Below are 55,544 nucleotides of genomic sequence, written 5' to 3'. Positions count from 1 at the left end.
CGCGACACCGTCCGTCGACCTGTTGGTGAACAACGCGGGGATGATGCTGAGGGAGCCGTTCCCGTACACCCACGCCACCGATGAGGAACGACTGCTGGCGGTGAACGTCCGCGCGGTGCTGCGACTCACCCATGCCGTCCTGCCCGCCATGATCGAGCGGAGGTCGGGCCGGATCGTCAACGTCGCCTCGTTCAGCGCGTACGGTCCCGGCGGCCTCGCCACCACTTACCCGGCCAGCAAGTCGTGGGTGCTCGCCTTCTCCGAGGCGGTGGGCGGGTCCGCACGGGTACGCCGGGCGGGTGTCCGGGTCATGGCGCTTCTGCCCGGCTTCACCCACACCGAGCTGCACGAACGCTCCGGCATCGATCTGACGGGCCTGCCCCGCTGGATGTGGCTCGACACCGACCGGGTGGTGGACGCGGCACTGCGCGATCTGGAGCGCGGCAGGAGGATCAGCGTGCCCAGCGTGCGTTACAAGCTGGCGGTCTGGGGGCTGCGGCACCTCCCGCGGCCTCTTCTGCTGCCCTTGTCGTGGGACTTCTCGGCGCCGGGTGGGTTCTGGCGCCCGGGTGCCGGCCGTTTCCGGAAGCCCCGGTGAATCGCCGCGTGCGCGGCTCGCCGGGTGCGGCCGGGTGGGGCGGGACGAGCCGGTGGGCGTGAAGTGAGGCCGTCCCGCTCGCGGCCACGGGCTGACAGCCGGCGGGTCCGGGCCCACGCGGGTGACAGGTACGTATGTTCCCTGGGTTCCCCGGCGTTTTCACCGGTGCGGGTGGCGACAGCGGTCCCAACGGCACGCCGACGCCTTGGCGAACACGCACTCGAGCGGTCGGCTGATGTGACCCCTTCGAGTGAAAGCACCCCACGGATCACCGCCAGTGACTGCCGCTCGGCAACAATCGGCTCTCAATGAGGGGAAGTCGGCGCCATTGAACATGGTGCCGGTTCCCGCCCGTCGGTGACGTCCGGAGGGACCGTGGGAGGAAGAGGAACCTCGGGCGCTGCCCAGCAGGTCTCTGCTTTCGTGGAGCACGCGGTGGGAGCACCGCTGGAGTTCGGCATTCGCGCCTGGGACGGCAGCACGGCCGGATCCGACACTGGTTCGACGCTGGTGCTGCGTCATCCCCGGGCAGTACGCCGGATGCTCTGGCGGCCCGGACAGCTCGGGGCCGCCCGGGCGTTCGTGGCCGGTGACTGTGACATCGAGGGCGATCTGGTCGGCGTCATGCGGCAGTTGGGCTCCATGCTGGGAGCCTCCTGGCTGGACCTGGTGGGCGCCGGGCTGGCGAGTCTGCGGACCGGGCTGGACCGCAGGATTCTCGGACCTCCCGTGGCCAGGCCCTCGGCCGAGGTCCGCGGATACCGCGGGCCCCGCGCGGTCCGGCACCACTACGACGTGGGCGACGAGTTCTACCGGTTGGTACTGGGGCCCACCATGGTCTACTCCTGCGCGTATTGGCCCGGTGGCGAGCAGGCCGGTCACGGGCTGGCCGAGGCGCAACGGGCCAAGCTCGACCTGGTCTGCCGCAAGCTCGGCCTGCGGCCGGGGATGCGGTTGCTGGACCTCGGCTGTGGCTGGGGCAGCCTGCTCCTGCACGCGGCGCAGCACTACGGCGTGGAAGGGGTGGGCGTCACCCTCGCCCGGAATCAGGCGCGACTGGCCTCGCGACGGATCGAGGAGGCGGGTCTGGACAACAGGGTCCAGGTGCGGCTGCAGGACTACCGGGCGGTCCAGGACGGTCCGTTCGACGCAGTGGCCAGTATCGAGATGACCCACCACCTGTCCCGGTCCGGTCACCGTGAGCACGCGGCGGCCCTGGCCCGGCTGGTGGTGCCGGGCGGCCGCGTGCTCAGCCACGAGCTGTGTGTACTGCCGAACGGACGGAAGCTGATGCCCAGCCCGTTCATGCTCCGGTACCCGCACCCGGATCTCCGTCTCGAAACGGTGGGCCGCAGCGCACTGCTCGCCGAACGCTCCGGCCTGGAACTGCTCGACGCGGAGAACATCCGGGAGCACTTCGTCCCCACGGTCCGGTGCTGGCTGGCCAACCTGGAGGAGAACCGTGAGCAGGCCACCGCGCTGGCCGGGTACCAGACGGTGGCTGTCTGGCGGCTCTTCTTCGCCGTCGGCCTGCTGTCCTTCGAGGCCGGTCTGACCGGTGTCCAGCACCTGGTCTACCTCCGGCCCCGACCGGTCGGCCGGCACGTCCTCACCGCACAGCCGAGCGGATACCGGAGGCCGCGGGCAAGCGAGGACCCGGCCGGAGCGCCCCCTTGCTGATCGTCACCGTCTGTCGTTCCCGCCCTCGGCCGCAGCCGGACGCCGTCGGCGACCTTTCCCCGCACCCACGGACGGCGGCGGGCGACTGTGCGGAAGCACCCCACCCTTCCGGCGGCCGCGCGCCCCCGGTGCTCCAGTCCGGTTCCGCGATTTCGCTGGTGGACCCGGCCGGTAACGCGGACGGCCACCGCGTGGTCATCGGGGGCGTGGACTCCTGGTGATCAAGCCCGGGGCCGGGTGCTGGTCCGACAGGACTGTGTTGTGACGCATACGCAACTCACCGAGGGCATAGGAGTTCATCGGGCCGCTCCTGCCGCGTCGGCAAGCGGTCTCCGGAGTTACGGGGGATCCCTTTGACTTCCTCGACGACGACGCGGATAGGCTGCCCTGCCATGCACACAGCAGCATGGAGAGGTGCCCTGGCCGTCATCACCGTCGCCGTCCTGACCACAAGCACAGGGTGCTCGTCAGTTCCCAGCCGTGACAGCGAGGACTCGGAACTGCTCAAAGGACTGTCTGCCCTGGCCGAGGCCAACGGCAACGACTCGGTGATCTATCTTGATGCCGCCAAGGCACGGAAGCTGAGCAAGGACGACCCGAAGCGGTACCGCCACATCGCGCGGCCGGGAGGAAGTCTGCTGAGCCGGTACGACGCCGCCCCCTGGGGCCGGCACCTGAAGGCCACTCAGATCGACGTCTCGGTCGATACCGCGCAAGCGGGTCACTGGGAGGGAACATTCGACGCGGAGGCCATCACCGCAGCGCTCAAGGAGAATGGCTACCGGCAGCGAGAAGTGAACGGCACACGGGTCTGGGCGCGCTCCGGCACCAAGGAAACGTCGTTTGAAATTGCGCAGGACGAGATCTCCTACTCGTCCCTGGGACCCGAGCCCATGGCGGCCGTGCAGCCCCGGGAGGGCACATCACTGGCTGACCACAAGGACTACTGGAGCGCCGCCGACTGCCTGGGCGACGTGTACCGCGCCGACTTCGGTCCTTTCACCCCCGCCGAGCCGGTACGGCTGTCCGCCGTAGGCCAGCAGGCCTCATCCGCCGCCGAGAACACCGAGATCATGTGCTTCGTCACCAAGAACAAGGCGACCGCCGACCGTCTCGGGGCCAAGCTGCGGTCGACCGTTCGCGCCGAGACGCCGGACTTCGACGGCACGGAAGTGAGCGTGGACAGCGGCGACCGGCCAGTGGTACGGGCCGTCGTCCCGGACACCGCGGCCCAGCGCCCGGGACGGCTCCTCCTCACCGACGTGGAGCTGTGGCTCACCGCGGTGAGCCAGTCCTGACCGCACCCGCAGCGACGGGCGTGGTAGCCGGCCCGTCTCCTTCCAGGGGCCCGCACCCCGCAGGAGGCGCGGGCCCCTGGCACGGCGAGAGGTGCCTGTCCTGCGGGCGGTGTGCAGGGCGCGGGAGGTGACGGCCCGCCCGACGTGCAGGAGCTGCCGGTACTTGGGGTGCCGTCACCGGACGCGACAGCCGCACCCCCTTCGGACACCGCCATTGGACCAACCACGCAGGCGGCTCCTAGGTGCGTCGTCACAGGGGGTGCGGCAAGAAGGCGAACCCGGCCATCACCGCTCACGACTGCTGCGGCCGGTGCTGGCCCGGCCGGGGCTGCCTGAGAGCCACGCAACGTGATCACGAAGGCCCCGGCGGCTTCGCTCGTACCTGCTTCGAAGGGATCCTGACCCCCGCGTCTGCACCGTCTGCGGTGAACCGCCCGGAGCGCGCCGGGAACAACGTCCCGAAGTCCCGGCCCCTCCTGCTGTCCGAGGTACTGCGACGCGCCGAGGGCCGGGACCACGTCGACACGGACCGGGACGACGGGAAGGCGGTCAGGCGCGTGATGCCGAGCATGGTGCGCACGGCGATCAGCTACCCGCACGAGGCGGCACTGACTACGTGCGCGGCGAGTGGGCGCTGACACCTGCTCAGACTCCGGAACGGGTAGCGGAGGGGGGAAGCCCCCGCTCCTGCCGACCTGGCCCTGCCCTGTCGCTACTCGCCGTTCCGATCCTCCTCACGGGCCGGTACGGCTCGCACATTCCACGAGCGGGCGGCCCCGGTCGGCAACGCGCGCCTCGCTCGTGGGAATCCCCCACTCCGTTGAGCTCTGAACCAAGTGGGGCGATGGACAGGCCTGGTGATTTCCGAAGCTCTGACCGCGATTCCGTGAATGATCCGGTACCGCGGCAGGCTGCCGCCGAATCGGTCCGGCCTCTCGACCACGCTGCCGAAACGGCACGTCGTCCGGCCGGCCGGCGGCCCGATGTTTCCTCCGTCACGGTGTGCGGTGCAGACGGCTTGACGCGTCGTGGTTCCGGAGCGGCGGCGCGGTCGAGCGCCGGATTACCGGTGAGGCGCTTGTCTTCGGCAGGATGGGTGCATGACCGAGATCCGCACACCCCGTCTCCTCCTCCGTAGCTGGCACGACGACGACCTCGCGCCGATGGCGGAGATCAACGCGGACCCACGGGTCATGCGCTGGGTCGACGACGGCTCGGTGCGCGACCTGGACCACACGGCCCAGGACATCGAGCGGTGGGAGGAGGACTGGGACGAGGAGGGCTTCGGACTCTTCGCCGTCGAGCTGCTGGCCTCGGGCGAACTGATCGGCTTCACAGGGCTGTCCGTGCCCGAGTTCCTGCCGGAGGTGATGCCCGCCGTGGCGATCAGCTGGCGGCTCGGCTCACAGTTCTGGGGCCAGGGGTACGCGTCCGAAGCCGCGCACGCCACACTGGAGTTCGCACTCCAGGACCGCGGCCTGGACCGCGTCATCAGCATCAGCCGGGCGGGGGACGACGCCTCCGAGAAGGTCATCCGCAAGCTCGGCATGGTGCCCGCGCGAGAGACGGCACACCCGGTGTACGGCTACCCGCTGCGCGTTCACATCATCGATCTCACCGAGTTCCAGACATGAACCGGCCGAGCCGTCGATCGCCACAGAACAGCCGACCACTCTCCCTACGTCCCCGAGCGCATTGATCGCGGCGGTACGGACACCCGCGGACGGGTGGTGTCCTCCTATAGCTGACCTGCGCTTTCACGGAACCGCTGACAGGGCGGTTTTCAAGAATCCCCATCACCGGTACGCGTGTGAGGACCGGATGCTCGTACATCAGGGCGCGGCGGCCCGGATGTGAGTAAGGCCGGTGTCGAGGAGTTGGCGCAGGCGGGCGGGTGTGGGGGCGATCGCGGTGACGAGCAGTGCGGGCGCGTTCGCCAAGGGGACGAGTACGGCGTGGCCTTCAGCCGGGTGGTCCTCGAGGAGGAGCGGTGGGTGGTCGGAGTTCAGGCGGGGATGGATGGCGAGGAGTTGTCCGGCGGCGCGGTGGAGGCCCAGGACGGCGGGGCCGTCCCAGGCGGTGGCCGGGTCACCGTAAAAGGTGTGCTGGTCGAGGAGGGGGCGGCCGTCGCGCCGTACGGTCAGCCGGGTGAAGAGCAGGCCAGAGGGTTCGGTCGTGCGGCCGAGTTGTTGCTCCTCGCGCAGCAGCAACCGGGCGGTCGGGGCTAGTTCGACGGTGCAGGTTTGGTACAGGGCGCTGTCGCGTGTGCTGATCAGTGGTTGGGGCAGCCAGTTCAGGGAAGCGTCCTCGCCGATGGTGAGGCGGACGTCGTAGGTGGCGGGTGCGGTGGTGGGGCCGCGCAGGGCGATGGTGGCGGCGGCCGTGGTCACCTCCAGGCGGGCCCGGGACTCGGCCGTGACGTCGAGTGCGAGGCGGTCGCCGCCCAGGGGAGCACTCATGGCCCCGAGCACGGTGATTCGAGCCCGTTTGCCGCGGGGGCGCAGCCGCCTCAAGTGGAAGGGGCCGTCGCTGTGCAGGAGCGGGACGGTGGTGGTGCGGCCGTTGTGGCCGGCGCGGATACGGGCGGTGGCGTGGACACCGGCGGTGCAGGGGTTGCGGGCGCCGTCCACGGAGGCGCCGGCCTGGTGCCCCGATGCGGCGAGGTGAGCGTCGACAGCGTCGGCCCGAGGCTCGCGGCCGGGCGGGCCCGTGGCGGGGAGTTGTGTGGTGCCGGTCATGCGGCGTCTCCGGCACGCCAGGCGGCGAGACGCCCGGTGAGCCAGTCGGCGACGGGACTGATGCCGTCGGTGGTGGCGAGGCTGGTGAAGGCGATCGGCAGGGTGCCGCGCTGCTTTTTCGCGTCGGCGGCCATGGTGTCCAGGTCGGCTCCGACGTGGGGCGCGAGGTCGGTTTTGTTGATGATCAGGAGGTCGGCGGTGGTGATGCCGGGGCCGCCCTTGCGGGGGATGTCGTCGCCGCTGGCCACATCGATCACGAATACCTGGGTGTCGACGAGTCCGCGGGAGAAGGTGGCGGTGAGGTTGTCGCCTCCGGACTCGACGAGGATCAGGTCCAGGGGATGCAGCGTCTGTTCCAGTTGTTCGACTGCTTCGAGGTTGGCGGAGATGTCGTCGCGGATCGCGGTGTGCGGGCAGGCTCCTGTTTCCACGGCGGTGATGCGTTCCGGGGGCAGGACGGCTTCGCGGCGCAGGAACTCGGCGTCCTCACGGGTGTAGATGTCGTTGGTGACCACGGCGATGGACAGCCGGTCGCGCAGGGTGCGGCACAGCGCGGCGACAGTGGCGGTCTTGCCGGAGCCGACCGGTCCGCCCAGGCCGACCCGCAGCGCGCGGCGGCTGCCGTCGGAGCGCACCGGCTCGGCGCCATGGGTGTGGCGGTGGGGAAAAGTCGTGGGATGTTCGAGGTGCACGGTGGCTCCCGTAGGCGTGGAGACGGTTCAGGATGCGAACAGGCGGACGGTCCTGGCGGCGTGCCGCTCACCGATGATGTCCAGCAGCGGGGCAGAGGCAGCGGGCAGTGCGCTGACGCCGTCGGCGGGGATGCGGGTGGCCGCGTCGGCGGCTGTGCGGGCGACGTCGTCGATTTCACCGGAGAGCCGGGCGAGGAGTGCGGTGGCATCAAGCGGGTCCAGGCTCAGCAGCCGTACCGCCGCGGTCGCCGGTCCGCTGACGTTCTCGTAGGCGGTGCACCGGGCGGCGTCCAGCGGCGTCAGGCCGGCGGACCGGGCCGTGGCACCGAGGACGACCGGTTGGTGCACTCCTTGCGGCCGGTTGCGAGCGAGTTGGTCGAGGTCCGGTGAGGGCCAGGTGGCGCGGGCCGCCCGCAGCATCTGCCGGCCGAGCCTGCGGGCGACCTGGCGCAGCGCCGGCGAGGGGGTGCGGGCGTCGGCGGCCTCGTCCAGCGCCAGGAGATCGTGTCCCGTGGCCGCGGCGGCGGCGAGACCGGCGGCGGTCAGCCCGGCGGTGTGCAGACGACCCCGGCAGAACGCCTCCAGGCTCGCCGTGTCGTGCACGCTGTGGGAGGCCACTGCGGCCTCCATACCGCCCGAGTGGGCATATCCGCCAGCCGGGAAACGGCCGTCGGCCAGGACGAGCAGGGCAGCACGGGTCATGGAACAGCGGCCTGCCTTTCTGTGAACAAGGTGACCCGTGCGGGGCCACGGACGGGTCAGAAGAGGAAGTAGCGCTGGGCCATGGGCAGCTCGGTGGCGTAGTTCAGTGCGATCTGTTGGCCATTCACCGTGGTGCGTACATCGGATTCGACGGCGCCGCCGATGGTCACGTCGAAGGTGTCGGGGCCGACGACGACCTCCGGCATGCCGTCGTTGTGCACCATGTCGGCCTTGGTCACCCCGCGGGTGTCCTTGATGACGCGCAGCCCTTTGGACAGGCCGCTGCGGGACAGCTCGCCGTCGGCGGCGAGCTCGGCCACGAAGTTGAAGGAGTTCGCGCCGGGGGAGCGGCCGGTGGAGCCCCATACCGGGCGGGGCAGGAACGGCTGGGGGGTGGGGATGGAGGCGTTGGCGTCGCCGATCTGCGCGTAGGCGATCTGGCCGCCCTTGATGACCATGTGCGTCTTCACGCCGAAGAACTTCGGTTCCCACAGCACCAGGTCGGCCAGCTTGCCCACCTCGACGGAGCCGACCTCGTGGTCGATGCCGTGAGTGACGGCCGGGTTGATCGTGTACTTGGCGACGTAGCGGCGGGCCCGGAAGTTGTCCGCCTGGGCGTCGTCCTCGTGGAGGTGGCCGTAGCGGGTCTTCATGACGTGCGCGGTCTGCCAGGTCCGCATGATCATCTCGCCGATGCGGCCCATGGCCTGCGCGTCGGAGGACATCATCGAGATGGCGCCCATGTCGTGCAGAAGGTCCTCGGCGGCCATGGTGGAGGGCCGGATCCGCGAGTCGGCGAACTTCATGTCCGCCTCGACCTCGGGATTGAGGTGGTGGCACACGATCATCATGTCGATGTGCTCCTTGACGGTGTTGACCGTCAGGGGGCGGGTCGGGTTCGTCGACGCGGGCAGCACGTTCGGTTTGCCGACCAGGCTGATCATGTCGGGTGCGTGGCCGCCGCCGGCGCCTTCGACGTGGAAGATGTGCAGGCTGCGATGCCGGGCCTTCTTGGCTGCCGGGTCCTTCGTCGCGGCGAAGGTGTGCTGCACGAACCCGGACTCGTTCAGGGAGTCGGCGTGCAGGGCGACCTGGACGCCGGTCTCGTCGCACACCCTCAGGGCCGCGTCGATCACCGCCGGCGTGGCACCCCAGTCCTCGTGGATCTTGAAGCCCAGGGCGCCGGCGGCGACCTGGTCCCGCAGCGCCTTCTCGGACACGGTGCTGCCCTTGGCGAGCAGACCGATGTTCACCGGGTACGAGTCCAGTGCCTCGAACATCCGCTGGATGTGCCACTTGCCCGGCGTCACCGTGGTCGCCTTACTGCCCTCGGCCGGCCCGGTGCCGCCGCCGATCAGCGTCGTCACACCTGAGGCGAGCGCCTCATGGATCTGCCCGGGGCACAGGAAGTGCACATGCGTGTCGACACCACCCGCGGTCAGGATGCGTCCGTTGCCGGCGATCACCTCCGTCTCGGGACCGACGACGAAGTCCGAGAAACGCTGGAGACTGTTCGGGCTCGGGGACATCGTCTCGGGGTTGTACGCTCTGCCGATCGCCTTGATCCGCCCGTCGCGCAGCCCGACGTCGGCCTTCACCACCCCCCAGTGGTCCAGGACCAGCGCACCGGTGATCACGGTGTCCACCGGCTCGCGGGGATCATCCCGCGGAATGTGCGACTGGCCCATGGACTCGCGGATCACCTTGCCGCCGCCGAAGACCATCTCATCACCGCTGCGGCCGGGGCCGCCGCTGAAGTCGGCGTCGATCCGCAGCACGAGGTCGGTGTCGGCGAGCCGCACCCGGTCGCCGACCGTAGGACCGTACAGGTCGGCATACCGCGAACGCGTCAGCGGATCGTACGGCCGAGCGGTCTCACTGCTCATCGAGATTCGTCTCCTGCTCGCTCTTGCCGGCCTGAAGACCCCGGACGATGCGCTCACCCGCGATGGGCACCAGCCGCACGGTGCGCTCATCGCCCGGCTCGAACCGCTCCGAGGTACCCGAGGCGATGTGCAGACGCATGCCGTGCGCGGCCTCACGGTCGAAAACGAGGCCTTCGTTGGCCTCGGCGAAGTGGTAGTGGGAACCCACCTGAACCGGACGGTCCGAGGGGTTGCTCACGGCCAGGTCCACATAAGCCGGTCCCTCGTTGAAGACGATCCGGTGCTCCTCGTCATCGGGGAGAAGTTCGAGCTTGCCCGGATGGACGGTCACGTCCTTGTCCGCCTCGTCGAACGGATCGTGGATCGTCACCAGCTTCGTCCCGTCCGGGAACGTCGCCTCGACCTGCACGTTGCTGATCATCTCCGGGACACCGTCCATGACCTCGTCCCGGGTCAGCACGCGTCGGCCGGACTCCATGACCGTGTCCACTGTCGCCCCGGCCCGGGCCTCCTCGTACACATGCGCCGCCAGCAGTGCCATGGCCTCCGGATAGTTCAGCCGCAGGCCTCGCTCACGGCGTCGCCGGGCCACGTCCGCCGCCACATGGACCAGCAGACGCTCCTGCTCGTGCGGAGTCAGATGCATACGCGCTTCCCCCTTCCTGCTCATCGGTCGATCCGCGCGGCCCAGGCCCACGGGAACAGCGCGGGGAACGCTGGTGAGCTGCCGCAGACCGATCCTCGAGCCATCAGGTAGCAGAATCGGCAAAACACCTACTGTCCGCACCGAACGAGTGAAAAGCAGGCGTGTGTGGTGCACGGGGTGCTGTACTCGGAGAGCGTTTGAGGTGGACGGACTGCCCTTGATGCCCTGATGAGCTCCTCGCCAGGTGGAGGCGGTCTCGTCCCCGGGCAGCGGCACGATGAGCCACCGGCCGGGCGGGAACAGCCGCCCCCCGGGGGTGGTGAGCCCGCCGTAGACGGACCTGAGGAACCCGGGGACGGAGTCCCGTGGCCACGTCGTGGAACTCCACCCCCTCGACGGTGATCCTGGCATCGTCCTCGGGGAACAGCCGGACGCTCGCGGTGGGCGACCCCGTCAGTTCCACGAACGCCTCGTGCGGCAGTGAGCCGCCGGGATCGAACACGGTGAACAGCTCGGCCGACGTGCGCCGCGAGGTCCGGTCCGCGCCGAGCTCCGATCATGCCGGAGCACCCGAATCATGCCGGAGCACCCGAAGAGATCTGGACCGGTGCCATTCGTCTGCCGGACCCCGCCCGCTCAGACCTCGGGTCCCTCCGGTGCCGCGGGAGGCTCCGTGGGCGTCGGCGCCGGCCGAGTGAAGAGGACGGCGCGGGCCACCGGCGGAGCGACCAGCGCGGAGACGGGCCGGGCGAGCGCCAGTACGGCACGGAAGGCGCCGCCCACGACCGGGTCGCCGGGTGCCCTCTCCTGGACCCGGCCCAGGTACCAGTCCGCGACCCGGTCCGCGGGGCCGCCGTCGAGGGCGTTGCCAAGGGCACCCGGCATCTTGCGGTCCGCCCCGGCGGAGATGTCCCACGCCTGCCGGGACGCCGCGAGCAACGCCCGCTGCACGCGCCGGGTCGTAGGCGTACGGCGCGGGTCAGCGAGCGCGTCACGCAGGGCGACCGCGCTCATCGCGGCGACGGCCATGCCCTGGCCGTAGACCGGGTTGAAGGTGCACAGCGCGTCGCCGGTGGCGAGGAATCCCGCCGGCGGGCCGGGCAGGTCGTAGCGGCGGCGGACGTTGGCGGTGCGCCGGTAGCCGAACGGCGGGGAGAGCGGTTCGGCCTCATCGATCCAGCGGTCCAGGAGCGGATGGCCCAGCCGCTTGGCGTACGTCACGAACTCGTCGTCGTCCGTGGGCGGTTCGTTGCCGCGCAGCCCGGAGACGATCACCAGGTGGGTGCCGTCCTCCAGAGGCAGCGCACCGCCGCCGTGCAACTGGGAGGGGCCGGGATAGACGTAGTACCCGACGGTCGCACCGTCGAGAACCCCCTTCGGGCCGCGGTAGACGCGGGAAGCGTAAGCGAGCCCCGTGTCGAGGGTCTCCTCGTGTGGGGCCGCGGCGCCGATCGCGGCGAGCCACTGCGGCGCCTTCGTACCGGCGCCGGAGGCATCGACGACCAGGTCGGCCTCCAGGGCCCGGGGTTCTGCGCGCGCGTCCCCGGACCGCTCCCGCAGCAGAACGCCCCGCACCCGCGAGGCGTCACCGAGGAGCCCCACGACATCGGCGCCCTCCACGGTGCCGATCAGCGGGTTGGCGAGAACCCGCCGCCGTACCAGCTCCTCCAGTTGCGCGCGGGACCCGGTGCAGATGTGCGTGGAGGCGGACACCCGGCGGAACCAGCGCCCGGCCTGCCAGAGCACCATGTCCGACGGCATGCCCACCCACGGCGCGCCCGCCTCCCGCAACTCCGTGAGGAAGCCCGGCAGCAGCGCTTCCATGGCCACCTGCCCACCCTGCAGCAGCACATGGGGATGGCGCCCCTGCGGCACCCCGGATCGCGGCTCGGCACCGCCCGGGAACCGGTCCCGCTCTACGACGGTCACCCGGTCGGCATGCCCGGCCAGCACGTGCGCCGCGAGCAGCCCCGCGAGGCTCCCACCCACGACCACCACATGCCGCCCACCCCGACGGCCCGCACCTACGGCAGAGTTCACCGGCCCACTCCCTGGTCGCCCCGACACCGAATCGACACAAGTATCCCGCCGTCCGGGCCGGGTTGACCGAGTTTCAGCCCTTCTGCCCGCCCGTTCGGAGGACAGCACAAGCCGAGAGGTCCGGCGAGGCCGTCGTAGAGGCCGATCCGCGCCGCGCGCTGCAGGGGTCCCGCAGAGAGCGTCGCAGCTCTCGGTCGGACGAACCGTGAACCCGCACCGGAACAGACCCTCGCCTTTCGCCGCCCAGCGCGCGCCCGGGTCGTATGGAGAGGCCAGGCGCAGATGGCCGGGCGGAGGCAGACCCAGGGCACCCCGGATCCCGAACGCTTCGCGAACGGCTGATACTCCAGCCGTAGATCGCTGGTGCGACGTCCGACCGGCCGCGCCTACGGGTGCGTGTCCGTGATCGCGATGACCTGATCGAGGCGGTCCAGGGCAGCCTGCAAGTCGTCGACCTTGGCCTGGATGCGGTCCCGCTCGGCGCGCAGCATGGCTCGTTGCTCGGCGTCGGTGTGCCCGGAGTCCCAGCACGGAAGGAGTTCCGTGATCCTTCGGCTGGTCAGGCCGGCGGCGAACATCTGCTGGAAGAAGCGGACCAGGGTGACGGCATCCTGCCGGTAGAGGCGCTGGCCGGATGGGCTGCGCTCGGCGATGAGCAGTCCCTGCTGCTCGTAGTAGCGCACGGCGCGTACCGAGACGCCGGCACCCCGTGCCACCTCGCCGATGCGGATCAGCCGCTCGGTCGCGGCCTCTGTGACGGTCATGGTGATTCCTCTCACCCCGGCCCTGATGATCAGCGCTTGCCTCTGACGTTGGCGTCAGGTTTTAGCGTACCGGGCATGGACATCACCAACTCAGTTGCCCTTGTCACCGGAGCCAACCGCGGCCTGGGCCGCGCCTTCGCCCAGCGCCTGCTCGAACGGGGCGCCCGCAAGGTCTACGCGACGGCTCGCCGGCCCGAGACCGTGGACCTGCCCGGGGTCGACGTGCTGCCCCTCGACATCGCCGATCCCGCATCCGTGAGGGCCGCAGCCGAGGCCGCCCCGGACGTCTCGCTGCTCATCAACAACGCGGGGATCCAGACGGGGACCGATCTGGTGACCGGTTCGCTGGACGCGGTACGGCACGAGCTGGAGACCAACGTGTTCGGCCACTTGGGAATGATCCGGGAGTTCGCGCCGGCGCTCGCCAGGAACGACGGGGGCGCGATCGTCAACGTCCTCTCCGCCATGTCATGGTTCGGGGGCAGGGGCGCCAATGCCTACCACCTGACCAAGGCCGCCGCCTGGGCCATGACCAACGGCGTCCGCCTGGAACTCGCCGAGCAGGGCACACTCGTGACAGCGGTGCACCTCGGCCTGGCCGACACCGACATGGCCGCGGGCTGGCCCGTGGCCAAGATCGCGCCGTCGGACCTGGCCGACGCGGCGCTCGACGGTGTCGAGGCGGGCTCCGCCGAGGTCCTCGCCGACCAGTGGAGCCGGGACGTCAAGTCCAGGCTGCCGCTGGCGCCGGAAGAATTCAACGCCGCGATGGACCGCGCCCTGGCGGCGCTAACGGCGGCATGAGGGGCCCTCGGGGCGCACTGACCTCGGTCGGTTGCTTCTGAGCTCGGTCAATGAATACTCCATCCGCAGCTGTGGATCCTCACGCTGTGGCCTCGCGCCGGCGGTAGTGGCAGTCGCGGGCGCGGGCCTGGTGCCGACGACGCCACAGGGGCCAGTGCAGGCGATGGTCGCGTTGGCCGTTCGGGGATGCGGCGGGCAGAGCGAACAGTCGCTGTATTTCGTTGCGGGTGAGGGCGATGAGTCCGGTGGGGGCGGGGTGTTCGTAGTGCTCGCCGGCGCGGACCACGGCCGGGAAGGCGTGGGCGGGCATCGCGAGGGTCACCCGGCGCAGCCAGGGGGTGTGGCGGCGGACCTGGCGCTCATCCAGGCCGGCGAGGCCCTCGCCGGCCTGGAAGGTCCCCTCGATCTTCCAGCGGGTTCCGGCGACGCGGACCGGGGCGGGCAGCGCTACTGGCCGTGGGCTGAAACGGCGTCGACCTCGCGGAAGCTGAGCGGGAAGCGGAAGCACAGCCACACGCGGTGCGCGATCACCTCGACCGGGTACCGGTGCCCCCTGTACGACGGCGGCGCGGACGGCACGAGCGAACCCCTTCCCAGCACGGCCAACCAGAAGATCGTCCCACTCGGTCAGCCAACGTGACAGTGCCCCCGTACAGCATCCTCCGCTCGAGCAGGGACAAGCGCCCCGGGCGGACGAGGGCGCTGCGGGGATCATGGATTCCGCGGCGCATACGAATTGAGGCGAGACGGTTCGTCTTGTTATGGTGGGGGCATGGCTTTTCTCTTCTTCGTCTGAGTCCTGGCACGGCGGCTGCCGCCGTTTCCGCTGCCCGTGGACCTTCGCACGCCCAGGGAAAGTCACATGCGCGACCGCGCCCGCACCACCTTGCCCACTGTCGTCCCCGCTGCCGTGGCGCAGCTGTCCGTCAGGGACGTCACCAAGTCCTACGGCACCCGGACCGTCCTCGACCAGGTCGGCTTCACCCTCCGTCCGGGTGAGAAAGCCGCCGTCATCGGCGAGAACGGCTCCGGCAAGTCCACCCTGCTGCGGCTGCTCGCCGCAGTCGAGACGCCGGACGCCGGGGAGATCACCGTCAGCTTCCCCGGCGGCACCGGCCACCTCACCCAGACCCCCGGCCTCGATGCGGACCGCACCGTGCAGGACGCCGTCGACCTCGCCCTTGCCGAGCTTCGTGACATGGAGCGCCGGCTGCGCTCGGCGGAGGAGCACCTGGGCGAGGCGTCCGAGGACGAGCTCGCCGCGTACGGCGAGCTGCTGATCGCCTACGAGGAACGCGGCGGATACGAGGCGGAAGTCCGCGTCGACGCAGCCCTGCACGGGCTCGGACTCGCCCGGATCACCCGCGACCGTGTGCTGGGATCGCTGTCCGGCGGCGAGCAGTCGAGGCTCGCGCTCGCCTGCGTGCTGGCCGGCGCCCCCGAACTGCTGCTCCTCGACGAGCCGACGAACCACCTCGACGCGGCGGCCGTGCACTGGCTCGAGGAGCATCTGCGCGCCCACCGCGGGACCGTCGTCGCGGTCACCCACGACCGCGGTTTCCTGGAACGCATCGCCACCACGATCCTCGAGGTCGACCGGGATGCGCGCACGGTGCACCGGTACGGCGACGGCTGGGCCGGCTACCGCACCGCGAAGGCCGCCGCCCGGCGCCGCGCGGAGCAGGAGCACGTCCACTGGCTCCGGGAGGTGGCCCACATGGAGGAACTGCTGGAGTCCGCCGGTAAGCGGCTGGCCACCACCGGCAAGGACCCACGGCAGGGCTTCGGCAAGCACCGTCGCTCACACGAGGCGAAGCTCGGCGGACAGGTGCGGGCGGCCCGGGACCGGCTGGCGCACCTGCGCCGCAACCCGGTGGCGGCACCGCCGGAACCGTTGCGGTTCACGGTGACACCGACGGCGGACGCCGGGTGTCCCGCCGACCGCCCGCTCGCCGAGCTCGACGGTGTGCGGGTCGGGGAGCGGCTGCGTCTGGACGGACTGCTGGCGATCGCACCGGGACAGCGGCTACTGGTCACGGGCGAGAACGGGGCGGGCAAGTCGACGCTGCTGCGCGTCCTGGCGGGCGACCTGGAGCCGGACGCGGGCACGGTGCGTCGCCCCGCCCGGATCGGCTACCTCGCTCAGGAACTGCCCGTGCACTCCACGCGGCTCTCGCTGCTCGCCGCCTTCGCGTCCGGGCGGCCGGGACTGCCGGACGAGCACGTCGAACGACTCCTGGCACTGGGGCTGTTCCGCGAGGAGGACCTGCACGTTCCGGTCGCCGCCCTGTCCGCGGGCCAGCAACGGCGTCTGCAGATCGCCCGCCTGGTGACCTGCCCCGCGGACCTCCTCGTCCTCGACGAGCCGACCAACCACATCGCCCTCGACCTGGTCGAGGACCTTCAGGCGGCGCTCGCGACGTACCCGGGATCAGTGGTCGCGGTCTCGCACGACCGCGACTTCCGCACAGGCTTCGAAGGGGAGCAGTTGGAGCTGCACGCGGGCCGCAGGCGCTGACCCTCCCGGGTCCTTCCCCTCCGGGAGAAGACCTCTACCCGTGCCACCAGGTGTCCGAGCGGCATTGTCACGTTGTCGGTTCGTGAGTCCTGAGTGGCTCTGCCGTCGCCTGGGAGCTGTCCGGCCGATCACGGTCGCGGGTGGTCCGGCGTGATGCCGGGGTGAGCATCGTCGTCGGGTTCTTCGCGGCTGCGGCAGTCCGCCGCGTGAGCCTTTCCGCAGGCGGGCCACCTGGCTGTCGGTCTTCTCCGGGATCGTGTGCCGAACGCCCCGCCGCCGCAGGTGCTCCCGACATGGCCTGTTGCCGTATGCCTTGTCCGCGGTAAGGCTGTCCGGCTTCTCGTGCGGCCTCCCTGGGCCTGGTCCGGGGACACGGATCTTCTCCAGGACCGGCTTGAGCTGGGTGCAGTCCGCCCGCTGACCTGGAGTGGTGACCAAGGACAGCGGGCGGCAGCGGCCGTCCGCGCTCGGATGGACCTTGCTGGTGAACCCGCCCCGCGAACGACCCAGCCCCTCACCTCCAGCACCACCTCCACCAGGCGGCCGACGAGGCTCTGCCACGGCGGCTCGTCCTGGTGTTCCACCTCGCCGCCCCCCTTCGAGCCGGGCGCCAGGGGCGGATCGATGCGGGCGCCGGCCGCATGCTGGTGCGCGCGGACGATGGTGGAGTCCACCGAGATGTCCCAGTCGGTTTCACCCGCCGCGTCAGCCGCGGCCTGGATCTGCTGCAGCAGACGTTCCCGAGTGCCGTCGGCCGGTCACAGCCGGTGGCGTTCGTAGACGGTCTTCCACGGGCCGGACCGTTCGGGCAGGTCACGCCACTGCACCCCGGTCCGCACCCGATGCAGAAGCCCGTCGATCACCTGCCGATGATCCCGCCACCGGCCACAACGCCCGTTGCCGACCGGCAGGAACGGCCGCAGCCGTTCCCACTCGGCATCTGTCGGACCGCCCCGCCCCACGCCCACATCAACCGACGCCGGCGAGCGAGGCGACATGCTCACCACCGCCGAGCGTGAGGAGCTGGCCGCCCTGCGCAAGGAAAACTCCAGCTCAAGCGGGCGAACGAGGTCCTGCGGACGGTCTCGGCTTTTTTCGCGGCCCGGCTCGATCCGACCCGGCCCAGGTGACCGTGCTCCTCGACGAGCACCCGCACCTGGGGGTCGAGCCCGTACTCCGGGAACTTTCCGTCCCCTCCTCCACCTGCTACCGGTGGCGCCAGGCCGAGACCGACCCGTGCGAACGGCGCCGCCGGGACGCGGCATCGGACTGATCTGACGTTCTCCGGCTGCCCGGGGACACCGCCTCGTGTACCGCGCTGGGCGTGCCCGGCGAACAGGATGTCCGGCACCTCATCGGTCCCGAGTCCAGGGCACTCGACCGCAGCAAGGAGGCGGGCAGCTGCTCCGCGCGCTTCAGGACCTCGGCCCGACCCGTGGGGCGGGAGGAGACCGGTCCGCTGGATTGGAGCGGGCAACAGAGCCCGCGAAGAGTCCTCCCAAACGACTCGATACGCCGCTCCCGGGCTCGCAAGCCCCGCTCCTCCGCCGGCTCCCGCCCGTGCTGGGCCTCCGCCGGCCGGCGCTTCAGGCGCTCGCGTTCGAGGGCGGCCTGAGGGACGCGACGTCGCCGGGCGCACCCTGCCCGCCGTCCGCCCCGGCCGGGGCGGGGTCGGGCGATGAGGGCGCGTTCAGTCGAAACCCGGCCGCCAGCAGATCCTCCACGGGGAGCAGCCACCCACGCCGCTCGTCCAGGACGGCGCCGGGGAAAGCGCCGTCCTCACGACGACGCCGGACGGTGGTACGGCTCACCCCGCACGCGGCGGCAGCCTCACGTGGACTCAGCATCGGACGCGGCATGCGCACATCCGCCACCAGTCCACACCCCACCCGACACAGCCGATACCAACCCCCGAGCCAGGCGGTCAGTGACCCGCCGGATACCAGGCTCCCGGCAGGGCAAGCCCGCTCGGCAGAGGTGATCCGTTGTCCGGGACCAGGCCAGGGGGCGCGGAACCGGTCGCTCCGGAAAAGTTGACCCGGCAGCCGGAGAACGCCGCCCCGGTGAAGCTGACCTCGCCGCCGGAGAACACCGCTTCATCGAAGTCGACCTCGCCGCCGGAGAACGCCGCCCCGGTGAAGAAGACCATGCCACCGGAGAACTTCGCCATGTTGAAGCTGACTTTGCCGCCGGAGAACGTCGCCTCGAGGAAGAACACCGCGCCATTGGGGAACTTCGCCCCGATGAAGGAGACCATGCCACCGGAAAACTTCGTCCTGATGAATCGGACCGCGCCATTGGAGAACGTCGCCCCGCTGAAATCGACCGTGCCACTGGAGATGGTGATGCCGGTGAAGTCTCCGCCGTCGAAGACGACGCCGGTGAAGTCGAGGTCGTGGCCTTGCCAGGAGCGGGGGTGCTGGGGTGGGAGGCGGAGGTGGTCACGGATGAGGCGGATGACGGTGTGCCGTACTTCCCGCAGGGCAAGGTAGACGTGCCGTGCTTCGGCGTCGTCGTCGGGCAGGTCGGTTTCGGGGGTGTAGGGCAGGCGGAGGTAGGCGCACAGGACGTCGATGCAGGTCTGGCGCAGTTCACGGGTGGGCGCGTCGTCGGCCAGGCCGGCCAGGGCGTGCACACCGCCCAGACGCACGGCGGCGGAGTCGTCCCCGAGCTGGGAGACGGCGGTGGTGAAGCGCTCGGTGTGAAGCCGGGTGGCGTCGCGCAGCGCGCCGTCCTCGTCGACGCGCTGGCGCCGGTAGGCCACGACCAAAGCGACCAGCGCGCCGGCCCCGGCGACCACGCCGAAGGAAAGTTTGACCAGTTCGAACAGCGTCTTGGAATCGATACGGTGCTCGGTCTTCACCTCCCGGGCCCCCAGCAGGTCCCATGCGGTGTAGAACACCGTGGCGGCGACCACGAGCGCGACGGTGAAGGCCAGCGCAAGGACGGGGCCCACAGGCCACAGACGCAGGCCACGCCGTTCGGTCCGGCGTCGAGACGGACGAGGATTCATGACCGATAGGACCAACCGGAGGGACGACTAGTTGCAGTCAACCTCCCCCCGATATCCTGCCGGCCCGTCCGTCCGTAGCAGATCGGGGGGCGGACGGCCGGGCGCTGGGAGGGGGCGTGTTCAGCGTTGCCGCTGTCGGCGGAATCACTGAACGCTTTTCGTCTCGAGCGCCAGGTGATCCCGATGGCGTGAACGGCAGCGACCGTGCGCCCGATGCGGTCGACGGCGGTCGGCACCGCACCCCGTACGGTGATGGACCGCGTGGTCTCCTCCTGCACGCCGAGCGTCCGCGCGCTCCACCACGCCCGCCGGCACGCCCCCGTCCCGGACACCTCACCGGCCGGCATCCCCCGCGCCCTCGGCGTCGCGATGCCCGTCACCCCCGGCCTGCCCGGCGGCGGCCCCCTGCACCACGCGAGCGAAGAGGTCGCCACGCTCCGCGGGCATCTGCCCGGACAGGTGGCGGCGGGGCCGGAAGTGAGGCGAGATGCCGCTGAACACGGACAGGAACCGCTGCGCCCCGCCTACCGAGCGGAATACCCTTCATCGCGCGCTCGCGTTGCCTCGTGGGCTGGTGGCTGTTCTCCGTCCGGTTGTCCAGACCCTTGTGCGGGCGATGTTCCACCGAGGGCATGACCTCCAGGCCGTCGACGCCCGGCGGCAGTCACAGCAGTCGCTCCGCGAGGTAGCGCTGGAATTGCCACAGCGGGCGTTCCAGATGGGAGAACCGACCGTTGGACGGAGCCGGGTGGGAGGCCAGGCCACGCTGAACGCCGCGGACGGCCACCAGATCCTCTTCCTGGATCCGGGCGATCTGGGCGCGTAGGCCGTCCGACTGCTCCGCGGAACCGAGTGTGTCCGCCACTTCGGGCGGGACCATGACCGTGATCCGTGTGTCGTGGGTGGCGGGACCGGTGGGCAGCCAGCGGATGCCGACCGCGCTGTCGGGCAGTACCGCCAGGACGAACTGGGGGAAGATCCCGGCGATGAGCATCCCCGGCTGCGATCCCCGACCGGTTCGCGCCTGCCTTCCCGGGCCGGTCCCACCGCGCTCTGGATGGGACAGCGGTGTGAACATGGTGAACCAGCGACCGTCGCATTCGTCGACCTCCGTGTCCCGGGCCGGCAGCACCGGGTCCAGGGTCGCCGCATGCGTGCCCATGTGGTGGTAGTTCTCGCAACCGTTCTCCACCGCCACCTTCCAGTTGGCGGGCACGCCCTCCCAGACTTGGGTGTGGACGCTCACCCAGTCCGCGATGCCGTGGCTGCTCAGCCGCAGGTCCAGCCCGTGCAGTTCGGGCGCCACCGGTGCCGCGCCGGGATCGAGGTTGAGCATGACGAAGCCGTTCCAGACCTCGACGCGGTGAGCGGGGAGCCGGCAGCCTGCCCGGTCGAAGTCGACCCGCTGCATCAGTGGAGCACCGGCGAGCTGCCCCGCGTACTGGCCGTTCAACCGGTAGGTCCAGGCGTGATACGGGCAGGTCAGCCGTCGCAGGCAGCCGTGCTCCGGCGCGGTCTCCGGCGGCAGGAGGTCCATGAACCGGTGGCGGCACACCCGGGACAGGGCATGCAACTCGCCCTGCTCGTCCCGGGTGATCACCAGGGGTGTGCCGAGGATGTCCAGCCGCAGATAACTCCCCGGCTGCGGAATCTCCTCGGTCCGTGCCACGCACAGCCACTCCCGCCGGAAGATCCGTTCGACCTCCCGTTCGTAGAACTCGGGAGAGGTGTAGGCATGGGGCGGCAGTGTCTGGCCGCGTTCGAGCGGGAGCGCTGCCAGACGCCGCAGCTCCGCGAGCGTCGCGCGCAGCGCCTCGGGGGCGGAGGGTGCGGGGGCCGCAGGGCCGGTGGCCTCGGTCTGGTGGAGAGCCATGGTGATCAGCTTTCCCTTCTGGTGAGCAGGGGTGTTGAACCGAAGAGGGACAGTGCGTGCCGCCGCCCGTAGCGGCGGCTGTAGGAGACGGTGATGAGAACGACAGCGCACAGCAGCGCCAGTCCCTTCGCGCGGTTGAGTGCCGGAACCGCCTCCACCGGGAGCAGCAGGGCGACGAGCACTCCGGCACCGCAGTCCAGCAGTTGGGCGCCGCCCCACAGGACCGTCAGCCGGGTCAGTCCGCTGCGCAGCGCCGGCGAGACGCTCCAGGCCGCTTCCCGGATGCGCGCAGCGGTGGGCCCGTGCCAGTACTGGCCTGCCTGGAAGGCGAAGGGCTTCGCCACGACAAGCGAGCCCAGGATCCACAGCCCGGCAGCCGCCGAGAGCGAGGCGTCCTTGACGAGGATGACCCGTGGACTGCCGGTGAGCAACGACGTCACGATGCGCACCGCCAGCATGCCGATGATGAACACGTCGAAGCTGTGCATGCGGCGTCGGGTGGCGGCCTCGATGGCCATGCGCACCGCCGGGACCGCCCCGCTGAGCGTCAGTGCCAGCCACTGGCTGGCCCCCTGCGACCGCAGAACGTAGAAAACGGCCAGCGGAAGAGCCACCGCGAACAGGATCGGAGTGGCCGCTGTCCGCCACGCCTGCATGTCGTGAGTTCTGGTCCGACCGTTTGCTGATGCCATACGAAAAACCGTAGGGACCGGCGAAGATCACCGAATCGACGCCAGGAGCGATATGCGTGATAAATCCTTTGATGTAGCTCTTCATCCTGGTTGACGATGGGGGCAGTTCCGTGATCTGCGGTCTTCTCGCCCACGTGGCCATGCCGGTGGTGCTGGCGGGCCACGATGCGTTTCGACGGGCGCCTGCCGGCCGAGCCGCCGGGGTCGAGGAAGCGACGGTGGCCGATGCCCGGGCGCGCTGGCCACCGGCTTACGGTGCGCTCGCTGACCCGCACGCCTCGGTTCGCGAGTTCGATGGTGATCCGGCGGGCGGACCACTTGTTGTCCCGCCGTAGCTGCTCGATCCGTTCGACAGCATCGGGTGGGTCGGGGGCGCTGAGGACAGTGGGACGCTCGGATGGCCCTGCAGCCCGGCTTCGCCGTACGTGTCGTACCGGTTCTTCCACTTGGACGGACAGGCGCGGGAGACACCGGCCCCGGCGGCGACGTGCGCGGCCAGACGGGTGCGGCAGCGCTCCACGAGTCTTCGGCGTCCCTCGATGTTCAAGGGGGCGTTCGCATGTGTCACTGGGGCACCTCGGTGTTCCGGCCGGCCGTGATGGCGGTGAGGAGGGGGAACGCGATGAGCAGCGCGACCGCGACGAGGAGTCCACTCGTCCAGAGCGGCCCGAGGGTCCCGGCTTGGGTGCTGAGGGTGGCCGCGGCGACGACGGGGCCGACGGCGGCGCCTGTGCTGAGCGCCGCGGTCGCATATGAGCCGGCCGTGGTGGGGGCTCCCGCGGCCTCGTGGAGGACCCGTGTGATCAGCGTGCTGCCCAGCGCGAAGGACAGCGCACCCTGCAGGAACACGAGGACGAACAGAGCAACCGGCTCGTCGGTCAGCATCGCCAGGGCCGGCCGGCCGATGAGCAGCAACGGACCGGCGACTGCGATGACCGGACCGGGACGCCTGTCGGCCGGCCGGCGATGGTGACGCCGACGAAGGAACCGGTACCGAAGAGCACCAGAGCGACAGAGATCCACCACTCGTCCAGTCCAGCGGTGTCGGTCACCACGGGGGCGAGGAAGGTGAGGCTTCCGAAGGTCGCCGCGTTCACCAGCGCGCCGAGCAGCATCACCAGGATCAACCGCTGCCTGGTGAGCTGGGCGAGCTCCGCTCGCAGCGCCGGCCTGCCAGTCGTCTCATCCTCGTCACGTCCTTGTTGGGTGACAAAAGCCCCGTGCAGCGTTGAGCTGGGCGTTTGCCAGAGCGTCATGATCTTCGTCAGGGTGTGTCGCGGTACTCATGGATGAGTCCGCTGAGGACGTCGTGGCGCTGGATCCGCTGGGCGGGGAAGGGGATGACGTCCGGGTCGTCGGCTGGTGCGCGAAGCTCCGGGGCCCGGTGCGGCCTTCCGGAGGTGTAATGCTCGGCGTACTCGGCGAGGACATGCCGTGCGTGTTGCTCGTTGTAGATCAGCATCTGGTCGGTGCACTCGGCCCGCACGCTGCGGATGAACCTTTCGGCGTGGGCGTTCGTCCCAGGCGCCTGCGGCGCGCTCTTCAAGATCGCGATGTTCTCGCTCGTGAAGGAGGCGTCGAATGCGGGCCAGGCACAGGATCAGAGCGGTGAGCTCCTCAGAGATCGGTGGCCGCCCGGTCCGTGCGGGTTTTTGCCGCCACCTCCAGCAGATCAGACGTCGGTGCCAGGACAGCAGCGTGCCGGGGGCGACCAGGCGGTGTCGGCGGAGTCTGCCGGGCAGGTACCGAGCGAGAGCGGCGAGGACCGCACGCTCCGGCCAGGTCGGCCTTGGCCGGACACCGAGCTGCCGGCCCAGTACCGCATTCCCACGGCGCAGTGCCAGCAGCTCTGCATCCCTCGTCCGGTCTGCGCGGGAGAGGAGAAGGATCAGTCCAAGGAGCCGAATGAAGGTCAGGCAGAGCATGCGCAACGCCATGCAGACCGAGTCTGTCAGGACTGCGGATCCTCGTAAATTTCCTGGTCAACAGCTATACGTGAGTTTCGGCACCCTGTAGGGGTTCTATGAGGCCGTCTACCGTAATGGTGTCTTCTCCGGGCGCCGGAACCTGATCGCTCTGGCCGACTCGCGCGTCACCCTGGATCATCTGACCGCGGCACTGTCGGCGTACGTGGTGGAGGACATCGCATAGCAGATGGAGCTTGCTGGAGGGTCTTTCGCGCTGTTCAGGCAGCTACCGGACGGGCAGCGGGTGTGTCTGGCTGCGGTCTGCTGTCCGCTCCCCGCCTCCCCTTGGTGGGTGCGGCCGGCGCCGGCCGCACCCACCGCTGCCGCCAGCGGATTCCCGTCCGCGTCGGGCGCCTGTCTCGGGCATCCACGGGAGGGCCGAGCAGGCGGCACCGTCCCCGTCTGCGAGACGGTCATGTCGGTGTCGACCCCGAGGGCTTAGAAGCGCAGCCAGTACCAGGTCCGGGGGCCCACGATCCCGTCGACAGCGAGTCCGTACTCGGCCTGGGCGGCACGGACCGCGCTGCGGGTGGAGGAGCCGAAGTTCCCGTCGACTCCGGAGGAGCCGATGTTGAAGCCCTTGAACTGGAGCAGGCACTGGGCTTCTTTGACCGTGTCGCCCCGTGCTCCGTAGGAGATGGTAGGCGGGGTTTCCCGGTCGTCGTAGCGGCAATAGACCATGCCAGCGCCCGTCTGGGCATTGGCGGCAGCCGGGCCGACGGCCACGGTGGTGGTAGCGGCCGCGAGCGCGGCGGTCACCAAGGTGGCAGCTGCCAGTCGGCGGATACGGTTCATGTCATCGCCCTTCGGTCGGTCGGAAGCAGTACTACGGGGGTTTCTGCGCCGCCGGAGCTCAGACGCCCTGGTGCGTTCGGATCCGAGTCCGCCGACTGGTGCCCCGCTGTACCGACTCCAGCACCCGCCTAATTATTCAGTAATCTGCTCCGTCACCCTGAACAACTCGCGGGCGTCCGGGGCGGGACAGCGTCGGCAAGCTCGCAGCTGGCACCCAGGGTGATGGAGGACGTCACACGGCGCTGTCACGTTGTTGGGTGCGTGAGTGTCTGATGGCGTACTGGGGGTGTGACTGGCCCGGGCGCCGGCTCTGGGGCAGACCGTTGCGGGGGCAGGCCGGCGGTGCCGGTGATCTGGTCCCAGATTGCGAAGGGGAGTGTCAACTTATCGGTGCGGTGCCGGCGTTCGTATTTGTTGGGGCTGAGGTGGCCGTTGGCGGAGTGTCGGCGGCGGGTTTTGTAGCGGGTCAGCCAGGCGAAGACCGTTCTTCTGCAGGTGACCGGGCCGCCGTGGTCGTGGGCGCCTTGGAGGGTCTCGCGCTCGCAGGAGGCGTGGAAGCTTTCGCAGGCGGCGTTGTCCGCGCTGGTACTGATGGCGCCTATGGACCGGGTGACCCCAAGCTGGGTGCAGAGGCCGGCAAAGGCCCTGGTTCCGTATTGTGCTGCGTGGTCGGAGTGGAACGTCGAGCCGTCCAGGCCGCCGCGGGTTCGGGTGGCCATCTTCAGGGCGTCGATGACCGAGTCGGTGCGCATGTGGTCGGCGATGGACCAGCCGACGACCTTCCGCCTGAAGCAGTCCAGGACGGTTGCGAGGACGAGGAACTCGCCGTTTTCGAGGGGGAGGTAGGTGATGTCGCCCATGTATTTCCGGCCTGGTTCAGCGGCGGTGAAGTCCCGCTGGAACATGTCCGGGACCTGCGAGGCCGCCGGGTCGGGGACGGTGGTGAGGATGCGTCTGCGCAGTCGGATGCCGGTGATCGAGAACGCCCGCATCACCCGGGCGACCCGCTTCTCGTTGACGTGCAGGCCCCTTTCGCGGAGTTCGGCGGTCACCCACGGGGAGCTCTAGGCGCCGGCGGACTCGCCGTGGACCTCGCGGATCCTCTCCGCCAGGACCCGGTCCCGGTGCTGCCGGGCAGCCCTCGCCTCCCGGTCGGAGAGCCACTTGTAGTAGCTGGACCTGTTGAGCTCCAGGACCTGTCAGAGCCGCTTCACCTCGAAGGCGTCCCTGTGGTCGTCGGCGAACTGGAAGCGGCTCATCACCAGTTCGTTTCCCCGGCGAAATACCTGACCGCCTTGCGGAGTATGTCCCGCTCGGTCGCCAGCTTGCGTTCACTGGCCTCGAGCTCGGCGACCCGGGCCTCCAACTGCCGGATACGCTCGTCCGGATCGGCCGGCGGTGACGTCCCGGTGGGGGTCGGCGTCCACCCGGCTGCTGCGGGAGTGGTGGTCCCGCGCCGTTCGCGCTTCCGCAGGACCCACGCGCGCAGGATGGCCCGGTTGATACCCAGGTCGGCGGCGATGCTCTTGTAGGTCGCCCCGGGTGTGGACTCGAACAGGGCCACGGCATCGGCCTTGAACTCGTCCGAGTAGTCCTTCATCGCCATCGGCGGTCTTCTCGCTTCCTCCGGATCAAGCAGATCCAGTATCAGCGTGTCCACCACTCAGGAGGAGACCCCGGGAGGCGGCAAGGCGCGGGAAGAACTCGGTCGGCCCCCGAAACTCGCGCTGACATCGACCAATTCACGGCGTGCTTCATCGGCGTCGTGATCCACGGCGCTGCGCGTGGAATGTGTGGTCGCGGCGTATCAGCGCAGCGATCTTGTGGCAGGTGCCGGCGTCGAAGACCGGCCACTGGGCCTGGATGGAGTCCAGCAGGTAGTGCGTGCCGATGCTCACCACGTCGATGGGACAGTTGTCGCAGACGCCCAAGCTCGCCCGGTCGTTGATGACCGCGACAGCTGTGTGGACCGTGGTGTACACGCCGCGCGTGGCGAGGAAGGTCTGCAGGGCGGAGGCGGGCTCGCTGACCTGGCGGCCCCAGCTGCGGCCTCGGCGGTCCGTCAACGCTCCCTGGCCGACGAGATTTCCGTATCGGTCATACTTTTCATAACTCCAGTAGTCGCCCTGTATGTGCACGCATACGTTGCGTCCTTTGACCTCAATCGCCCAGACACCACCCGGCCCGACGAGGAGGTGGTCGATCTCGCCTCTGCGGTTGGTGTACCCGCGGAACAGGAGCCATTCGTCCGACAGTTCTTGGAGCGCGAGGGTCACTGTGTCCTCGGCGAGCACTCCTGCTTCCTGCTGCGCCCGGCGGTGGAGGAGCGCCGGATCGATGGCTGGTGCTTTGGCCTCCAGCTCGCGTACCTCAAAGTACTGCGTCAGCCGCTTGCCGAGCTGCCACCACCGCCGTGACGCGGCGTGCCGTGCTCGAAGGTCCGCGACAGCCGCTGAGTGCTCGGCGACGTCGCGATGGTGACGTTCGATCGCCCCCTCGGTCTGCCGGAGTTGACGGCCGGGGTGGTCGGAAAGCACTTCGGTCAGCATCGTCGCAGTCTATGAATTCGCCAATGCGCTCGGCTACGAAAAGCGCGATGGCGTCCCGCCCGGTGGTGTGAGGGATCAAGGCATTCGCAGGCCGGAGGCGGGGTTCCGCCGCGCGGACGGTCTGACTCGCCTCAGCAGGGCGCGTCGTGGGCCGCCGCACCCGCAGCGATCGTCAGGGGTTCAAACCGGAACGCGTGACCCTTGATCCCCTACACCATGATGCAGGGCAGGACCGGAATTCCTCTACCTGACGGGGCCTGCCCCCAGCCCGCTGTCAGGATCGGAGGCCGGCTCCTCGCCGTGCTGGGACGCGGGCTGTAGGGAGGGGTCAGTCGGTCAGGGCGTGGTGCGGGGTGGGGTGGCAGTCGATGAGGGTGTCGATGCCGACCAGTTCCATGACGCGTAGTACCGGGCCGTGGGCGCCGGCCAGGCGCAGCCACCCACCGGCTTCGGTGAGGGCTTGGTGGGCGGCGATGAGGATGTTGATGCCGCTGGAGTCCATGAACGACACGCCGGCGAGGTCGAGCACGGTGCGCGTTCCCGTGGCGTCCTGGGAGGGGACCAGTTCCTGGTAGAGCGTCTCGCGGTGGGTGTGGTCGATCTCGCCGTACGCGGTGACGACGCGGATGCCGTCGATGGTCTCGGTATCGATCGACATGTGGTCCGATCGCGTTGCTCTATGGGTATCCGTCACGGTTCCTCAACTGCGCTCGCTGGTTCGGACTCGGGCATGACGTGCATCTGCAGCCTGCCATGAGAGTCAAGGGCATCCACCAGTACGGTCCATACCCCGCAACGAAAGGGGCATGTGGGGCGTCGTCTGGGGTAGACGCGCACGCGTGGACGGGGGAGTGGCATGGACCCAGTGGAATCGGCACCGGAGGGCGGCGGGGACGTGATGTCCGGCGCCGTCCAGGACATCGTCGCTCTGGACGGCGACAGCTCTTGCATCGCCCAGGCCCGCCACCGCGCGGTGGACTTCCTCACCCGCGTCCAGAGCGAGCACGGCCTGCCGGTCTCCCAGCGCGCGATGGACTTCACCCAGCTGGCCGTCAGCGAACTGGTCACCAACGCTCGCAAGTACGCGCCGGGCCCGGTGATGATGGAGCTGCGGATCAACGGGGACCTGGTGGAGGTCGTGGTGTGGGACTCCGATCCGGCGCTGCCGGTGGCCCGGGCGGCAGACGCGGGCCGGGTCGGCCAGCACGGCCTGGAAATCGTCATGGCCGTCTGCCAGGGCTTCGAGGTCCAGCGCGAGCCGGTCGGCAAACGCATAACCGCCCGCATCGCCCTCCTCGACGACCCCGGCGGCATGCCCTCGGGACGCCCCCCGTTGTGAGGGCGCCCGAAAGCGGCAGGCACAGCACCTTCACACCAGCACGCCGTCGCCAGCCCCGGTGCGGGCACCCGACCACAGGCCGCCTGCCGTGAAAGGGGAGAAGTCGGTGATCTGAACCGCGTGCCTGCTGCTGCCCGTCATGGCGGCACTCTGTACACCACAAGCCGCATCGACGAATGGCTCACCCACACCGCACAGCCACCCCGCCACGCCCGACACCGACACCTGATCCCCGGCGGCAGGCAAGGACACGGCTCCGCGAGGCCCTCCCCATTACCTTCTTGGTGGCCCCGCAATGGGGTGCCCGGCCTTCGGAGTTGGCATGACTTTCTCCCCCTGTCGAACGCATGGCCTGGGGGGTGGTGTCACCGGCTCCGGAGGCATCGACAGACCGCTGATTAGGGGCATGACCACCGGCCTTTCCGCAGGTCGGGAGGCTCTTCGTAATGTGGATGTGGCGATCGGTGCCGTGGGACGGCCGGGCGGAGGCAACCGGAGGAAGCACGTGATCGACGTCAGCGACATCGGCGTCTTCCTCGCCCTGGACGTCGGCAAGGGCGAACACCACGCCACCGCCGTCACCCCGGCCGGGAAGAAAGCCTTCGACAAACGGCTGCCCAACAGCGAACCGAAGCTCCGCGAGGTCTTCGGAAAGCTGCAGGCCAAGCACGGGAGCGTGCTCGTCGTGGTCGACCAGCCGGCCTCGATCGGCGCCCTGCCGCCGGCGGTCGCGAGGGACATGGGCTGCCCGGTCGCCTATCTGCCCGGACTCACGATGCGGCGGATCGCCGATCTCTCTGCCGGTGAGGCCAAGACCGACGCCCGCGACGCGTTCGTCATCGCCGACGCGGCCCGCGTCATGCCTCATATCCTCCGCTCGGTCGAGCTCGAAGACGAGACCCTCGCCGAGCTGGGGATGATCGTCGGCTTCGACGACGACCTGGCCGGGGAGGCCACCCGCATCAGCAGCCGCCTGCGGGGCCTGCTCACGCAGATCCATCCGTCGCTCGAGCGGGTCCTGGGTCCGCGAGTGCAGCATCCGGCAGTGCTCAAGCTTCTCGACCAGTTCGGCTCGCCTGCCCAGATCCGCAAAGCCGGACGGCGCCGGCTCGTGACGCTGATACGTCCGAAGGCACCGCGGATGGCCGAACGGCTGGTCGAGGACATCTTCACCGCACTGGACGAGCAGACCGTCGTCGTCCCGGGCACGGACGCGGCCGCACTGATCGTTCCCAGTCTCGCCGGATCGCTCCAAGCAGTGCTTGACCAGCGGAAGCTCCTCGCCACGAGGATCGAGGAACTGCTGGATTCCCACCCTCTTTCCAAGGTCCTGACGTCCATGCCGGGGATCGGCGTCAGGCCCGGAGCACGCATCCTCATCGACGTCGGCGACGGATCCAGCTTCCCGTCCGCCGCCCACCTCGCTGCCTATGCCGGTCTCGCCCCGGCGACCCGCAGTTCGGGCACCTCGATCCGCGGCGAACAACCCTCCAGACGCGGAAACAAACAGTTCAAACGGGCCTTCTTCCTCTCCGCGTTCGCGGCCCTGGCCGACCCGGCCTCCCGGGCCTACTACGACAAGAAGATCAGCCAGGGCAAACACCACACCCAAGCCCTCCTCTGCCTCGCAAGACGACGAGCCGACGTACTCTTCGCCATGCTCCGCGACGGAACCTTCTACCAACCCCAACCCGCCCCAACAGGTTGACGAAACCAATAGGGGCACCCCCCCCGCGAACGAACAACAGAGTCAGTGCGCCTCGGCCGTGCGGCGGAACTCGCTCGGGTTGGTACCCCGGATTCTCTTGAACGCCACGCTGAACGCGAACGGATCGGTGTAGCCGACGGCACGGGCGACGTGGGCGACGGTCGAGGATCCCTGTTCGATCAGGAGATCCGCCGCCAGCGTCATGCGCCAGCGGGTGAGATAGGCCAGCGGCGGTTCACCAAGCAGATCGGCGAACCGTTTTGCCAGTGTCGAGCGGGACACTCCCGTGCGCCGGGCCAGCTCGCCCACCGTCCACGGCGCCGCCGGCTCGGCGTGCAAGAGGCGCAGCGCTTGGCCGACCACCGGGTCCTTCTGGGCGGTCCACCAAGCCGGGGGGCGGCCACCGGGCCTGTCCAGCCAGGTGCGCAGCGTGCAGACCAGCATCCAGTCGAGGAGCCGGTCGAGCACGACCTGCTGGCCCGGTTCGTCACGGGCGACCTCGGCGGCGAGGTGGTCCAGTACGGGGTCGCCTGTGCCTCCGGCGTCTACACGTAGCACGACGGGCAGCATGTCCATCAACCGCCGGCTGATCTCACCGCGGACCGGATAGGCGCCGACCACCAGGGTCGTCGCACTCCTATCGTCGCTGCCCCCTTCGCCGGGATCGTTCCAGCCCAGTCGGTGCCGGGTGCCGCCCTGCTCGGGTGTCGCGCAGTGCTCTCCGCAGATGATCGGCTCGGCGGTGCTGCCGGGCTCGTCGACGAAGGTGAATGTCGTGGGGCCGCGCACCACGATCGTGTCGTGGGCGCCGAGCCGCTCGGGCGGATGTCCCTCCGGCACGATCCAGCCCGCCCCGCTGAGGACGGTGCACAAGGTCAGCGGTGCACCGTCCACGAAGTGCAGTGACCAGGGCGGGGACAGCGTCGAACTGCCGAACAGGGAGCCGCGAGCCCGCACCCCGCGGAAGAGGTCGCTGGTGACGTCCACAGCGACAGAGTAGACGATCACAAAGGTGTCCCGGCTTCTTACCCATGTGATCATGTGGCCAGTGCGTGTTCTGTAGTTGTCATGACGCGAAAAAATCACCTCGTTCTCGGTGCGACCGGCAAGACAGGTCGCAGGATCGCCGCTCGGTTGCGGCTGCACGGCACACCGGTGCGCGCCGCCTCCCGGTCGAGCCGGGTCCGGTTCGACTGGTCCGAGCCCGACGGCTGGAACACCGTCCTGCGGGACGTCGACGTGGCCTACGTGGTGCCCCCGCCCGTGCCGGGTCCGATGCACCAGTTCGTAGCGCGGGCCGAAGCTGCCGGGGTGCGGCGGCTGGTCCTGCTCTCCGGGCGCGGTGCGGACGGCTGGGGCGACTCCGCCTTCGGACAGCACATGCGGTCGGCCGAGGAGGCCGTACGCGGCTCGTCACTGGGGTGGACAGTCCTGCGGGCATCGAACTTCGCCCAGAACTTCGACGAGGACGTCTTCCACGCCCCGCTGGTCGCGGGCACACTGGCGCTTCCGGCCGGCGAAGTTCCCGAGCCCTTCGTCGATGTCGAGGACCTCGCCGATGCCGCGGTCGCAGTGATGACCGAAGGGGACCGGCACGCCGGGCGGGTGTACGAGCTGAGCGGTCCCCGCTCCCTCACCTTCGCCGAAGCCGTTGAGCTGATCTCCCGGGCGTCCGGGCGGCCTCTCACTTACCGGCGGATCACCCGGGACGAGTACACCTCGTCCCTCGCCGGGCAGGGCCTGAGCCGGCACGACGCCGACGACATCGCCGCGATGTTCGTGCTGATGGAAAGCGGACTGATCGCCGGGACGACCGACGATCTGGCTTCCGTGCTGGGACGGGCGCCTCGACCCTTCGAGGACTACGTCGTTCGGGCGGCCGCGTCGGGCGCGTGGGACGAGCGGTGACCCGCGCGGCACTTCACCCGCGGCCGCGGCTGCGGCCGCCCGGCGCGGCCCTACGCATGGGTATGCCCATGGCCGACGACGCGACGCCTCCTACCACGACCTCGGATCCGTACCCCGCATCCACGGAAGCGCTGACATGAGCATCAACGACAACAACCCGCTGACCCTGCTGGTCACCGCACACCCGGACCCCGATTCCCTGACTCACCACGTGGCGACACGACTCGCCTCGGCCCTCCGTCCCCGGGCTGTCGAGGTGGCGGACCTGCACCGGGAGCAGTTCGACCCCAGGTTCACCCCGGCGGACCGCCGCGCCTACCACGAAGGCGGCAACTACCCTCCCGATGTTGCCCGCGAACACTGTCGTCTCGACCGCGCCACCGACCTCGTCCTGGTCTTTCCGGTGTACTGGTGGTCCATGCCGGCGTTGCTGAAGGGGTGGATCGACCGCGTGTTCGTCAACGGCTGGGCCTTCGAGTACTCGGCGGCGTCGGGTCTGCGCCCGAGGCTCCAGCGGCTCACGACGCATCTGCTGCCCATCGCCGGCGCCGACTCCGGCGCATACGAGCGTCGTGGATATGAACAGGCGCTGCGGACACAGATCGAGCACGGCATCATCGACTACGTCGGAAGCCGCCGCGGTGCCACCGCGTTCATCCACGAATCCGAGCAGCCTTCCTCCGGGGTCACGGCGGCGAGCGTCGAACGCGCCGTACGCGTAGTCAGCGAAGCCGTACAGGCCGGCCCACCGCCCGCGTGACCTCGTTTGCCGGAGTAGTTCCGCCGGTCGGCTCTTCCGGTGCGGCGTTGGGTGGGAATGAGGGTGCCGTCGATGAGGACTGCTTCCCCGCCCCGCTTGGCGATCTTCTTCAGGGCGCGGTCCAGGCGCGGAGCTCGGGCGTCGAGCAGCGTGATCAGCTCGTCGCGCCAGCGGCGGACGGTGGACTCGGACACGTTGCTGCCGCCGGCCATGTCGGACAGGCGCCGGTCGTGGCGCAGCACGGCCAGGACGGTCACTGCGATCTTCCCGGGCGGCAGGATCCGCCACCTGGACCGTATCGCCTTCAGGTGCCGACGCAGCAGGTCGGCTAGGTGGTCGACGGTGTGCGTGGACAGCGGCAGACGGCACTGGCAGACGAGCGGGCAGGTGCCCTCGGCGTACTCTTTGGTGTTCGTCACGCAATTCCAACGACCGCCAGGAGCAACGGGGCTATGCTCGCGCCGCACCACTCCGGGCTGCTCTTGTCGGGAACGCTCCGGGCGCCGACGCCAGTCAGCAGGTCCGTGGGTTCCTGTCGCCGTCCTGATCGGCCGAGTGAAACAGTTCGATGACACGTTCCTCGTACCGGACGCGGGCCGGGGAGAAGTCGTACGGCATCTTGCCGATGGCCTCCATCACGCTCATCCCCGCCCCGCCTTCTTCCTCGCCGGCGTGCTCGTCCTCCCGGTCCAGGAGGACGTCGAGGGCCTCTTCCAGGCCGGATCTTTCGATGGCGGCTGCCAGGGCGGTCTCGTGATCACATCGCTGGGCGGCCAGGTCTTCGATGCGGGGGTCGTCGGGGGACATGGTGTCGTCCAGGGCCGCCTCGGCCTCGGCCAGTCGGTCCTCCTCGGCCCGCAGCTCGGGGTGGATGGCCAGGACGATGAACCGGTCGGCCTGGATAGCGGCGCCCAGAGGGCCGAAGATGCGCTCCGTGACCAGGAGGGTATCGAGGTCGGCGGAGCGCAGGGCTCCGGGCGGTAGGTCGCGCAGGCGGCCAGTGACCAGCGGTGAGAGCAGGCCCAGGGGGCTTCCCACCTCGCGGAGACGGTTCACGGCGGCCCGCTGGGCCTCGATGGCGGCGGCCTTGGAAGCGAGGGACTCCTCCAGGCGGGCCAGGGACTGCTCGATGCCGGTGGCGCCCTCAAAGCCGGTCCGGATGTCGTCCAGGGAGATACCCGCATCAGCCATCCTGCGGATCCACAGCAGGCGGATCATGTCGTCGTATCCGTAGCGGCGGCGGTCGTCGCTGCCGCGTTCCGGTTCGGCGAGGAGCCCGATGGCGTGGTAGTGGCGGATGGCGCGGGGTGTGGTCCCGGCGAACGCGGCGGCATCGCCGATCTTGACCCGGCGGGGAATCGCAGGAAGGGGCATGCGAGGGAACCTCTCCATGTCGTGCTCGCCGCCTACTGGACCACATGCCGCTACGGCACATGCAAATCCTGCTGCCGTAGGCGCGCCCGCGCTCTCGCACCATCAAGGGCCGTACGGATCGCTGCACGGGCGGAGAAAAGTCCCGGATAAACAGACTTGGGAACAGAGCAGGGGTGGGGAATTCAGTCAATGAGTGCCATCAGGGCGGCAGCGTCCCTGGTCACAGGGCACGGTGCACGGTGAGACCACCCACGCGGCGATGCCACCGGTCATGGCGGTGCCGATGGTGACAATCTCCTTCGCGATCGTCTCCGAGTTCTGCGCCGCTGTCCTCCGACGTCGACGATGGATCGTCTGTCACTGAAGTTGGACTGGCCAGGCAGTCGTGGCGAGTCATTCCTTGATGGATTACGCAGCGCGTCACAGCCGCGTGACCAAATCGCCGACACCACGTGCAGCCGGAGCCGTCGGGTACAAGGAGCGCACATCCCGCGTTCTCCGGCGCGTACTGCGGCCGCGGTGGCCGCGAGCCTGCGAAGCACATGGGTCCACCGCCTGATGGCACCGCGCCGAGATACGACCGCAGGAGGAGTCCGCTACCTCCTGCGGTCGCAAAGCGGCCGTTCACCTGACGTGCTCGATTGCGACTCTGGTCGCATGCGATCGCGACTCGGGATCGATGTGGCATCGCACGCCCCGCCCCGAGGATGGCCGGGTGACCGAGACCATCGCGGGGCTGTACATGTCCCCTCTGGAAGTTCTTGCCTTGCTGGGTGCCGTTGCGCTGGTGGTGGCGCGCTGGCTTTCCCTCGCGGCTCGCCCACGCGTCACGATCGCGGCGGTGACGGTTCTCGTACTGTCCGCGATCGTGCTGAGTGTGGTGGGGATCCGCTGGCAGATGCTGCCGGTGCTGGCAGGCGCTGCCATTGCATTGCCGTTCACCCTCTCTCCCCTGCTGCGACGCCATACCGGCCGGCCGGCGTGGCGGGCCCGTTGGTGGCTGGCGTTGCCGGGGTCGATGGTCTGCCTCGGCTTGATGGCCACGGGTCCGGTGGCCGCCTGGGCCTTTCCTGTACCCGTGTTCCCCGAGCCGTCGGGCCGTTTCGCGGTCGGCACCCAGGTGGTGCAGAAGACCGACCCGCGCCGCCCCGAGACATTCACCGCCGATCCGCACGACCGGCGCACGGTTGTGATCCAGCTCTGGTATCCCGCGCAGAAGAGCCCCGCAGGCGTGCAGCGGGCCCAGTACCTCGGACGCACGGAGCACGAGGCGCGCACCGTCTCCGACGCCCTCGCCCGCCAGGTCGGCCTGCCTGGCTTCCTGGTCAACGGCGTCCCGCGTGCCCACACCCATTCGGTCTTCAACGCTCCGGTGGCCGGTGGAGGCGAACGGTTCCCGGTCGTGCTGTTCTCTCCAGGGTCGGGCGGAGTGCGTACCCAGAGCACCGCCTGGGCGGAGGAACTGGCCAGCCATGGCTATGTGGTTGTCGGCCTCGACCACCCGTACGACTCCGCCGCCGTCGTCCTCGCCGACGGCCGGACGATTCACACCAGGACCGCCTCCACCGGAGTCCGGGACAAGGACGACGAACTGGCGGTCAGCTGGACGGCTGTCCGGGCCGCCGACCTCAGCTTCGTCCTCACTCAGCTGGACCATCTGGACCGAGGCGAGATTGCCGGCCCGCTGACCGGACGCCTGGACACCAGCCGGGTCGCGGTCACCGGCCACTCCATGGGTGGTGCCGCCGCTTTCCAGGCAGCCCGGCAGGACCGCCGGTTCGACGCCGTCATCGATCTGGACGGCTACCCCCACGGCCCCACTTCCCCCTCCCTCCAGCAGCCGACGCTCGCGCTGACCCAGGCCATCACCCCGGGAACCGACCCGCGTTACCTACCCCGCCTCACCAAGGCCCTCAAGCTCAACACCGCGACGAGCTACCGGATCACCATCCCCGGCGCCGCACACCTCACCTTCATGGACGGCCCCCTGTACCTGCCGCCTGTGCCCTCGGCAGTCGGCTCCCTGGGCCGCACCGACAGCCCGCACGTCGTCGCCGCAACCACGCTCGCCTTCCTGGACACCACCCTGCGGCACAAACCCGGTGACCTCGCCAGCGTTCTGTCGGCCTACGGCAACCTCAGCGTCTACCCCCCGGACAACAGCCGCTGATCAGCTGTGCCACGAAAGCCGACGGCACAGCAAGCCATCCTGGGCTGGCCCCGAGCCGGTCCGATCGCCGCCCAGATCATCGCGGCCATCGCGGTCAAGAAAGGCCGCGACTCCTGGCAGGGCAGGGGCTGCTGCGTAGCCCTGCCACAACGGTGGTGCCCGTCGGTGCCGAGGCGGGTCACGTCCGCTGGAGTGGTGTATCGACGGCCACTCGGTGATCTTGTTTTGAGGCCATGCGGTGAGTTCGGTGGGCTCCAGCGCAGGAGGTCCGCATCACGCCTCGGAAAGGTCTGATCCGGGGTGGTCGGCTGCCGACGCAGCCTGTCCACTCAGGCCTTGAGGGTGTGTCCAGTCGTTGCGTCCACGTGATCGGGAATCTCATCGTGGCGGTCGCCCACGGTTGGTGTCCCAGTCGGCTCGAACATGAGGATCGCGGCACCGGAGGGTGCGTACGGTTTGTGCTCGGTACCTGCGGGGACGGTGAAGACCGCTCCCTGCGGAAGCAGGACCGTGCGCTCACCCTCGGGCTCACGCAAGGAGATGTGCAACTCCCCGTCGAGCACCAAGAAGAATTCGTCGGTGTCGTCGTGGGCGTGCCAGATGTGTTCGCCTGCGACCTTGGCGATCCGGACGTCGTAGTCGTTGACGCGCGTGACGATGCGGGGGCTCCACAACGCATCGAAGGAGGCCAGAGCCTGGCTGAGGGGGATGGGCTGGTTACTCATGGGCTCATCCTCCGCCGTTTCGCAGGGGCAGCGTGAGTGCTAGGAATTGCACATGACGAAAGAATCCTCGCACCAAGCTCACGCGGCGGGCACACACCGGGTGGTCGTGATCGTGGACGAGAACTCGAACCCTTTCGAGCTCGGCTGTGCAACCGAGGTCTTCGGCCTCCGCAGGCCGGAGATCGGCCGCGCCCTCTACGACTTCAGGCTCTGCTCCCCCGAGCCCCGCACCCCGATGCGGGACGGATTCTTCACGCTCACGGGAGTCGCCGGCTTGGAGGCGGCCGATGCGGCGGACACCCTGATCGTCCCCAACCGCCCCGACGTCGAGGTGCCCCGCCGACCCGCTGTGCTCGACGCCATCCGGCGGGCGCACGCGCGTGGCGCACGCCTGATCGGCTTCTGCAGTGGCGCCTTCAGCCTGGCCGAGGCCGGCGTGCTCGACGGGCGGCGGGCCACCGCCCACTGGCAGTGGGCGGCTTCTTTCCGATCCCGCTTCCCTGCTGTCCACCTCGAAACAGACGTGCTGTTCGTGGATGACGGTGACATCCTCACCGCTGCGGGAAGCGCGGCCGCACTCGATCTCGGGCTGCATGTGGTCCGCCGCGACTACGGCGCCGAGATTGCCAACTCCGTGAGTCGGCGACTGGTCTTCGCCGCGCACCGGGACGGCGGGCAGCGGCAGTTCGTGGAGCGTCCCATGCCCGACTTCCCCGACGAGTCCCTGGCACCCGTCCTGGCCTGGGCGCAGGAACGGCTCGACTCACCGCTCACGGTGTCAGACCTTGCGGCACAGGCGGCGGTCAGCCCGGCGACGCTGCATCGTCGCTTCCGGGCGCAGCTGGGAACGACCCCATTGATGTGGCTCACAGGGGAACGACTTGCCTTGGCCTGCCGATTGATCGAACGAGGCGAGTCACGCTTTGAGGTGGTCGCACGGCGGAGCGGGCTGGGCACCGCTACCAACTTGCGCACGCTGATGCGTCGCGAGACGGGCATCACCCCATCGGCGTACAAGCGTCGGTTCGGGCCAGAGGTGAATTGACGGCGGGGACGTCCCCCAACGGTTTCTGAATACAGCCACGGTCGGGGAGTGACCGAATAGCGCACGGCCAGAACACCGCCTCTTCACCAGTAGGCCTCGCCGACCGGAGGCCGTGCCGCCGCTGCCCGGCCCCTGGAGTCGGTGATGGCCGGCCAAGACGAGGACCTGGTCGACGTCGACCTCTACGACGACGGCAGCTTCCCGGACTTCGGCCGCAACCAGGCCCCCGGCGCCGTCGCGGTGTTCGCCGCGGTGCGCGGCAAGGGCCCCGTGCCGGAAACCGGGCCGGCCACCCGCCGCCGGTTACGGGCGATGGGCCTGAGCCCCGGCGGCCACGGGCCCGTCGGTCGGCTCGTCTTGCGCAGCGGGCGCTGGGCGTGGCTGTACCACATCGACCTGGCGGTGCCCGAACGGACACCGGCGCTCGCCCAAGAGCGAGCGCTGGACCGGGCTATGGCCGCGAGGTCCACGTGCCCGGAGTGCAGGCGCCGGTACCACTGCTGCCTGCCGCTGCCGGTGCCCGCCGACGGGCAGCTCGGCCCCTGGCGGCCGTCGCCGGACCTGGTGCAGCAAGTCTTCCAGCAGCTGCCCGGCTTCCGGCCGTGACCCGCCGCAGTAAGAAGCCGCTGTTCGAGCCGGGGCTCATCCCGGCTCCCGGCGGCCTGCTGGGCTGGCGGGACGCCCGCCACTTCGACCGCTGGCAGGAACTGCCGTGCATGCTGTGCGACACGGACACGCGGATGCGGTCCCACGACGGAGAGCCCGTGCACAAGACGTGTGCGGAGTCCTGGATCGCCGCGAACCCGGTTGAGGCACGCCTGGGCCGGTGCGCCTCCGACATCCAGCCCAGGCGTCGGCACGACGACGACCACGCCTGACACCCCTCTCCTCCCCACCCGCGGCCACCGGCCACCAGCCGGTGGCCGCCCCCTTTCATCTGTACGGAAGGACCCTCATGGCAACCTTCGGTCCCACCGGCCGGCCGGCGCACACCGTCGGCCAGGCCGTCGCCCTGACCCTGCTGCGCGACGGCTACACCCAGCGCGCCATCCACACCCGCACCGACGTCGCCCCCCGACGAGCTGTACCCGCTGGCAGCGCTGCGCGGCATCACCGCCCCGCACGGCACCAGCGAGGGCCACGCCTGCCACGAAGCCCGCGGCGAAGACTCCTGCGGGCCGTGCGAGACGGCCCAGGCCCGCGCCGACGCCCGCGCCCGGGCAAGGTCCACCCGGCCGCCGCCGCGGCCGCGTGCGCCATCTCCTTCGGCACACCCGCTACGCCGCGGACCGCCGCGTGCCGGACGGAGCAGATCGAACCCGACCGCGACGGTGGCGCCTCCTGCCCGCTGCACGAGGCCGCCGCCCTGCTCACCGACGACGCCGGGCAGCGCCTGAACTGGGCCGCCCGCGCCCTTCACCCGCAAGGTGATTCCGCATGGCCTCGCTGACCTACCCGCACCTGCCGCATGCTGGCACCTGCGGCTATTGAAACTTGTGGAATGCCTGGAAAGGCCGAGGCGTATGCCGACGGGGCCGGTTGAGAAGGAGCCCTCGTACGGTTCGGTCCTGCCGGTCGGGCTGTGTTTCGTGGGCCCCAGGAGCGTGCGCGAGCCTCTGCCTTCAGTCGACCGGCGGCGTCTCCGTGGGGCTGGCAAGAACGGCCCCTGGTACGACACGTGCTCCTCGATACGTATACGGCGCGAGATCCACGACACCGCGCGAACGCTGGCGCAGCCAGGTCCCCATACCCGTCCTGTGGCTGTGACTGTGGCTCGACCGTCCGTATCCCCGACGGCGCGTCCATCGACGTCCACGGGCGACCGCCCCACCCGACGACGGCACGATCTGCACGTCTCCGCCGCACGCACGCAGCGGCACGGTCGGGGGGCGCTTGGGTTCATGGCTTCTGGCGGCCGGTGCCGTACCGGGCGAGCATCGTCTCCACGGCCTCGTCGACGGCGTAGCCCGTCTCCCGCGCGGCAGGGTCCCAGTCGGTGAGCAGCATCCGGGGCCACAGGACGAAGTTGGCGATCATGCCGAGGAACTGGTTTGCGGCACTCTCTGCATCGGGCACGCGGGCGGTGCCGGCCTCGTGCTCGGCCTGCAGGTAGAGCCGCACGGAGTCCAAGTAGGGCAGCTTTCCCAGCTGGAACTGCATCCTGCCCAGCTCGGGCAGGCGCGGCAGCTCGGCGATCACGATCCTGAACAGGGCCGTCATACCGGGCCGGCCCACCAGCTCGGCGTACTGGCGGCCGATGGCCACCAGTCCCGCACGCAGGTCGCCTGCCGGGGGCCGGACCGGCGCCTGGCCGGACCCCTGCTGCCAGGACTCGGTCACGATGGCCTCGAAGAGGGCCGCCTTGGTCGGGAACTGCTTGAACAGCGTCGACTTCGACACCCCGGCCGTCTCTGCGATCCGGGCCAGTGACGTCCCGCCGTATCCGCGCTCCAGGAACAGTGCGGTTGCGGACGAGGTGATCGCTTCCCGCTTCTGCTGAGCCAGCCGTCGGTGGTGGTCGGAGAGTCCTTCTGCCATGAGGACAGTATGCCTCTACGGCGAGGCGAGTCACTTGACTCGCCTCTGGGGTGGCCCTACGGTGAAGGAGGCGAGTCGGTCGACTCGCATTCCGCGCCGCGGCAGTGGGCCCGGCGGTCTCTTTCCTTTTTCACCCGAGGAGCAGTTGCATGGACAGCCAGAAGATCGCGCTGGTGACCGGTGCCAACCGGGGGCTGGGCCGCAGTACGGCGGTGGCGCTGGCGCAGCGTGGGGCCAGAGTGATCGTCACATACCGGGGCGACGCGGCGGGGGCGCAGGAGACGGTTGAGGCGGTGCGGGCGGCCGGGTCCGCCGCTCTCGCGCTGCGTCTGGACATCAGCGACGTCGCTTCCTTCCTCCCCTTTGCGGCAGAGCTCGGCGAGCATCTGCGGCTCTGGGACGCCATGCGGCCCGACGTCCTGGTCAACAACGCCGGGGTGGGGATTTTCAGCCCCCTGGAGCAGGTCAGCGTCGCGGACTTCGACGTGATGATGAATACCAACGTTCGCGGGACGTTCTTCCTCATCCAGGCTCTGCTGCCGCTGCTTGCCGACCCCGCCGGCGTCATCAACGTCTCCAGCTCCCTGACCCGCCACACCAGCCCTGCCACCGCCGTCTACTCGGCGTCCAAGGCCGCCATCGAGGCGCTCAGCCGCACCCTTGCCCTGGAACTGGGTCCGCGCGGCATCCGGGTCAACTCCATCGCCCCGGGGCCGACCGCCACCGACTTCAACGGCGGCGCCATGCGCGATGACACCGACATGCGAGCGGGGCTGGCGGCGCAGACCGCTCTGGGCCGCGTCGGCGAACCCGCCGAGATCGGCGACGCCATCGCCACCCTCGCCTCCGACAGCCTGCGCTGGGTCACCGCCCAGCGCCTCGAAGTCTCTGGAGGCGCCCTGCTCTAGCGGCACGGGCAAGCACCGGCGGCTCGAGGGCACCGGCCGCATTCCCGGACCAGCGCGGTGGGCCAGGGCCGCAGATGAAGTTTCCCCGTGATCCCGGACACGTGATGGTTATGCCGCGAAGGCATGCTGATGCCGTTGCCTGGTCTCGGCCGGGGTGAGATAGCCGAAGGTCTTGTGCTTGCGCAGTCGGCGGCGGTTGTAGAAGCCTTCGATGAAGGAGAAGACCTCCGCGCTGGCGGTGGCCCGGTCGGGCCGGGTACGGGTGCCGATCTCCTCCTTGAGCAGGGCCCAGAAGCTCTCCATGGCAGCGTTGTCGAAGCATGATCCGGTGCGTCCGCAGCTCTGCCGCAGCCCGAACTCCCCTATTCGTTCCCGGAAATGGGTGGACGTGTATTCGCTGCCGCGATCGCTGTGGATCACGCAGCCGGGCTCCAGTCCGCCCCGGCCGTGGGCCATGTCGAGCGCTTCGACGACGAGTTCTGCGCGGTGGTGGTCGGCCATGGCATAGCCGACGACCTCGCGGGTGGCCAGGTCCAGCCAGCAGGCGAGGTAGAGCCAGCCCTCTGCGGTGGGCAGGCAGGTGATGCCGCCGACCAGCCTGGTGCCGGGGCGCCCGGCATGAAAGCCGCGGCCGATCAGGTCCGGAGCCGGCTTCGCCTTCACATCAGGCCGGGTCAACGAACGCCTCCTGCGGCGGGTGACACCGCGGATGTCGCGTTCACGCATCACGCGGGCGACGCGTTTGCGGTTCACCCGCCGACCCGGGCGCCGCAGTCCGGCGTGGATGCGCGGGACCCCGTAGGTGTGGCGGGAGACGATGTGCACCACAGCGATCTTGTGCGCGAGCGTGTCGTCGGCGGCCTGCCGGGCGCGGCGGACGGCCTCGCCCTCGCGCCAGGCGTAGGAGGAGGAGCGGGCGACCTTCAGCACCCGGCACAGCAGGACGATCGGATAGGTCGCCTTCTCCGCATGGATCAACCGGCACAGCTCGCTCACCGGTCGTCCTCCTTCACGAAGAAGGCCGTCGCTTTTTCAGGACCCCGATCATCTGCTGCTGTTCGCGGACCTCCTTGCGCAGCCGCCTGATCTCCTCGCGCTCGGCGCTGGTCAGCTCGCCGGACCCGCCCTCGCCCCGGTCCGCCTCCGCCCGGCGGTACCGACCGCGCAGGGACTCGGAGCTGATCCCGAGTTCCCGGGCGACGGCGGTGACCGTCTTGCCCGAAGAATCGACGAACGCGATCGCGTGCCGCTTGAACTCCTCGGTGTACCGCTTCGTGTACTTGCTTCCCGCCTGGTGCTACTTCCTCTGGAACCTCAAGATCCCAGTCTCCAGGTGTCCACGATCAAGGGGAAGCTTCAATCCGGTGCTGTCCCCGTCATCGCGACACCGTGAGGTTGAACCTCGCGTCGCCCAGGGCTCGCACTGTTGCGAAGTACAGCGAGCCGGCTTGTTCGGTCGCGGTGGCCGTGTGGATGCCGCCCAGGTCGATGATGCCGGTATCGGGCCAGCCCAGGTCGCCGAGCAGGCCGGTGACCACCGTCTTCGCCGCGGCGTCGTCACCGCTGACGAAGACGGTGGCCGCGGGGACCGATGCGAGCGGGTCGACCATGATGGCGAAGTTCATCGTGTTGAGGGTCTTCACCACGCGTGTGCGCGGGAACCGTCTCTGGACCCGGACGGCCACCCCGTCGCCGGTGTGCCCTGTGGCGGTCTGCGGGGTGATCGTCGCCGAGGGGTCGAGCAGGATCTTGCCGCCCAGCACCTCGTCCCCGATCTCGTCCAGGACGCCGAGCACGTCGTCGCCGGGCAGGGCCGTGACGACGAGGTCGCAGGAGGCGACGGCGCTGCGGTGGTCGAGCCGGTCTGCTCCCGTGGGTGTCCGGGATCCGTAGAGCACACGGTGGCCTCGTGTTGTCAGGCGTGTGCCCAGCGTTGAGCCGACTTTGCCGGTTCCGAGGACGGCGATGTTCACGGATTGCTCCTCTTCGGTCCTCGGTGAGGGCGACGTTGCGTACTCACCTGGTTTCCACCGTGGCGAGAGGTACCGGCAGGGACGGGAGCAGGTCGAGCGCCGTTTCCCAGGACCGGTCGCCGAGAAGCTGGGAACGCAGGTAGGACAGGACCAGTGCGCGCAGTGCGGCGACGCGGGCCGGGTTCTCGTCCGTGGTCTCGGCCGCGTCGTAGCCGGAGATCCCGCCGAACAGGTGCCCGGCCCCCAGCATCATGAGCAGCGTCTTGTTACCGCCCGGGCTGTGTGTGTAGGCGTCCCACCGGTAGCTCGGGCGGCTGGAGAAGTTCGGGTTCAGGTCCTCCTCGCCGGCCACGACCAGCGTGGTGCCGGTCATCGTCGCGAAGTCCGGGTACTGCAGCGACGGGTAGTGCTCCCTGGCCCACGAACCGAAGTGCTCGTCGGCGATGCCGGGGGCCCCGATGACGACACCTGCCGTCAGTCGTGGGTCCGACAGGTCCTTCTCCCGAGGGTCCTGCGGCTCCAGGACCTGCATGCCCATCAGCAGCGACACCGTGTGGCCGCCCAGCGAGTGACCGACTGCCGCGATCCTGCTGGTGTCGACGCGTTGCGGCAGGCCGGGGACGGCGCCGAGGATCTCCGGCAGACGGTCCAGGACGGCGTGCATGTCGAGGGCGCGGTCGTGCCAGAAGAGGGGTGCGTCGGGCAGGGCCTGCTCGCGCAGTCCGAGCACGGTGGAGTCGAGGTGTGTCGGCTGGATGACGACGAATCCGTGAGCGGCCCAGAAGTCCACGAGCGGGCCGTAGCCGCGCAGCGAGGACAGGAAGTTTGCGCCACCGTGCCCGTGGGAGAACACGATGACCGGCAGCCCGGTGCCCGTCGCGGGCGCCGTGACCTTGATCTCCAGCCGGACGGGCCTGTCCGGGACGTCGAGGACGACGGGGCTGTAACTCAGGATCGGCGTCGGATCACCGACCGGGAAACCGGATGCATCGGCGTATGCAGTGTTCAAGACCATCTCCTCTGCGCGGTCCACGGGCAGTTGCCGTCCGTTCGGACACACCGTCGGACCGTCGACAAAAATCTTGCCATAGAAGGCAAGTTTGCGCAAGAAGGCATTTATGCTGGGTGAGGCGTCCATGCTATACATGGCAAGAACCGCGTATTGGCGCATGCCGAGACGAACGACGAGAGGGAGGGCGCGGTGACGACAGGGAAAGGTCCCGGACTGCGGGAGCGGAACAAGGCACGCCGTCGGCGCCACATCCTGCACACCGCCCTGCGACTGTTCGTAGAACACGGCTACGAGGGGACGACCATCGCCGACATCGCCGAGGCCGCCGACGTGGCCCCGCGAACGGTGACGGGCTACTTCTCCTCCAAGCTCGACTTCGTCACCGAATGGCCGGCCGAACGCGAGCAGCGGCTCATCGCGCTCTACCACGCCGATCCGTCCGTCGACTTCGTCGAACTCGTCGACAAGTGGTGGCGCGACCTGCGTGACCACCTCGATCATGAGGAGGCGGCGCTGACCCGCGCGATGGCGCTCGCCAATCCCGGCGTCGTCGCCCTGGCCGAGGTGGAGGTGTCACGCCGGATCGCCGGGACCGAGTTCCCCTTCGACGGCACCGATCAGGAGGACCCGTTGGAGGCCGCCGGCCGTGCGGCGATCAGAGGCGTCAACCGATCCTTCGAACGCAGTGTCGCCGAGGGCCGTATGACCGACCGCCTGCACGAGGATCTGCTGAACCTGATCCGCAGCATCGCCGAGAGAACCCATGTCGGCCACGGCGCACTCAAGCTCGACCGCTGACGCGCGCGCCGCACCGGCCGCAACCGCCCTCGCTACGGCCCGCGCTGCCTGAGAGGTTGACACTGTCGGGGATCTTGGTCGAGCGTCGATCTGGGTTCTGGCACGAGTTCCGTGAAGTGGTCACGGTTAGTGATCGGCGGGTGTTTCGAGGGCTTGGAGGATCCGTCGCACTTCCTGGCGCCACTGACCGGCGTCAGCGCTGTCCACCCAGTCGGTCGCCATCTCTGATCCGTCCCGGAGAACCCGGTCCAGTGCGAGTCTCGCCGACGCGCGAAGCGAGGCCGGCGGTTCGGGCAACGGTTCTCTGGGGCCGTCATCGGGGTCAATCACGATGGGGCTGTCCGGGAGGGTGCTGGCGAGGAGAGCGCCGACGGCAACGGCTTCGGACCCCTCTCCGCCCTCGATGCGCTCTCCCGAGCCGGTGACTCGCTGAACGCCCGCTCCAGCACGCCGATGACCTGCTGGTGGGTGAGTCCCTCAAGTGCACCGACGAAGTCAGCGGTGAGGTCGCTGTCGAACGGGCCGGTTCCCCACGTTCCCATGCATGACCCCTGACATGGCTGTCTTTGACGAAGGCGTGATTCCAGGAGCCACTGACGGAAGAGGCCTGGCGTGACGCTCGTAGGATTCCTACATGCCCGAGCCGTTACGGATGAGCCGCCGCACGTGGATTGCCACGTGGGTGGTGCTGTGCGTGGCCGGTATCGCAGCCACCGCCGCACTGAACGCCTTTCCGGAGCCTGACCCGCAGCCCGAGAAGCCCGTCAGCGCCGAGTGTGCCCAGTACATCGCGGACATCGAGACGCAGTTGGCCAAGGCCAAGAGGGAAGGCAACGACGACGGCGTGCTGGCCTTCACGCGAACCCGGGTCGGCGCGGACGACTGCCGCCCTCACCTTCTCCACGGCCGCGGCCAACCCCGCAAGGGGTGGTGATGCCGCGCCCGGGCACGTACCCGGCGGGCTTCCGCACTGGCTCGGGGCGTACGGCGGCCGCGGCCGCCGCCCACACCCGCGCGCCCTCCTCCTCGTCGGCGTCTGCGCCCCGGGCGAACGCCTGGACGGTGCGCAGGGTGGAAGCCGCCCGTCCAGCGACCGGCGCAGCGTGCACACCGAGACCGGCAGCTTCCCGGCGTCGGCCCGCCGCGCCGGGGCAGCGAAGGTGCGCCGTCCCTTCGCCGCGCGCAACCAGCCGCGCAGCCGCGCCAGTTCCACCGGCTCGGCCGCCCGGCGGCTCACCCGCGACCGCCGTCGGCGGCGGAGGGCTCGGCGACGACGGCCAGGATGGCTGTGGCCGCGATATCGAGGGCGACGGCCCGGCCAACGGCTTCCCACCTCGCTGCGATGCATCCGATTACTGCGCCGGATCCGGATCCGGTTGGGGACGACCCGGCGGCCTGCCCAAGGCACTGCTGGACTGGCCGTGCCTGTGAACGCCCCCGGTCAAAGACGTGGCCGCGGTGGTGGGACGGAGCGTTGAGGAAGTCAGACGGCGCCGCCAGTCCGGCCGTGCGGCCGCCTGACACCGCCATGCCTCGGCAGGGATCAGGACCCGGAGGCGGGACGGCGGGGGGAGGGAACCGCGCTCAGGAGTTCCCACAGCGGAGTGGAGCCGGCGGCCCACCGGGCGAGCAGATGGCGGTCGACGAGGTGGAGTCGCTGGGAGCGGGCGAAGGCGACGGCTTTGTCCGTGAAGCGGCTGTTGGTGACCAGCACGACAACGTCGCCGTTGTGGACGGGCCGGCCGGTGCCGTTCAGGACGTGCAGGTCCGGGGTTCCGACAGCGGAGCCGGCCAGTCCGGCCTTGCGGTGCTTACATTGGATCACCCACAGGCGGCCGAAGGGATCGGTGGCCTTCACATCGGCGCCATTGTCGCCGGCCCCACCGACCCGGATCGCCTCGGGGCAGCCGTCACGGCGCATCAGATCCCGTACGGCTTCCTCGAACTGCCGGTGGTGCAGGGCGTCGATCTGTGGCATCGCGTAGCGCAGTCCCTGCTCCCGCACCCGGTTCCAGCGGGCGGCCTCCCGGCGCCGGTGCACCCATACCCCGCCGGCCGCCGTCGCGGCGAGCAGCAGCACGATCGGCACCCAAGGGTGCGCGGCCAGCCACCGCAACATGCCGACCACCAGGCTCCACACCACGGCGAGCACCAGGAGCAGCAGACCGGCCTGCTCCCAGCCGGAGGCCCGCCTTGGACGGTAGGAAGTCGGGCGACGCCTCGGCGCGGACCGGCGTCGAGAGGCGGGAGACGTACGGCTTGGGCGTCGGGCGGGGGAGCGGCGAGTGCTCCGGGATCGAGGACTCATGTGCCGGCCTGCGAGATGCCGTTCACCAGCTGCTTGATCACGTTGAAGATGCCCTGGCCCAGTGGGGTCGGCGCGATCACGATGCCCAGGGCCAGGACGAAGAGGGCGGTGTTGCGTTCCTCGACGCGGCTTCTGGCCTGGGTCCTGCGGCGTAGCCGCATCACCACGATGACCGCGAGCAGCACCCCCACGTTGATCGTCACCATGCGAAACCCGCTCCCGCCCCGCCCTCGTCTCCTGCACTGTTCCTGGCTGCCCTGAAGGGGCCGGGGAACAGTGCAGCCGATCAGGCGACCGGATCGCAGCGGGTCAGTGGACGTTGGCGGAACGTCGCCGAATGCTGTCCGGTTACCGTCCGGACACCCGTTCCCACAGGTGAACGAGGCAGAGGACCCGCCCGGCCGTTCCGGCGCATCGACACCGGCCACCCGCAGCTGCGAGCGGGGCCGGGGCCGGCGGCAGATGGCCATCCGCACGGGTGCTTGCGGCCCCTGTCGTGGATCAGACAGTGAGGAGCTGGTCGGCGACGGCGTCCAGCCCCAGGGCGTGGGCACCCTTAACAGTACGGCGCCCGGGAGGAGGATGGCGCGGACGGCGGCGCTGACCATGTCGGCGGTGTGCCGGTCGGGGGCGGTACCGGCGGCGGCGGTGTGGACGCCGGTCAGGACGTCGGCGCCCTCTCCGGTGCCGACGAGGTGGGCGAGGTCGGCCCGGGTGGCGGCGTCCCCAACCTCACAGGGCAATCACCTAGGTATGTTGATCGGACAGGTTGGTGACGCGGCTGGCTGGTGGGTGGCCGCCGATGCCGGTGTGGGGTCGATGGTAGTTGTACCAGTCCAGCCAGTCGGGAAACGCGGTCTGGCGTTCGCGGTCTGAGGTGTAGGGCCGCTGGTAGGCCCACTCCTCGAGCAGGGTGCGGTGGAATCGTTCGACCTTGCCGTTGTGCCGGGGCGTGTAAGGCCTGGTCCGCTGGTGACGAGAGACCCATGAGGTCAAGGAGCGTGCGAAGACGGCGGCGCGGTAGTTCGCGCCGTTGTCGGTGACCACGCGAACAACCCGGTGGATGCCGTGGGCGGCGAAGAACGCGCGGGCGCGGCTGAGGAACCCCACGGTGGTGACGGCCTTCTCGTCGGGGAGGTGTTCGGTGTAGGCCGGGCGGGAGAACCCGTCGACGGCGGAGTGCAGGTAGATGTATGTACCCGCCCTTGGTCCCGGCGGTCTTCGCGCGTTGGGCTGATTTTGCCTGCTCGGAGCCGCGTCCGTGGACCCTCCACCCGCCGCCGTCGGGGATGCGTCCTACCTTCTTGACGTCCAGGTGGACCATGTGGCCCGGGTAGCGGACCACGATCTGTTTCGGCGGGCGCCGGTTGGCCGAGCCGTCGGGGTCGAGGAACCGGCGGTGGTTGATGCCCAGACGCGCCAGCCACCGGCCCACAGTACGTTCACTGATGCGTACGCCCTGGTCCGTGAGTTCGAGTGCGATCCTGCGGGCGGACCACTTGTTGTCCCGCCGCAGCTGCTCGATCCGTTCGACGACGTCGGGCGGGGTCTGGGTCGGTGAGGAGTGCGGGACACTCGGATGGTCCCGGAGCCCGGCTTCGCCGTACTGGTCGTAGCGGTTCTTCCACTTGGACAGGCGGGCCCGGGAGACGTCTGCCTCGGCAGCGACGTGGGCGATCGGACGGGCGCGGCAGCGCTCGACGAGTCGTCGGCGTCCCTCAATGGTCAAAGGAGCGTTCGCATGCGTCATTGGAGCACCTCGGCGCTCCGGCCAGCCGCGATCACTGTGCGAAGTGGGAATGCGATGAGCAGCGCGACAGCGACCAGGAACCCGCTCGACCACAGAGGCCCGATATTTCCGAGTGCGGTGCCGAGGGTGGTCGCGGCGATGAGGGGGCCAACGGCGGCGCCGACGTTGAGTGCCGCCGTCGCGTACGAGCCAGCCATGGTCGGGGCTCCTGCGGCTTCATAGAGGACCCGGGTGATCAGGGTGCTGCCCAGCGCGAACGACAGGGCGCCCTGTACGAACACGAGGGTGAACAGGGCCACCGGCTTGTCGGCCAGCACTGCGAGGGCCGGCCAGCCGATGAGCAGCAGCGGGCCGCCGACTGCGATGACCGGACCGGGACGCTGGTCGGACAGCCGGCCGGCGATGGTGACCCCGGCGAAGGAACCGGCACCGAAGAGCACCAGAACGACAGAGATCCACAATTCTCCCAGCCCGGCGGCGTCGGTCACGACGGGGGCGAGGAAGGTGAAGCTTCCGAACGTGGCTGCGTTCACCAGCGCGCCAAGCAGCATCACCAGAATCAACGACGGCCTTGTGAGCTGGGCGAGCTCCGCTTGCAAGGCTGGCCCGCCAGTCGCCTCTTGCTTCGCACGTCCCGCCGGGATTGCCTTGAGGATGCCGAGAGCTGCAGGCAGGCAGAGAGCGGCGACGGCCCAGAAGGTGGCCCGCCAGCCGAGCACCGTGCCGAGTACCGACCCGCCAGGGACACCGGCGATCGTGGCCACCGTGGTGCCGGACAGCAGCACGGCCAGCGCACGTCCCTTCTTGTCGGGTGGGACCAGCGTGGCGGCAGCCGTGAGAGCGACGGCGAGAAACCCTGCGTTCGCGAGCGCGGCGACTACCCGGGTGGCGAACAGGACTGGAAAGCTGGTGGTGACGGCGCCCACGGCGTGCGCTGCCGCGAAAGTGAGGATGAACCCGAGAAGGCTGGAGCGCCTGGGCCAGTTGCGGGCGAGCGCAGCCACAAGGGGAGCACCGATGACCATGCCGACCGCGAAGGCCGAGGTGAGCGTGCCTGCTGTCCCGATTGTGACGTCGAGATCTGAGGCGATGTCCGGCAGGAGGCCGGCGAGCATGAACTCCGAGGTGCCCATGGCGAAAACCGCCATGGCAAGCAGATACAGCGGGAGAGGCATCGAGTGGCTCCGAGGTGAGGAGAGGCACGAGAAGGTCATCTCGTCACCGCGGCCAGCCCCAGGGGCACACTCGCCCGACCGCAGAATGCGGTGCGACGACAGGGCTACGAGCTCAGTGGTTCAGGGGGCTGACGGCGTGACCGAAAGCCCCCACCTTGTCTGACTCAGGACTCGACATGGCCCGCACGGTACCCGACTGATGCTCGACGAGGCACCTCGGTTTCACCGGCATTGGAGCTGGGCGACCAACGTCATGTCCCGCAACACACCCTCCGGGGACAGGTCCCCACATCCCCGTTGCGGCTGCTCTGCCCATGTCCCTTGGCTGGAGTGAAGGAGGAGGGCGGGATGGGCGGCGCGGCCGGGGATCGGGGCGCGCTCAGCCGGTTGCGCGTCGGCCGGGGCCGCCGCGCCGCTGTCGTCGTCGCACCGGATCTCTTCCACCGCGCAACGACGAACCACTCGCCGTGCCGCTGGAAGACGTGGTGTCGAGTGTCGCCCGGCGCGTCGCGTAGTCTGCCGCGCGCGGTTCGCGACTGTCCCCCCGACAGGCCAGGGACGGCCTGGAGGCGAGCGATCCGCCCGGGCGGAGTCGCAGGAGTCTCAAGGGTGGGATGCCCGGTCCCGCAAGACTCGTTTCTCGGTGTCCGTGCAGGCATTCCTCCACTGCGATGTGCCGGTTCGGTGTCAGTGGGTGGGGGTCAGCGACGGCACATCAGAGCTGGGTGTTTTCGATGGTCGGGCGTCGAGGAAGGGCATGGTCACCGTCGTGGGGCGGTTTTTGTGGCGGTGCGGCTGTCATGGGGCGGCACACCCCACTCCGCTCCACTGTCTTGAGAACGGCGCTTCTGATCCTTCCGAGGACTGCGCGGCGGCACGGTGGTCGGTGTCGGTTCTGCGCGGGCGGAAGGGGGCGGGACGGGGGAGTCGGGCGCGTGGGGTGAGGTCACGGCGGGGCTGAGGGTGTCCAGACCGGTGCTGGTTGCGCGGCTGCTGGAGCTCGAGGCGGCCGGGGCGTTGACCACGGCGCATGTGCGTGCGGGCGCCCAGGTCGGCGGGGTGAATGTGCGCACGGTGTGGCGCTGGCTGGATGCGGCGCGGACGGAGGGCCGTGTCGAGCGCAGGCCGCGGGCCCGGCTGGAGTTGTCCCACCAGATGTGGGAGGCACTGGCTCAGGCGGGCGGGAACGTTGCGGCGCTGCACCGGCACCTGAAGGCGGTCGGGGGCGAGGTGCCCTCCCTGGCGTCGTTGCACCGGGCGGTGCGCCGGGACCTTCAGGCCGGCAGGGTCCTGCCGGACCGCGCGGTGGCGCGGCGGGAGCGTGAAGAACAGCAAACGCGGCAGGCACTGTCTGACCTCGCCCTGGCCGGACCGAGTGAGGCAGGCGCGGCGAAAGTGGCTGCGCTCCGGCTGCCGCCCTCCGAGCCAGGTGCGGTCGCAGGCTCGTCGGCGGGGGAGAACGGTGCGCTGGCAGGTGTGGCGTTGCCGGCGGGCGCGCAACTGGTGCGGACGTCGTCGGTGCGGGCGGTGACCGGGGCGGTCGGGCAGGCGACGGCGACCCAGGGCGCGGCGTGTCTGTTCGGCGACCCGGCCCGGGGCAAGACCGCCATGTGCGGAGGGCGTCTGGGTCGTGGCAGGATGACGGCCGCTGATCCGAGAGGCCGATGCCGCGTAGGCGTCGGGCCTGCGCGCGAAGCGACGGGGCGGGGAGCTGAGACGTGGTCGCCTTCTCTTCCTCCGCGCTGGACGGAGTCGCCGCCAATCCGGCCCTTCCCGCACCCCTGCTGTTGCGACTGATCGCTTTCGACGGTGGGGGCCACGGCCCGCCCTTCCAAGCCCTCCACCGTCCGGGGCTTCCCGAGCCGGCCGTGGCGGCGATCCTCGCCCACCCGGTCCTGGACGCGCGAGTGCACCTCGCGATGAGCGGCCAGGCGGAGCCCGAGCAGCGCGCTCGGCTCGCAACCGACCCCTCGCTCAAGGTGCGTGCCGCCGTCGCATACGGACCCGAATGGACCCACGATCCCCGCACGAAGGTCCGTCCGCTGCCGGCCGCCGTGTGCGGCCGTCTCCTCGAAGACCCCGAACCGTCCGTGCGGAGGGCGCTGTTGGACTCGCCCCACTTGGCGCCGCCCTTCCTCGCCTCCCTGGTCCGGCATCCCGATCCGGCCGCGCGACGAGCCGCCCTGCGCGTCTGGGACGACCTGACGGCGGACGGACGCGCCACGCTGCTCGACGATCCAGACCCCGGGGCACGGCGGTCTGCCGCGCTGTGCGCGTGCCCCCACGACGCACAGCTCACGGCGGCGATGCTCCGCGACCCCGCCGCCCTGCCCGAGGCACTGCGCCGAGGGCTTCTCGACCGCCCGGACGCGGAGCGGTTCCTCGCCGAGGACGACCACCTGGCCGAGCTCGCAGGCAATCCGTCCCTGCCGGCCGACCTCGTGGACCGTCTCGCCGTCCACCCCGACGACGGGGTGCGGCTGGCCGTCTCCCTCCGGCCCGAGCTGACCGAAGCACGACGCACCGCGATCGACTTCGTCGTGGCCCCGCACGCACGAGGTGACGTGGACTGGGTGGCGGCCGGCATCGCCGATCAGGACGTACTGCACCGGACAGCGACCTCCACCCATCCCCTGCTGCGCCGCGCCGCGGCCCGCAGTCCCCATCTGCCCCGCGGTCTCCTGCGGCTTCTGGCCCGGGACACGGACGTCCTCGTGCGCACCCACCTGGCCGTATATCACCCCGACACCCCGGAGGAGGTTCTGATGAGCGTGTACGCACGGCTCGGCGGGACGTTCTCCGCCTGGATGGCGACCAGTCACCCCCGCTTCCCCCGAGAAGGGCTCGCCGCCCGCTATGCGGACCACCCGGACGGGATTTACCGGCAACTGGCAGTCCGCGACCCCGCCGCCGCCCCCGATCTGATCGAGCGGCTCAGCCATGACCCGGACGTCTGGACGCGCCAGGCGGCAACCCGCGACCCCCGCCTGCCGCTTCCCCGTCTCCTCGATGCCCTCGCCCTACCCGAGCTGGCCTCCAGCGCGGGTGCCAACCCCGCCCTTCCCCCGCATGAGATGGCCGTGGTCATGGACGAGGCCGGGGTGCCCGCATGACGACGGGCGCACGCCTGAAGCAGGCAGCCGACTCTCTTGACCCGACCCCGCCCAGCAACGCCCCGAGTGAGGACGGACGGACACCGGGACACGCTGCGGTGCAGCACGTTCACCTTGTGCACCTGGGAGTAGTAGTGCTCGTCCGCCTCGCTGCGGCGGGTGGGGATGAGTGATTCCCCGCCCGGCGCCGGCGGCCTCGGCGGCGGCGAGACCGCCGTCGTCATCACCGCGATCACCGCGGTGACCGTCCTCGCCGTCCTGGAGCGTCCGGTCCCCGCGGTCGCCCAGGGTGCCGACGCCGACGAGGAGAAGGCCGAGCAGATGCGGGACGCGGCCGCGCGCGCCGCCCGCCCGTGGCCCGCCCTCCGTACGTGCCGGGCTGGATCAGCACCCGGGCCGGGCGGGCCCGGGCCATGCGCCGGTTGAAGGCGGACGCCCGCATGCGCCTGCGCGAACGCGCCGCGCCCGCGGGCCTGCTCACCCGCAGCTCTCTGCACAACGCCTTGACCGGGCAGTGACTGGCCAACGAGCGGTGGCCGGCCGCCTTCACGGCCGCCTGCGTTGTCGGCGACGCCGCCGCCCGTGTGCTGGCCGACGCCCGCCGCTGGATCCTGGCCGGACCGCGGCCGCCGGCGGTGTACCAGTGCGAGAACGCCGAACGCGCCGATGAGCGGCGCCGGCAGGAGGAAGCCGCCCGCCCCTGGCTCGCCGCCGAGGCCGAACTCGACGAGTACGACCAGCAGTTGCGCGACGAGGAAGCGGCCGAGTTCCGGCGGGCGAGCGCGTGGGTCGACGACCTCACCGATGACGAACTGCGGGAACTGCACCAGCAGACCATGGCGGCCGGCGCGGGAGGGGACCTGCGCGCCGAGCTCGGCCAGTACCTCGCCCGCACCCGCCCAGCCGCCGCACCGCACGTCACGGACATCCTCGACGAGGTCGGACGCCTCCCCGCCCCGGAACCCCGCCGGGCGCCGGACAGCAGCACGGCAGGCACGGACGAAATGCGGCACGAGGACCGAGACATGCCTCGGAGCTCGACATGGCGCCGTCCACCGACCCGCTGCCCGTCGACCCCGTGCTCTTCGACGCGATCGTCGGCGGCCTCGATGACAGCCTGCTCGCTGCGCCGGATGAGCCGCGGCCGTAACGACCTGCCAGTCCCGACGGACCAGCCGGCTCTTCGGCTGGTGACAGCATCTTCATCGTCCGCCCGGCTTGGGTGAGTTCAGCGTCCTGGGCGGGCGCGGGGCTGGTCAGCGCTTGGTGCGTGCTCACGAGGGCGTGGTGGAGCAGAAGCGAGCCGGGGGCCGGGCGCCGGCAGAAGAGTGTGGGGCGTCTGTGCCGCCTGTGGCGTTGCTCCGGCCGGGTGACACCCGGAATGCGGTCCGTTGCCCGGGCGGTGACGCTGGCGTCATGGCATCTCACCTGACAAGGCGGCTCGCGGCCGCGCTGCTCGTCTGGCTCACCGCCGTGCCCGGAACGGCCGCGGCGGTCCCGGCCGGCGGGGACACCGGGGCTGGGGACGGGCCCCTCACGAGCGTCGGCGACGCACTGTCGGCCCTCGAGGAGGCAGCCCGTCCGTTACGTACCACCGAGGCCTCCGGTCCGCTCGAGGACCTGCGCCCCTTCGGGGAGGCGGTCGGTGACGCCGTGGTGGTCGGCGTCGGCGAGGCCGCGCACGG

At 70.0% G+C, this 55,544-nt stretch carries 52 protein-coding genes and 9 pseudogenes (1 of these 61 running past the window's edge); 24 read left to right on the top strand and 37 right to left on the bottom strand.

The annotated features are described in order from the left end of the window. From ACF07S_RS26855 to ACF07S_RS26835, 5 genes are all read left to right on the top strand, one after another. On the top strand, positions 1-598 hold the 3' portion of the coding sequence (locus tag ACF07S_RS26855; protein WP_391975323.1) for an SDR family NAD(P)-dependent oxidoreductase. 221 nt of this gene lie to the left of the window's left edge; the window shows 598 of its 819 coding nt (coding positions 222-819); the start codon falls outside the window, past its left edge; the stop codon is at positions 596-598. A gap of 435 nt (positions 599-1,033) precedes the next feature. Then, positions 1,034-2,278, top strand: a complete 1,245-nt coding sequence (locus ACF07S_RS26850; RefSeq protein WP_391975322.1) for a class I SAM-dependent methyltransferase — start codon at positions 1,034-1,036, stop codon at positions 2,276-2,278. 392 nt (positions 2,279-2,670) lie between these two features. Further along, positions 2,671-3,576 carry a hypothetical protein gene (locus tag ACF07S_RS26845; protein ID WP_391975321.1) on the top strand — a complete coding sequence of 302 codons (906 nt, stop codon included), beginning with the start codon at positions 2,671-2,673 and terminating at the stop codon, positions 3,574-3,576. Between the two features lie 425 nt (positions 3,577-4,001). Beyond that, positions 4,002-4,214 carry a hypothetical protein gene (locus tag ACF07S_RS26840; RefSeq protein ID WP_391975320.1) on the top strand — a complete coding sequence of 71 codons (213 nt, stop codon included), beginning with the start codon at positions 4,002-4,004 and terminating at the stop codon, positions 4,212-4,214. Positions 4,215-4,676: 462 nt separating this feature from the next. Beyond that, positions 4,677-5,210, top strand: coding sequence for a GNAT family N-acetyltransferase (locus ACF07S_RS26835; protein ID WP_391966938.1), 534 nt, complete (start codon positions 4,677-4,679; stop codon positions 5,208-5,210). A gap of 198 nt (positions 5,211-5,408) precedes the next feature. Here ACF07S_RS26835 and ACF07S_RS26830 read toward each other — a convergent pair whose 3' ends face one another. From ACF07S_RS26830 to ACF07S_RS26795, 8 genes and pseudogenes are all read right to left on the bottom strand, one after another. After that, positions 5,409-6,314: an urease accessory protein UreD gene (locus ACF07S_RS26830; protein WP_391975319.1), complete on the bottom strand. Its 906-nt coding sequence runs from the start codon at positions 6,312-6,314 to the stop codon at positions 5,409-5,411. After that, positions 6,311-7,006 carry an urease accessory protein UreG gene (gene ureG / locus ACF07S_RS26825; protein WP_391975318.1) on the bottom strand — a complete coding sequence of 232 codons (696 nt, stop codon included), beginning with the start codon at positions 7,004-7,006 and terminating at the stop codon, positions 6,311-6,313. The genes ACF07S_RS26830 and ureG overlap by 4 nt, the downstream gene beginning before the upstream one ends. A 27-nt stretch (positions 7,007-7,033) precedes the next feature. Beyond that, positions 7,034-7,708 (bottom strand): urease accessory protein UreF, encoded by a 675-nt coding sequence (locus tag ACF07S_RS26820; protein ID WP_391975317.1) that lies wholly within the window; start codon positions 7,706-7,708, stop codon positions 7,034-7,036. Positions 7,709-7,764: 56 nt separating this feature from the next. Beyond that, positions 7,765-9,594 carry an urease subunit alpha gene (locus tag ACF07S_RS26815; protein ID WP_391975316.1) on the bottom strand — a complete coding sequence of 610 codons (1,830 nt, stop codon included), beginning with the start codon at positions 9,592-9,594 and terminating at the stop codon, positions 7,765-7,767. After that, positions 9,584-10,240 (bottom strand): urease subunit gamma, encoded by a 657-nt coding sequence (locus ACF07S_RS26810; protein WP_391966943.1) that lies wholly within the window; start codon positions 10,238-10,240, stop codon positions 9,584-9,586. The genes ACF07S_RS26815 and ACF07S_RS26810 overlap by 11 nt, the downstream gene beginning before the upstream one ends. 252 nt (positions 10,241-10,492) lie before the next feature. Further along, positions 10,493-10,793, bottom strand: a pseudogene (locus ACF07S_RS26805) (hypothetical protein); the annotation flags it as partial. Between the two features lie 83 nt (positions 10,794-10,876). Next, positions 10,877-12,229, bottom strand: coding sequence for an FAD-dependent oxidoreductase (locus ACF07S_RS26800; RefSeq protein ID WP_391975392.1), 1,353 nt, complete (start codon positions 12,227-12,229; stop codon positions 10,877-10,879). Positions 12,230-12,666: 437 nt separating this feature from the next. Further along, the gene (locus ACF07S_RS26795; RefSeq protein ID WP_391966944.1) at positions 12,667-13,044 is read right to left on the bottom strand and encodes a MerR family transcriptional regulator; all 378 of its coding nucleotides are present in this window, start codon (positions 13,042-13,044) and stop codon (positions 12,667-12,669) included. Positions 13,045-13,119: 75 nt separating this feature from the next. Here ACF07S_RS26795 and ACF07S_RS26790 point away from each other — a divergent pair, with 75 nt between their 5' ends. Further along, entirely contained in the window at positions 13,120-13,848 is a 729-nt protein-coding gene (locus ACF07S_RS26790) for an SDR family oxidoreductase (protein ID WP_391966945.1), read from the top strand. Between the two features lie 79 nt (positions 13,849-13,927). Here the strand turns inward: ACF07S_RS26790 and ACF07S_RS26785 are convergent, their stop codons facing one another. Both ACF07S_RS26785 and ACF07S_RS26780 read right to left on the bottom strand, forming a co-directional pair. Next, positions 13,928-14,362, bottom strand: a complete 435-nt coding sequence (locus ACF07S_RS26785; RefSeq protein WP_391975315.1) for a hypothetical protein — start codon at positions 14,360-14,362, stop codon at positions 13,928-13,930. After that, positions 14,320-14,427: pseudogene (locus ACF07S_RS26780) on the bottom strand (IS6 family transposase); the annotation flags it as partial. The gene ACF07S_RS26785 and the pseudogene ACF07S_RS26780, both read right to left, overlap by 43 nt. Positions 14,428-14,710: 283 nt before the next feature. Here ACF07S_RS26780 and abc-f point away from each other — a divergent pair. After that, a complete protein-coding gene (gene abc-f / locus ACF07S_RS26775; protein ID WP_391975314.1) occupies positions 14,711-16,366 on the top strand; it encodes a ribosomal protection-like ABC-F family protein in 1,656 nt (551 codons plus the stop codon). Here the strand turns inward: abc-f and ACF07S_RS26770 are convergent. From ACF07S_RS26770 to ACF07S_RS26710, 13 genes and pseudogenes are all read right to left on the bottom strand, one after another. Further along, on the bottom strand, positions 16,280-16,927 hold the full coding sequence (locus tag ACF07S_RS26770) for a transposase (protein WP_391966978.1): 648 nt from the start codon (positions 16,925-16,927) through the stop codon (positions 16,280-16,282). The genes abc-f and ACF07S_RS26770 overlap by 87 nt on opposite strands. 197 nt (positions 16,928-17,124) lie before the next feature. Next, positions 17,125-17,364 carry a transposase gene (locus ACF07S_RS26765; protein ID WP_391975391.1) on the bottom strand — a complete coding sequence of 80 codons (240 nt, stop codon included), beginning with the start codon at positions 17,362-17,364 and terminating at the stop codon, positions 17,125-17,127. A gap of 588 nt (positions 17,365-17,952) precedes the next feature. After that, complete coding sequence (locus ACF07S_RS26760) at positions 17,953-18,213, bottom strand: helix-turn-helix domain-containing protein (protein ID WP_391975313.1); 261 nt, start codon at positions 18,211-18,213, stop codon at positions 17,953-17,955. 77 nt (positions 18,214-18,290) lie between these two features. After that, positions 18,291-19,322, bottom strand: coding sequence for a pentapeptide repeat-containing protein (locus tag ACF07S_RS26755; RefSeq protein ID WP_391966948.1), 1,032 nt, complete (start codon positions 19,320-19,322; stop codon positions 18,291-18,293). 390 nt (positions 19,323-19,712) lie between these two features. Beyond that, positions 19,713-20,019 (bottom strand): annotated as a pseudogene (locus tag ACF07S_RS26750) (DDE-type integrase/transposase/recombinase); the annotation flags it as partial. 24 nt (positions 20,020-20,043) lie between these two features. Then, positions 20,044-21,252 (bottom strand): aromatic ring-hydroxylating dioxygenase subunit alpha, encoded by a 1,209-nt coding sequence (locus ACF07S_RS26745; RefSeq protein WP_391975312.1) that lies wholly within the window; start codon positions 21,250-21,252, stop codon positions 20,044-20,046. Positions 21,253-21,257: 5 nt separating this feature from the next. Continuing rightward, the gene (locus ACF07S_RS26740; protein WP_391975311.1) at positions 21,258-21,908 is read right to left on the bottom strand and encodes a VC0807 family protein; all 651 of its coding nucleotides are present in this window, start codon (positions 21,906-21,908) and stop codon (positions 21,258-21,260) included. A gap of 600 nt (positions 21,909-22,508) precedes the next feature. Then, positions 22,509-23,197 (bottom strand): annotated as a pseudogene (locus ACF07S_RS26735) (Cmx/CmrA family chloramphenicol efflux MFS transporter); the annotation flags it as partial. A gap of 11 nt (positions 23,198-23,208) precedes the next feature. Then, positions 23,209-23,490 (bottom strand): integrase core domain-containing protein, encoded by a 282-nt coding sequence (locus ACF07S_RS26730; protein WP_391966951.1) that lies wholly within the window; start codon positions 23,488-23,490, stop codon positions 23,209-23,211. 859 nt (positions 23,491-24,349) lie between these two features. Continuing rightward, positions 24,350-24,592: a peptidoglycan-binding protein gene (locus ACF07S_RS26725; protein ID WP_391975310.1), complete on the bottom strand. Its 243-nt coding sequence runs from the start codon at positions 24,590-24,592 to the stop codon at positions 24,350-24,352. Positions 24,593-25,095: 503 nt separating this feature from the next. After that, positions 25,096-26,312 (bottom strand): annotated as a pseudogene (locus ACF07S_RS26720) (IS3 family transposase); the annotation flags it as partial. A gap of 148 nt (positions 26,313-26,460) precedes the next feature. After that, positions 26,461-27,255 (bottom strand): nuclease-related domain-containing protein, encoded by a 795-nt coding sequence (locus ACF07S_RS26715; RefSeq protein ID WP_391966953.1) that lies wholly within the window; start codon positions 27,253-27,255, stop codon positions 26,461-26,463. 328 nt (positions 27,256-27,583) lie between these two features. Beyond that, a complete protein-coding gene (locus tag ACF07S_RS26710) occupies positions 27,584-27,913 on the bottom strand; it encodes an STAS domain-containing protein (RefSeq protein WP_391966954.1) in 330 nt (109 codons plus the stop codon). A gap of 198 nt (positions 27,914-28,111) precedes the next feature. Here ACF07S_RS26710 and ACF07S_RS26705 point away from each other — a divergent pair, with 198 nt between their 5' ends. Then, positions 28,112-28,594: an ATP-binding protein gene (locus tag ACF07S_RS26705; protein ID WP_391975309.1), complete on the top strand. Its 483-nt coding sequence runs from the start codon at positions 28,112-28,114 to the stop codon at positions 28,592-28,594. A 505-nt stretch (positions 28,595-29,099) separates the two neighbouring features. Beyond that, positions 29,100-30,302 carry an IS110 family transposase gene (locus tag ACF07S_RS26700; RefSeq protein WP_391975308.1) on the top strand — a complete coding sequence of 401 codons (1,203 nt, stop codon included), beginning with the start codon at positions 29,100-29,102 and terminating at the stop codon, positions 30,300-30,302. Between the two features lie 42 nt (positions 30,303-30,344). Here the strand turns inward: ACF07S_RS26700 and ACF07S_RS26695 are convergent, their stop codons facing one another. Continuing rightward, complete coding sequence (locus ACF07S_RS26695) at positions 30,345-31,289, bottom strand: cupin domain-containing protein (RefSeq protein ID WP_391966957.1); 945 nt, start codon at positions 31,287-31,289, stop codon at positions 30,345-30,347. An 81-nt stretch (positions 31,290-31,370) separates the two neighbouring features. Here ACF07S_RS26695 and ACF07S_RS26690 point away from each other — a divergent pair, with 81 nt between their 5' ends. Both ACF07S_RS26690 and ACF07S_RS26685 read left to right on the top strand, forming a co-directional pair. Beyond that, positions 31,371-32,210: an NAD(P)H-binding protein gene (locus ACF07S_RS26690; RefSeq protein ID WP_391975307.1), complete on the top strand. Its 840-nt coding sequence runs from the start codon at positions 31,371-31,373 to the stop codon at positions 32,208-32,210. A 136-nt stretch (positions 32,211-32,346) separates the two neighbouring features. Then, positions 32,347-32,970, top strand: a complete 624-nt coding sequence (locus tag ACF07S_RS26685; RefSeq protein WP_391975306.1) for an NAD(P)H-dependent oxidoreductase — start codon at positions 32,347-32,349, stop codon at positions 32,968-32,970. Positions 32,971-33,483: 513 nt separating this feature from the next. Here ACF07S_RS26685 and ACF07S_RS26680 read toward each other — a convergent pair. Continuing rightward, on the bottom strand, positions 33,484-34,344 hold the full coding sequence (locus ACF07S_RS26680; RefSeq protein ID WP_391975305.1) for a MerR family transcriptional regulator: 861 nt from the start codon (positions 34,342-34,344) through the stop codon (positions 33,484-33,486). Between the two features lie 679 nt (positions 34,345-35,023). On the opposite strand from ACF07S_RS26680, the gene ACF07S_RS26675 reads away from it, so the two are divergent. Then, positions 35,024-36,514: a dienelactone hydrolase family protein gene (locus tag ACF07S_RS26675; RefSeq protein ID WP_391966961.1), complete on the top strand. Its 1,491-nt coding sequence runs from the start codon at positions 35,024-35,026 to the stop codon at positions 36,512-36,514. 329 nt (positions 36,515-36,843) lie between these two features. On the opposite strand, the gene ACF07S_RS26670 is transcribed toward ACF07S_RS26675, so the two are convergent. Further along, on the bottom strand, positions 36,844-37,239 hold the full coding sequence (locus ACF07S_RS26670) for a cupin domain-containing protein (RefSeq protein ID WP_391966962.1): 396 nt from the start codon (positions 37,237-37,239) through the stop codon (positions 36,844-36,846). 52 nt (positions 37,240-37,291) lie between these two features. Between ACF07S_RS26670 and ACF07S_RS26665 the strand changes: the two genes are divergently transcribed. The 4 genes from ACF07S_RS26665 (at position 37,292) to ACF07S_RS26650 (ending at position 39,734) form a co-directional block, all read left to right on the top strand. Next, positions 37,292-38,284, top strand: coding sequence for a GlxA family transcriptional regulator (locus ACF07S_RS26665; protein WP_391966963.1), 993 nt, complete (start codon positions 37,292-37,294; stop codon positions 38,282-38,284). A gap of 144 nt (positions 38,285-38,428) precedes the next feature. Next, positions 38,429-38,890 carry an RRQRL motif-containing zinc-binding protein gene (locus ACF07S_RS26660; protein ID WP_391975304.1) on the top strand — a complete coding sequence of 154 codons (462 nt, stop codon included), beginning with the start codon at positions 38,429-38,431 and terminating at the stop codon, positions 38,888-38,890. Continuing rightward, positions 38,887-39,162, top strand: coding sequence for a hypothetical protein (locus ACF07S_RS26655; RefSeq protein ID WP_391975303.1), 276 nt, complete (start codon positions 38,887-38,889; stop codon positions 39,160-39,162). The genes ACF07S_RS26660 and ACF07S_RS26655 overlap by 4 nt, the downstream gene beginning before the upstream one ends. Before the next feature lie 77 nt (positions 39,163-39,239). Continuing rightward, positions 39,240-39,734, top strand: a complete 495-nt coding sequence (locus tag ACF07S_RS26650; RefSeq protein WP_391975396.1) for a hypothetical protein — start codon at positions 39,240-39,242, stop codon at positions 39,732-39,734. A 449-nt stretch (positions 39,735-40,183) separates the two neighbouring features. Here ACF07S_RS26650 and ACF07S_RS26645 read toward each other — a convergent pair whose 3' ends face one another. After that, on the bottom strand, positions 40,184-40,822 hold the full coding sequence (locus tag ACF07S_RS26645) for a TetR/AcrR family transcriptional regulator (RefSeq protein WP_391975302.1): 639 nt from the start codon (positions 40,820-40,822) through the stop codon (positions 40,184-40,186). Positions 40,823-40,971: 149 nt separating this feature from the next. Between ACF07S_RS26645 and ACF07S_RS26640 the strand changes: the two genes are divergently transcribed. Continuing rightward, positions 40,972-41,730: an SDR family NAD(P)-dependent oxidoreductase gene (locus ACF07S_RS26640; protein ID WP_391975301.1), complete on the top strand. Its 759-nt coding sequence runs from the start codon at positions 40,972-40,974 to the stop codon at positions 41,728-41,730. A gap of 108 nt (positions 41,731-41,838) precedes the next feature. On the opposite strand, the gene ACF07S_RS26635 is transcribed toward ACF07S_RS26640, so the two are convergent. The 4 genes and pseudogenes from ACF07S_RS26635 to ACF07S_RS26620 all read right to left on the bottom strand — a co-directional run bounded on the left by ACF07S_RS26635 (position 41,839) and on the right by ACF07S_RS26620 (position 44,718). Continuing rightward, the gene (locus tag ACF07S_RS26635) at positions 41,839-42,726 is read right to left on the bottom strand and encodes an IS3 family transposase (RefSeq protein ID WP_391975300.1); all 888 of its coding nucleotides are present in this window, start codon (positions 42,724-42,726) and stop codon (positions 41,839-41,841) included. A gap of 13 nt (positions 42,727-42,739) precedes the next feature. After that, positions 42,740-42,994: pseudogene (locus ACF07S_RS26630) on the bottom strand (transposase); the annotation flags it as partial. A gap of 112 nt (positions 42,995-43,106) precedes the next feature. Then, a complete protein-coding gene (locus ACF07S_RS26625) occupies positions 43,107-43,703 on the bottom strand; it encodes an NADPH-dependent F420 reductase (protein WP_391975299.1) in 597 nt (198 codons plus the stop codon). A gap of 43 nt (positions 43,704-43,746) precedes the next feature. Further along, positions 43,747-44,718, bottom strand: coding sequence for an alpha/beta hydrolase family protein (locus tag ACF07S_RS26620; RefSeq protein ID WP_391966968.1), 972 nt, complete (start codon positions 44,716-44,718; stop codon positions 43,747-43,749). Positions 44,719-44,904: 186 nt separating this feature from the next. Here ACF07S_RS26620 and ACF07S_RS26615 point away from each other — a divergent pair, with 186 nt between their 5' ends. After that, complete coding sequence (locus ACF07S_RS26615) at positions 44,905-45,513, top strand: TetR/AcrR family transcriptional regulator (protein ID WP_391975298.1); 609 nt, start codon at positions 44,905-44,907, stop codon at positions 45,511-45,513. Between the two features lie 126 nt (positions 45,514-45,639). Here the strand turns inward: ACF07S_RS26615 and ACF07S_RS26610 are convergent. Both ACF07S_RS26610 and ACF07S_RS26605 read right to left on the bottom strand, forming a co-directional pair. After that, positions 45,640-45,921 (bottom strand): annotated as a pseudogene (locus tag ACF07S_RS26610) (DUF4259 domain-containing protein); the annotation flags it as partial. Beyond that, the gene (locus ACF07S_RS26605; RefSeq protein WP_391975297.1) at positions 45,840-46,055 is read right to left on the bottom strand and encodes a DUF4259 domain-containing protein; all 216 of its coding nucleotides are present in this window, start codon (positions 46,053-46,055) and stop codon (positions 45,840-45,842) included. The pseudogene ACF07S_RS26610 and the gene ACF07S_RS26605, both read right to left, overlap by 82 nt. A 92-nt stretch (positions 46,056-46,147) precedes the next feature. Here ACF07S_RS26605 and ACF07S_RS26600 point away from each other — a divergent pair, with 92 nt between their 5' ends. Next, positions 46,148-46,447 carry a hypothetical protein gene (locus ACF07S_RS26600; protein WP_391966970.1) on the top strand — a complete coding sequence of 100 codons (300 nt, stop codon included), beginning with the start codon at positions 46,148-46,150 and terminating at the stop codon, positions 46,445-46,447. 609 nt (positions 46,448-47,056) lie between these two features. Here the strand turns inward: ACF07S_RS26600 and ACF07S_RS26595 are convergent. From ACF07S_RS26595 to ACF07S_RS26580, 4 genes and pseudogenes are all read right to left on the bottom strand, one after another. Further along, a complete protein-coding gene (locus ACF07S_RS26595; protein ID WP_391966979.1) occupies positions 47,057-47,674 on the bottom strand; it encodes a restriction endonuclease in 618 nt (205 codons plus the stop codon). Positions 47,675-47,817: 143 nt separating this feature from the next. Continuing rightward, entirely contained in the window at positions 47,818-48,027 is a 210-nt protein-coding gene (locus tag ACF07S_RS26590; protein WP_311584251.1) for a hypothetical protein, read from the bottom strand. Between the two features lie 541 nt (positions 48,028-48,568). Then, positions 48,569-49,571 (bottom strand): annotated as a pseudogene (locus ACF07S_RS26585) (IS481 family transposase). Then, positions 49,568-50,746 (bottom strand): Cmx/CmrA family chloramphenicol efflux MFS transporter, encoded by a 1,179-nt coding sequence (locus tag ACF07S_RS26580; protein ID WP_391975296.1) that lies wholly within the window; start codon positions 50,744-50,746, stop codon positions 49,568-49,570. Before ACF07S_RS26580 ends, ACF07S_RS26585 begins: the two are co-directional and overlap by 4 nt. A gap of 975 nt (positions 50,747-51,721) precedes the next feature. Here ACF07S_RS26580 and ACF07S_RS26575 point away from each other — a divergent pair. The 5 genes and pseudogenes from ACF07S_RS26575 to ACF07S_RS26555 all read left to right on the top strand — a co-directional run. Then, the gene (locus ACF07S_RS26575) at positions 51,722-52,543 is read left to right on the top strand and encodes a hypothetical protein (protein WP_391975295.1); all 822 of its coding nucleotides are present in this window, start codon (positions 51,722-51,724) and stop codon (positions 52,541-52,543) included. Beyond that, complete coding sequence (locus ACF07S_RS26570) at positions 52,465-53,859, top strand: Mucin-2 (protein ID WP_391975294.1); 1,395 nt, start codon at positions 52,465-52,467, stop codon at positions 53,857-53,859. The genes ACF07S_RS26575 and ACF07S_RS26570 overlap by 79 nt, the downstream gene beginning before the upstream one ends. A 165-nt stretch (positions 53,860-54,024) precedes the next feature. Continuing rightward, a complete protein-coding gene (locus ACF07S_RS26565) occupies positions 54,025-54,285 on the top strand; it encodes a hypothetical protein (RefSeq protein ID WP_391975293.1) in 261 nt (86 codons plus the stop codon). A 158-nt stretch (positions 54,286-54,443) separates the two neighbouring features. Continuing rightward, on the top strand, positions 54,444-55,085 hold the full coding sequence (locus ACF07S_RS26560) for a hypothetical protein (RefSeq protein WP_391975292.1): 642 nt from the start codon (positions 54,444-54,446) through the stop codon (positions 55,083-55,085). A gap of 190 nt (positions 55,086-55,275) precedes the next feature. Further along, positions 55,276-55,544, top strand: a pseudogene (locus ACF07S_RS26555) (erythromycin esterase family protein); the annotation flags it as partial.

Source organism: Streptomyces sp. NPDC016640 (assembly GCF_043076215.1).
GTDB lineage: Bacteria > Actinomycetota > Actinomycetes > Streptomycetales > Streptomycetaceae > Streptomyces.
Note: the sequence above shows the minus strand (reverse complement) of the source record. Positions and strands in the feature narration are given on the sequence as shown.

What these genes read in the sequence shown, in the direction of transcription:
- ACF07S_RS26670 (WP_391966962.1), bottom strand. Translation starts at nt 37,239, where the DNA reads ATGAGTAACCAGCCCATCCCCCTCAGCCAGGCTCTGGCCTCCTTCGAT.
- ACF07S_RS26710 (WP_391966954.1), bottom strand. Translation starts at nt 27,913, where the DNA reads ATGTCGATCGATACCGAGACCATCGACGGCATCCGCGTCGTCACCGCG.
- ACF07S_RS26690 (WP_391975307.1), top strand. Translation starts at nt 31,371, where the DNA reads ATGACGCGAAAAAATCACCTCGTTCTCGGTGCGACCGGCAAGACAGGT.
- ACF07S_RS26765 (WP_391975391.1), bottom strand. Translation starts at nt 17,364, where the DNA reads ATGTCGCCTCGCTCGCCGGCGTCGGTTGATGTGGGCGTGGGGCGGGGC.
- ACF07S_RS26685 (WP_391975306.1), top strand. Translation starts at nt 32,347, where the DNA reads ATGAGCATCAACGACAACAACCCGCTGACCCTGCTGGTCACCGCACAC.
- ACF07S_RS26680 (WP_391975305.1), bottom strand. Translation starts at nt 34,344, where the DNA reads ATGCCCCTTCCTGCGATTCCCCGCCGGGTCAAGATCGGCGATGCCGCC.
- ACF07S_RS26600 (WP_391966970.1), top strand. Translation starts at nt 46,148, where the DNA reads ATGCCCGAGCCGTTACGGATGAGCCGCCGCACGTGGATTGCCACGTGG.
- ACF07S_RS26605 (WP_391975297.1), bottom strand. Translation starts at nt 46,055, where the DNA reads ATGGGAACGTGGGGAACCGGCCCGTTCGACAGCGACCTCACCGCTGAC.
- ACF07S_RS26820 (WP_391975317.1), bottom strand. Translation starts at nt 7,708, where the DNA reads ATGACCCGTGCTGCCCTGCTCGTCCTGGCCGACGGCCGTTTCCCGGCT.
- ACF07S_RS26665 (WP_391966963.1), top strand. Translation starts at nt 37,292, where the DNA reads ATGACGAAAGAATCCTCGCACCAAGCTCACGCGGCGGGCACACACCGG.
- ACF07S_RS26790 (WP_391966945.1), top strand. Translation starts at nt 13,120, where the DNA reads ATGGACATCACCAACTCAGTTGCCCTTGTCACCGGAGCCAACCGCGGC.
- ACF07S_RS26795 (WP_391966944.1), bottom strand. Translation starts at nt 13,044, where the DNA reads ATGACCGTCACAGAGGCCGCGACCGAGCGGCTGATCCGCATCGGCGAG.
- ACF07S_RS26830 (WP_391975319.1), bottom strand. Translation starts at nt 6,314, where the DNA reads ATGACCGGCACCACACAACTCCCCGCCACGGGCCCGCCCGGCCGCGAG.
- abc-f (WP_391975314.1), top strand. Translation starts at nt 14,711, where the DNA reads ATGCGCGACCGCGCCCGCACCACCTTGCCCACTGTCGTCCCCGCTGCC.
- ACF07S_RS26810 (WP_391966943.1), bottom strand. Translation starts at nt 10,240, where the DNA reads ATGCATCTGACTCCGCACGAGCAGGAGCGTCTGCTGGTCCATGTGGCG.
- ACF07S_RS26705 (WP_391975309.1), top strand. Translation starts at nt 28,112, where the DNA reads ATGGACCCAGTGGAATCGGCACCGGAGGGCGGCGGGGACGTGATGTCC.
- ACF07S_RS26675 (WP_391966961.1), top strand. Translation starts at nt 35,024, where the DNA reads ATGTGGCATCGCACGCCCCGCCCCGAGGATGGCCGGGTGACCGAGACC.
- ACF07S_RS26815 (WP_391975316.1), bottom strand. Translation starts at nt 9,594, where the DNA reads ATGAGCAGTGAGACCGCTCGGCCGTACGATCCGCTGACGCGTTCGCGG.
- ACF07S_RS26715 (WP_391966953.1), bottom strand. Translation starts at nt 27,255, where the DNA reads ATGCTGACCGAAGTGCTTTCCGACCACCCCGGCCGTCAACTCCGGCAG.
- ACF07S_RS26740 (WP_391975311.1), bottom strand. Translation starts at nt 21,908, where the DNA reads ATGCAGGCGTGGCGGACAGCGGCCACTCCGATCCTGTTCGCGGTGGCT.
- ACF07S_RS26745 (WP_391975312.1), bottom strand. Translation starts at nt 21,252, where the DNA reads ATGGCTCTCCACCAGACCGAGGCCACCGGCCCTGCGGCCCCCGCACCC.
- ACF07S_RS26650 (WP_391975396.1), top strand. Translation starts at nt 39,240, where the DNA reads ATGGCAACCTTCGGTCCCACCGGCCGGCCGGCGCACACCGTCGGCCAG.
- ACF07S_RS26645 (WP_391975302.1), bottom strand. Translation starts at nt 40,822, where the DNA reads ATGGCAGAAGGACTCTCCGACCACCACCGACGGCTGGCTCAGCAGAAG.
- ACF07S_RS26640 (WP_391975301.1), top strand. Translation starts at nt 40,972, where the DNA reads ATGGACAGCCAGAAGATCGCGCTGGTGACCGGTGCCAACCGGGGGCTG.
- ACF07S_RS26760 (WP_391975313.1), bottom strand. Translation starts at nt 18,213, where the DNA reads ATGCTGAGTCCACGTGAGGCTGCCGCCGCGTGCGGGGTGAGCCGTACC.
- ACF07S_RS26660 (WP_391975304.1), top strand. Translation starts at nt 38,429, where the DNA reads ATGGCCGGCCAAGACGAGGACCTGGTCGACGTCGACCTCTACGACGAC.
- ACF07S_RS26620 (WP_391966968.1), bottom strand. Translation starts at nt 44,718, where the DNA reads ATGGTCTTGAACACTGCATACGCCGATGCATCCGGTTTCCCGGTCGGT.
- ACF07S_RS26565 (WP_391975293.1), top strand. Translation starts at nt 54,025, where the DNA reads ATGAGTGATTCCCCGCCCGGCGCCGGCGGCCTCGGCGGCGGCGAGACC.
- ACF07S_RS26725 (WP_391975310.1), bottom strand. Translation starts at nt 24,592, where the DNA reads ATGGTCTATTGCCGCTACGACGACCGGGAAACCCCGCCTACCATCTCC.
- ACF07S_RS26835 (WP_391966938.1), top strand. Translation starts at nt 4,677, where the DNA reads ATGACCGAGATCCGCACACCCCGTCTCCTCCTCCGTAGCTGGCACGAC.
- ACF07S_RS26590 (WP_311584251.1), bottom strand. Translation starts at nt 48,027, where the DNA reads ATGGTGACGATCAACGTGGGGGTGCTGCTCGCGGTCATCGTGGTGATG.
- ACF07S_RS26845 (WP_391975321.1), top strand. Translation starts at nt 2,671, where the DNA reads ATGCACACAGCAGCATGGAGAGGTGCCCTGGCCGTCATCACCGTCGCC.
- ACF07S_RS26580 (WP_391975296.1), bottom strand. Translation starts at nt 50,746, where the DNA reads ATGCCTCTCCCGCTGTATCTGCTTGCCATGGCGGTTTTCGCCATGGGC.